Genomic DNA, 57671 nt, shown 5'->3' on the forward strand with positions numbered 1-57671 from the left:
TTGGAGCAGGCGATCGCGCGCCTCGACCGGGTGCGGGTCGATATCGGGGCGCGGAGCTTCGATCTCCCGTCGCGGAGCCCGCAGGAGAAGGCGCTGGCCTTCGAGGCCCTGTACCGGGATCTGCGCCGCGGCGAGGAGGCGGACCTCCTCGACCGGATCGCCGCCCTCTGCCGGCAGGCCGGCGTCCCGCCCGGACGGCTCGCCGCCGACCTATGCCTGTCGTGGACGGAACTGCGCGACCTCGCCGCCGACCCGGCCGTCACCGTCGGAGCCCACACGGTCACCCACCCGATGCTGGCCAAGCACACCTCCGCGGTCGCGGCGCGGGAGATCGCCGAGGGCCGGGCGCGGATCGAGACGGAACTCGGGCGGCCGGTGCGGCACCTCTCCTACCCGGTGGGTGATCCGACCTCCGCCGGCCCGCGGGAATTCGCCCTGGCGCGGGAGATGGGATTCGCGACCGCGGTGACCACGCGGCCGGGGCACCTCTTCGCCGAGCATGCCCGCCACCTCCAGGCCCTGCCCCGGGTGTCGGTGAACGGCTGCCACCAGACGCAGGCGGCGCTCGCCGGCCTTCTCTCCGGTGTTCCGTTCCTGGCGTGGAATCGCGGGCGACGTCTCAACGTCGCCTGAGGCGACCGCTCCCGTCGCGCCGCCTTAAGCCGCGCCGGTCCAGCCTGCCGTGTCGGTGACGCGCGCGGCGTCAGCGAAACAGCGCGTCGAAGAGGTTCTGCGGCTGCTGCTGCGGCGCCGGAGCCGGCGCCGGGCCCTCGTTCGACGGGAAGAACTTCCGCGACGGCTTCTGGCGGGGCTGGACCGGCACGCCGCGCGGCGCCTCCACGTCCACCTGACCGTTGGCGTTGAGCTGCTGGGCAGTCTTGGTCGCGTCCTTGCCGGGGCGCTTGGCCTTCTCGGGCTTGGCCGCCACCGCCGGGACGTCCTCCTGTTCCTTGGCCTCCGCGATCACGTCGCTGCCGCCCTTACAGTCGACCAGCCAGACGTCGTAGATCGGGTGCTCGATCGCGTGCAGGCCGGGGCTCGACGCGAACATCCAGCCGGTGAAGATCCGGCGGTACTTGTTGTCGAGGGTGACCTCGTCGACCTCGAGGAACGCCGTGGTCTTGGCGCTCTCGGTGGGCGGCCGCGTGTAGCAGACCCGCGGGGTGAGCTGCAGGGCGCCGAACTGCACGGTCTCGTCGACCGCCACCTCGAAGTTGACGATCCGGCCGGTGATCTTGTCGAGGCCGGAGAACACCGCGGTCGGGTTCTTGATCTTGTCGGCGGCGGCGGGGCTGGCGCAGACGGCGAGCGCCAAGCTCGGGGCGAGCGCGCGGCGTGCGAGGGCTGTGATGCGGCTCAAGGCTCGGACCCCTAGACGAGGGTGGCCGGCCGCGCCAACGGATGCGCGGCGGACGATCGGGATTGGCCCGTCATGAACACCGCAACGGTGGCGGCAAAAGGGCGCCGAGCCCGCGGCAGACGGGGGATCTACTCGCCCGGCGTCCAGGACACGTAGTCGCCGGTCGCGGCCGGCCGCTGGCCCCAGGAGAGCTGCGATCCCGCCGGCCGGTACGCGTTCGCCGTGCCGGTCTGGTTCTCCATATGCGGCTTCTGCCACGCCTTCGGCTGGTAGTTCTCCTCGCTCGGGGCGAGGTCGACGTTGTGGCAGAGCCAGCCGCGCCAGCCGGGCGGCACCTTCGAGGCGTCGGCGTAGCCGTTATAGACGACCCACCGGCGCTCCGAGCCCACCGAGCGGTCGATCAGCGCGCCTTCCGCCTTGTAGTACTTGTTCCCGAACTCGTCCTCGCCGACGAAGATGCCGGTGCGCGCGGTCTGGAGCGCGACGGAGACGGTCTGACCGTTCCACCACGTGAAGATGCGCAGCAAAGTGTCCTTCAGCGCCATCGCCGGTCCCGGAATCGTGCCGCGCCGCGAGGGCGCTTCTCGGCGCCGTTATGGTGACCGCGCGCGTGTGAGTCCAGCCGCATGACGGAAGTGTCGCTGCGCGGCAACGCTCGGTCCGCGCCTGCGGCGTCCGATTTTGGCGGCGCGCCGGTTCCGCTCCCTAGGGTTGTGAATCTAAAATTTTCCGGATCCGATTCCCGAAAGCCGGAAGGACACTTATCCCGGCCGGGGACGATATCCACAGACTTTTGCGAGCCGGCACAACATCTAGCGGGGAACAAGGCCGCCGAACACCACTTGTTGACGTGAGAGTGAAGGCGGCGGTAATCTCCCTGCATCGGTCGCGCCCCGCGGAAGTGGTGCGTTGGGCAGGGGCGACCGTTCCTAATTTTCGTTCGCGGGACCGGGGCACGCCTCTCAGCCGGGCGTGGTCGGCCGCGAATCCCACTATCGGGCTAGACCCCGCGTCGCGCGGGGCCGGGACCCTCGTGTCCCGTCGGGAGAGGTGTGTTTCATGCGGTTCGAGCGTCGCTACACCACGGCCGGACAATCGCCCTACGCCGGCATCCCCTTCCGCAAGGCGCTGAGCGAGATCCGCAACCCGGACGGCTCGGTGGTGTTCCGCCTCGACGGCATCGACGTTCCGGAGAGCTGGAGCCAGGTCGCGAGCGACGTGCTCGCGCAGAAGTACTTCCGCAAGGCCGGCGTCCCGGCCCGGCTGCGCAAGGTCGAGGAGAACGCGGTCCCGTCCTTCCTGTGGCGCTCGGTGCCGGACGACGCGGCCCTGGCCGAGATCCCCGAGGACGAGCGCTTCGTCTCCGAAGCCTCCGCCACGCAGGTCTTCGACCGGCTCGCCGGCTGCTGGACCTACTGGGGCTGGAAGGGCGGCTACTTCTCGTCGGAAGAGGACGCCTCGGCCTTCATGGACGAGCTGCGCTTCATGCTGGCCCGCCAGATGGTGGCGCCGAACTCGCCGCAATGGTTCAACACCGGCCTGCACTGGGCCTACGGCATCGATGGCCCGAGCCAGGGCCACTACTATTGCGACCCGCAGACCGGCGTGCTGACCAAGTCGGCCTCGGCCTACGAGCACCCGCAGCCGCACGCCTGCTTCATCCAGTCGGTCCAGGACGACCTCGTCAACGACGGCGGCATCATGGACCTGTGGGTGCGCGAGGCGCGCCTGTTCAAGTACGGCTCCGGCACCGGCTCGAACTTCTCGATGCTGCGCTCGGAGAACGAGAAGCTCGGCGGCGGCGGCAAGTCCTCGGGCCTGATGAGCTTCCTGAAGATCGGCGACCGGGCGGCCGGCGCGATCAAGTCGGGCGGCACCACGCGGCGCGCCGCCAAGATGGTGATCGTCGACATCGACCACCCGGATATCGAGGCCTTCATCGACTGGAAGGTGAAGGAGGAGCAGAAGGTCGCCGCCCTGGTGACGGGCTCGAAGGTCGTCTCCAAGCACCTGACCCTGGTGATGAAGGCCTGCACGCAGTGCGAGGCCGAGGGCGACGCCTGCTTCGATCCGGAGCGCAACCCGGCCCTCAAGCGCGAGATCAAGGCCGCCCGCCGCGCCTCGGTGCCGGATTCCTACATCAAGCGCGTGGTGCAGTTCGCCCGCCAGGGCTTCACGAAGATCGAGTTCCCCGTCTACGACACCGACTGGGATTCCGAGGCCTACCTGACGGTCGCGGGCCAGAACTCCAACAACTCGGTCTCGCTGACCGACGACTTCCTGCGCGCCGTCGAGGCGGATGCCGACTGGCAGCTGACCGCCCGCACCACCGGCAAGGTCACCAAGACCCTCAAGGCCCGCGACCTGTGGGAGCGGATCGGCGAGGCCGCCTGGGCCTCGGCGGATCCGGGCCTGCACTTCAACACCACGATGAACGACTGGCACACCTGCCCGGCGGGCGGGCGGATCCGGGCCTCGAACCCGTGCTCCGAGTACATGTTCCTCGACGACACCGCCTGCAATCTCGCCTCGGCGAACCTGCTGACGATGTATGACCGGGAGACCAAGCGCTTCGACGTGGAGGCGTTCGAGCACCTCAACCGCCTCTGGACGGTGGTCCTCGAGATCTCCGTCATGATGGCGCAGTTCCCGTCGAAGGAGATCGCGGAGCTGTCCTACCGCTACCGGACGCTGGGTCTCGGCTACGCGAATATCGGCGGCCTTCTGATGACCATGGGCCTGCCCTACGATTCCGACGCGGGCCGGGCGCTTGCCGGCGCGCTCACCGCGATCATGACCGGCGTGGCCTACGCCACCTCGGCCGAGATGGCCGCGGAGCTCGGCACCTTCCCGGCCTACGAGGAGAATGCCGACGCGATGCTGCGGGTGATCCGCAACCATCGCCGGGCCGCGCACGGCGAGGCCGAGGGCTACGAGTTCCTGAACGTCGCGCCGGTCGCCCTCGACCACGCCAACATCCCGCAGGCCGATCTCGGCGACCACGCCCGGGCGGCCTGGGACCGGGCGCTGAAGCTCGGCGAGGAGCACGGCTACCGCAACGCGCAGGCCACCGTGATCGCGCCGACCGGCACGATCGGGCTCGTGATGGATTGCGACACGACCGGCATCGAGCCCGACTTCGCCCTGGTGAAGTTCAAGAAGCTCGCCGGCGGCGGTTACTTCAAGATCATCAACCAGGCCGCTCCGGACGCCCTGCGGGCGCTGGGCTACCGCGAATCCGAGATCGCCGAGATCGAGGCCTACGCGGTCGGCCACGGATCGATGGGTCAGGCGCCGGGGATCAACCCGACGACGCTCCGCGCCAAGGGCTTCACCGACGACAAGATCGCCGCGGTCGAGAAGGGTCTGAAGTCGGCCTTCGACATCAAGTTCGTGTTCAACCGCTGGACCCTGGGCGACGACTTCCTCACCCAGACCCTGAAGGTGCCCGCCGAGAAGCTGTCGGACCCGACCTTCGAGCTGCTGCCGTTCCTCGGCTTCTCCAAGAAGGAGATCGAGGCCGCCAACACCCACATCTGCGGGGCGATGACGCTCGAGGGCGCGCCTGGCCTGAAGGTCGAGCACTACCCGGTCTTCGACTGCGCCAATCCCTGCGGGCGCATCGGCAAGCGCTACCTCTCGGTGGACAGCCACATCCGCATGATGGCGGCCGCGCAGCCCTTCATCTCGGGCGCGATCTCCAAGACCATCAACATGCCGAACGACGCCACGGTCGAGGATTGCAAGGCGGCCTACCTGCTGTCCTGGCGCCTCGCCCTGAAGGCGAACGCCCTCTATCGCGACGGCTCGAAGCTGTCGCAGCCGCTGAACGCCGCCCTCATCTCGGACGAGGAGGACGAGGCGGATGAGGGGATCGAGGCCCTGATCCAGGCACCGGCCGCCGCCAAGGCCGCCGCGGCCGCGGAGAAGATCGTCGAGCGCGTGATCGAGCGCGTCGAGCGGATTCGCTCCCGCGAGAAGCTGCCCGCCCGCCGGAAGGGTTACACCCAGAAGGCGGTGGTGGGCGGCCACAAGGTCTACCTGCGCACCGGCGAGTACGACGATGGCCGCCTCGGCGAGATCTTCATCGACATGCACAAGGAGGGCGCGACCTTCCGGAGCCTGATGAACAACTTCGCCATCGCGATCTCGCTCGGCCTCCAGTACGGCGTGCCGCTGGAGGAGTACGTGGAGGCCTTCACCTTCACGCGGTTCGAGCCGGCGGGCTTCGTGCAGGGCAACGACGCGATCAAGAACGCGACCTCGCTCCTCGACTACGTGTTCCGCGAGCTGGCGGTCTCGTATCTCGGCCGCGCCGACCTCGCGCATGTCAGCCCCGCCGAGATCGGCGGCACGGTGATCGGTGGCGGCGAGAGCGGCGACACGACCCGCGAGGGTCCGAAGCCGGCGCCGGCCTCCTCGGTCGTGTCCCGCGGCCTGCTCCGCGGCTCGGCCGACCGGCTGACCCTAATCCAGGGCGGACCGGCCGGTGCCAGCCTCGGGGTCGGTGCGGCGAGCGCCGGCCAGTTGGCCCCGGCCGGCGGCACGGTGCACGCGATCCGCGGCAGCACGGCGCTGAAGGCGGAGCCGGCGACGGCCGGTCAGGCCGAGACGATCGCCGACACCCTCCCCTTCGCCAAGGCGGAGCGGAGCGTCGCCGACCGCCGGGCCGAGGCGAAGATGAAGGGCTATGTCGGCGAGGCTTGCCCGGAATGCGCGAACTTCACGCTGGTCCGCAACGGCACCTGCCTGAAGTGCGACACCTGCGGGTCGACGACGGGCTGTTCCTGAGGCGCCGCGTCGCCTCCGACAGGGCAGAATGAGCGAGGCGGGCGGGCATCAGAACTGATGCTCGCCCGCACCGCTGAGACGGTTCCACGTTCGACAACCCGGCCGCGCCCGGCGCAGCTCCGGCCGCGACGGTGCCGACGCGCCGACACCTTGCTGGCTGCCGCGCGCTCGACGGGGCGTCGCGCGATCTACCGGCGGTCGGGCCACGCCGTCACGCAGCGGCTCCCGCTTCTCGCGCCGCTCGCCCGACGACGACCGAGCGCGTCGCTCCCGTCCGGTCCGCACGCTCGCTGCGAAGCTTCGCTGCGGACGGAGGTGCCGTGGCCGTCGGCCTGCACACCGTGTCGCACCGGTAAATCTTTCGGCAAGCGCGCGAGCGGGAACCTGAGGTCGAGGGCCTTGGGCGAGCATCGTCGCCGTGCCACGAACACCAGGGATTCCTAATCCGGCTGGCCGTGCGGCGTGCCTAGAATTTCATCGTACGTAGCTTTTCTGTAGGCCGGATCGTACAATCTGTATTAATCGTCCGGGATCAGTCGAAATCGCAGCTTGACGGCCCGACCTGAGTCAAAGAGATCTGCCTCTCAGAGTGCCACGGTGAAGGGCACACCGCGCGAGCGGAAGCTTGGAGAGGAAACGATGGTCTTCGCAGGTCGCGCCGCAGCCGCGGTGCTGTTATTGGCGATGGTGGCGGCTCCGGCGCGCGCCGCGGACCCGATCAAGATCGGATTGAGCGGTCCCTATACCGGGGGCTCGTCTTCGATGGGCGTCTCGATGCGCGATGGCGCGAAGCTCGCCGCCGCGGAGATCAACAAGGCTGGCGGCGTGCTCGGGCGCCCGATCCAGCTCATCGAGCGCGACGACGAGGCCAAGAACGAGGTCGGGGCGCAGGTCGCGCAGGAGTTGATCAACAAGGAGAAGGTGGTCGCCACCGTCGGGTTCATCAACACCGGCGTCGCGCTCGCCGCCCAGCGCTTCTACCAGGAGGCCGAGATCCCGGTGTTCAACAACGTCGCCACCGGGACGATCATCACCAACCAGTTCAAGGAGCCGGATTACGACGCCAACTACGTCTTCCGGAACTCGGCCTACGACGTGCTCCAGGCCGGCCTGATGGTCGACGAGGCGCTCGCGCAGGGCCACAAGAAGATCGCGATCCTCGCCGACTCGACCAATTACGGCCAGCTCGGCCGCGAGGACATCGAGAAGTACCTCGCGACCAAGAACGTGAAGCCGGTCGCGGTCGAGAAGTTCAACATCAAGGACGTCGACATGACGGCCCAGCTGCTCAAGGCGCAGCAGGCCGGGGCCGAGGTGATCCTGGCCTACGGGATCGGGCCGGAACTCGCCCAGATCGCCAGCGGCATGGCGAAGCTCGGCTGGAAAGTCCCGATGATCACCAGCTGGCCGTCCTCGATGCAGAGCTTCATCGACATCGCCGGCCAGAACGGCAACGGCGTGATCATGCCGCAGACCTTCATCGAGGACCAGACCCTGCCGAAGCGCAAGGCGTTCCTGGAGAACTACTACAAGACCTACGGCGTGACGAAGATCCCGACCCCCGTGGCCGGCGCCCAGGCCTACGACTCGATCTATCTCCTCGCGGCGGCGATCAAGCAGGCCGGCAGCACCGACGGCCCGAAGATCCGCGCCGCGCTGGAGAACCTGAACGAGAAGGTCGAGGGCGTGGTCACCACCTACGACAAGCCCTTCAGCGCCAAGGACCACAACGCGATCTCGCGCAACATGGTCGTGTTCGGGAAGGTGCAGGACGGCAAGATCGTCTACGCCAAGGACGAGGACGCCAAGAACGCGGGCGTCGTCCGCCTCAAGGAGAAGTCCGCGAACTGAGGTTCCGGACGCCGCGCCCGCGCAGGGCGCGGCGTCTCCTCCGGGTCCGGCGGCCTCTCGGCCGACCGGCGCCGCGCAGAGCGGTCCCGCGGCGCCCGCCGCGCGACCGGACGTCCCTCCGGTGACAGCGATCCCATGGAAATCCTGCTCCAGCTCATCGCCTCCGGCGTCGCGGTCGGCATGATCTACGCCGCCATCGCGTTCGGCTATCAGCTCACCTTCGCGACCTCGAAGACGCTCAATTTCGGCCAGGGCGAGGCGCTGGCGCTCGGGGCCCTGTTCGGCCTGACCCTGGTGCCGTTCGTCGGCTACTGGCTGATGATCCCGCTGGTCCTGGTCTTCGGCTTCGCCCTCGGGGCCGTGGTCGAGCGCCTCGGCGTGCGCCCGGCCGTGAAGATCAAGTCCGAGTACGGGTGGATCATGGCGACCATCGCGCTCGGCATCATCTTCAAGAACGTCGCCGAGAACGTTTGGGGCCGCGACGACCTGAAATTCCCCTCCCCGCTCCCCGAGACGGCGATCCAGGTCGGCGGCGTGCGCGTCCTGCCGATGGAGCTGCTGATCGTCGCGGGCGCGCTGCTGATGATGCTCGCGGTCGAGATCTTCAATCGCAAGTCGATCTGGGGGAAGGCGGTCGTCGCCACGTCGAACGACATCGACGCCGCCGGGCTGATGGGCATCAACACCCAGAAGGTGATCACCCTCTCCTACTCGATCAGCGCTATGACGGCGGCCTTCGCGGGCGTGCTGGTGGCGCCCGTGACGCTCACCGGCGCCACGATGGGCTCGGTGCTGGCCCTCAAGGCCTTCGCGGTGGCGATCATCGGCGGCCTCGAATCCGGCCTCGGCGTCATCGTCGGCGGCCTGATCCTCGGCGTCGCGGAGACGCTGACCGGCTTCTACATCTCGACCGGCTACAAGGACGTGCCGGGCCTGATCCTGCTCCTCGTCGTCCTCTCCATTCGCCCGGTCGGCCTGTTCGGCAAGGCCGTCATCAAGAAGGTCTGACCGTGACCGCCCGCGCAACCCTCACGGCAGCCTGAGCCATGGCGCAGACCCTCGCCCCCGCCGACGCGCCCGCTCCGGCGGCCGCCCCCGGCCTGTCGCGCCATATCGGCGTCCTCGGCGCCGTGCTGCTGGTCGTCGGCCTCGCCGTGTTCCCGCACGTGGTCACGAGCTCGTACTACATCCACCTGATGGTGGTGATCGCCATCTACGCGATCCTGATCCTCGGGCTCGACATCGTGGTCGGCTATACCGGTCAGGTAAGCCTCGGCCATGCCGGCCTGTTCGGCGTCGGCGCCTACGCGGCGGCGGTGCTGTTCCTGCACTTCAAGCTCGGGATCTGGTGGGGGATCCTGGCCGGGATCGGCGTGACCTCGGCCTTCGGCGTGCTGCTGGCCGTGCCCGCCCTGCGGGTGACCGGCCCGTACCTCGCCATGGTGACGCTGGCCTTCGGCACGATCGTCCAGATCTTCATCAACGAGCTGACGCCGCTGACCAACGGCCCGCTGGGCATCACCCTGCCGCCGGCCCGGGTGCTCGACTTCTCGCTCCTCGGCCTCCAGGCCCCCTGGGGCGCGGCCGGGCGCAAGCTCGAGTTCTACTACCTCGTCTGCCTCGCGCTGCTGGCCACCATCCTGGTCGTCAACCGGGTGGTGCGCTCGCCCTACGGCCGCGCCTTCGAGGCGCTGCGCGACTCGCCGATCGCCTGCGACTGCATGGGCGTCAGCGTCTACCGCTACAAGGTCTACGCCTTCGTCATCTCGGCGGCTTTGGCCGGCCTCGCCGGCGCGCTGTTCGCGTGGTCGGAGCGCTACGTGGCGCCGAACTCCTACGGGTTCGAACTCACGGTGCTGTTCCTGCTCGCCGTCACGATGGGCGGGCGCAAGTCGCGGGCGGGACCGATCATCGGCTCGGCGATCATCGTGATGATGCCGAACGTGCTCGCCGATATCGGGCTGGTGCGGATCATGGCGGGGATCATCGCCGGCGCGGCGCTGGTCGTGGGCGTGCTCGCCTTCCTGCGCCGCCAGGAGAACCGGTTCGCCCTGCTGGTGCCGGTCGGGCTCTGCCTCGCCTTCTTCCCCGCGACGCTGGCGCTCGAATCCGTCACCGACTTCCGGCTGACCGTGTTCGGCCTGATGATCCTGTTCGTGGTCTACTACCTGCCGGACGGGATCGTCGGGTTCTTCCGCGAGAAGATCCCGGCCCTGCGTCCGGCCCACACCGCCGAGGGCAAGAGCCTGCACGCCGAGGGCGCGGCGCTGAGCGCCCAGAGCGGCGGCAGGGGCGCCGACCCTCTCCTCTCCGTCGATCAGGCGCTGATGCAGTTCGGCGGCCTCAAGGCGCTGGCCGGCGTCGACCTCACGGTGCGGCCGGGCACGATCCACGGGCTGATCGGCCCCAACGGTTCGGGCAAGAGCACGATGATGAACGTGCTCACCGGCATCTACCGGCCGACCGGCGGCAGCGTGACCCTGGCGCGCGGCCAGGGGACGAGCCGCCTCGACGGGCGCACCCCGTCGGAGATCGCCGCCGCCGGCGTCGCCCGCACCTTCCAGAACGTGCAGCTCTTCCGCGAGATGACGGCGCTGGAGAACGTTCTGGTCGGCCTGCACCACAGCTTCCGCGGCAACCTGTTCGACGCGATCCTCGGCACGCCGCGGCGCCGCCGGGAGGAGCGCGAGCAGCGCGCCCGCGCCATGGCGATCCTCGACTTCGTGGGTCTCGGCGCCCTGGCGCAGGTGGAGGCCCGCAACCTGCCCTACGGCAAGCAGCGCCTCCTGGAGATCGGGCGGGCGCTCGCCCTCGACCCGGTCCTGCTCCTCCTCGACGAGCCGGCCGCGGGCCTGACCGCCCCCGACATCGCCGAGCTGACGGCGATCATCCGCAAGATCCGGGACGCCGGCATCACGGTGATCCTGATCGAGCACCACATGGACGTGGTCATGGGCCTGTGCGACCGCGTCAGCGTCCTCGATTTCGGCCACAAGATCGCCGAGGGCAGCGCCCGCGAGGTCCAGGCCGATCCGAAGGTGGTCGAGGCCTATCTCGGCAGTCCCGTCGCCGACGAGGAGACGACCCATGCTTGAGGTCACGGGACTGTCGGCCGGCTACGGCCAAGTCGAGGTGCTGCACGGCCTCGACTTCCAGGTTCCCAAGGGTCAGGTCGTGGCGCTGATCGGCTCCAACGGGGCCGGCAAGACCACCACGATGCGCGCTCTGTCGGGCATGATCCGCCCGCGGGCCGGCTCGATCCGCCTCAACGGGCGCGAGATCGGCGGTCTCGACAGCCACGACGTGGCCCGGTCCGGCCTCGCGCACTCGCCGGAGGGCCGGCGGGTGTTCCCGACGCTCTCGGTCGAGGACAACCTGACGCTGGGCGCCTTCCCCCGCCTGACCGGCGCGCGGCCGAAGGGCGACGTCGCGGCCGACCGCGAGCGCGCCTTCGAGATGTTCCCGCGCCTGAAGGAGCGGCGCGCGCAGCTCGCCGGCACGCTCTCGGGCGGCGAGCAGCAGATGCTCGCCATGGGCCGGGCCCTGATGCTGCGGCCCGAGATTCTGCTGCTCGACGAGCCCTCGATGGGGCTCGCTCCCAAGCTCGTGGAGGAGGTCTTCCGGATCATCCGGCTGCTCAAGGCCGAGCAGGTCACGATGCTGCTCGTCGAGCAGTTCGCCATGGCGGCGCTCGGCGTCGCCGACCACGCCTACGTGCTGGAGAACGGCCGGATCCGCTTCCAGGGCCCGGCGCAGCAGATGCGGAACGACCCGGCCGTGCGAGCGGCGTATCTCGGCGGCAGCCACTGACGCGCCCGGACCGGCGCGTCTACCGCGCGCCTGCCGGCAACGGCCGGCGCATCACCCTGTGCCGGACCTTCAGCGGCCTCATGGCCAGCCCCACGGTCCTCTCTTGCCGGACGAGTCCCTTCGCTCCCGCGTCGGCCGTCGCGGGCGATCCGAGGACCCGCGGCGGGCATAATGATCGGCTCGCGGGCGGTCGTCGCGGAGAACGTGCGGGCCCGCCCGGGGCGGATACCCGTAGGCCGCGCCGCCTCTCTCCTGTAGAGACCGTCACGACGCGGGCGGCACGGCGGCCACAGGGGAGGTGTCGATCTTGGATGACGGTTGGGCGACTGCCTTAGGGTTGTTGGCCGTCCTCGCCCTGGTTCTGGCGAACGGTTTCTTCGTGGCAGCCGAATTCGCCCTCGTCGCGGTGCGCAGGAGCCGCGTTGCCGAACTCGTCGCCGAGCGGCGCGTGAACGCGAAGGCGCTGCTCTGGGCGACCGACCACCTCGATGCCCACCTCGCCGCGACGCAGCTCGGCATCACCATCTCGTCCCTGGCCCTGGGCTGGGTCGGCGAGCCCGCGCTGGCGCACCTGATCGAACCCGCTCTGACGTGGCTGCCGGACATGCTCTCGACGGCGGCCGCACACACGGTCGCGGTGGTGATCTCCTTCGTCATCATCACGGCGCTGCACATCGTGCTGGGCGAATTGGCGCCGAAGAGCCTGGCCCTTCAGCGCAGCGAGCGCACGGCCCTAGCGGTGATCCGGCCGCTCAGCGTGTTCCTGTTCGTCTTCCGCCCGGCCATCCTGTTCCTCAACAGCCTCGGCAACGGCGTCCTGCGCCTGTGCGGGTTGCAGCCCGGCCACGGCGAGGGCGGCCACCACTCGACCGCCGAGCTCAACCTCCTGGTCGAGGCGAGCCGCGAGGCGGGTCTCATCCGCGAGGCGCAGCAGGAGGCGGTCGAGCGCATCTTCAGGCTGGGGGACCGCCGGGTCCGCGAGATCATGACGCCGCGCCACGAGGTCGAATGGGTCGATCTCGACGGGTCGGTCGATGAGATCACCCGGGCGGTCCGCGCCTGCAGCCACGCCCATGTCGTGGTGAGCCGCGGCGGCATCGACGAGGTCGTGGGCGTGCTGCGCAAGCAGGACCTGCTCGATCAGATCCTCGACGGGAAGGTCCTCGACATCGCCACCGCCATGCGGCCGCCGAACGTCGTCCACGAGGGCATGACGGTGCTCACGGCGCTGGAGAGCTTCCAGCGCAACCCCGTGCAGCTGGCCGTGATCGTGGACGAGTACGGCAGCCTGGAGGGCATTGTCACGCAGACGGACCTTCTCGAGGCCATCGCGGGCGACATTCCCGAGCCCGGAGAGGATCCGGCCGTCGTCGAGCGCGAGGACGGCTCGCTGCTGATCGACGGCATGATCCCGGCGGAAGACGCGTTCGAGCGCCTCGCCTTCACCGACCCGCCGGACACTGACGACTACACGACGCTCGCCGGCTTCGTCATCTTCCAGCTGGGCCGCATTCCAGCGGCGGGCGACGCCCTCGTGGCGCAGGGCTGGCGCCTCGAGGTGGTCGATATGGATGGTCGCCGCATCGACAAGGTCCTGGCGACCCGCCTGCCGGATTGGGCGCCGGCCGGGGCGGTGTGAGCGCGCGGCGGGCCCCGGATCGGCGCCCGCGCCGCCCGACACCTGGGACGGCGCGCCGCGATCAAGCGATCCGTCGGATTGCGCGACACGGGCGGAGCGCGTCCGTCGTGATGGTCGGGGACATCGTCCGCCGCGGCGAGGCGGGCGCCCCGCCGATCCGGGCGGCGCGCGACGGTGCCGACGAGCGACCGCGAGCCCCGAAGTGGTGCAGCCGACCTGAGCGGCCGACGATCCGCCGCGTCCGGGGCTCGCGCCAGGGATGTCGGCCCGATGGCCACGTCTTACGCCGTTGCGGCGGGCGGGCATCCCGCAGACCCGCCGGCCTCGCTCACAGGATGACGACGCCACCGGCGCGAGGGCCGCGGCCGCAGCCGCGGTGCCCCTGAAGCCGTCGTCTGAGACAGGCCAGCAGACGTGAGGCCGGCGGCCTGCTGCGCGCATCTCCGGCCGCGAGCTCGCCCCAACCCTCAATAGCGATTGTAGCGGTAACCGCCGTAGCGTCGCTCCTCGAAGACGCGCGCATCCCTGCGTCCGTACCCGCCGAATTCCCGATGGCGACGGTAGCCGTGAGCGGGCGCCCAGGGCGGCGGACCGCCGTGGCGGAAGCCGCGCTCTCCGCGGGCCCAGGGTGGATCGGCCTTAGCGGCCGTAGACGGCCCGAGGAGGCCCGCGACCAGGGTCAATGTACCGAGCAGGATCACCGTTGGCGTGCGTATCATGGATGCCTCCCTCGCGGCGGGCATGGCCGCGCTTCGGACCAGATACGGCGCTCGGCCTCAAACCGTTCCCCATCGAGAGATGTCCAAGAGGCTGCTCAGCCTCCTCCATCCCGGAACAACAGCCCAGTATTCGGGATCGCACAGCAGCAGGCCCCGCCATGTTCGGCGACGTACCTGTTCTCGCCGGGACAAAACGTGCGCGCAGAGCTTGAGCGCGCGCAGTCATCACGTCGGAGGCTCCGATTTTCTTCGGAACGGTCCTGGCGATGCTGCCGTTGAGGGGCACCAAAACAGGAGATGCTCGATGACACGCTTGCCGATGATCGTCCTCGCCACCCTCGCTCTCGGGGGCAGCGCGATCGCCGCCGAACAGGGGGCTTCGTCCAAGAGTCCGGGCCACGAGATGCAGGATCGCGGGAGCCGCGCCGGAAGCCCGGGCGCGTCCGGCTACGCGCCTGGCCACGAGATGAAGTCCGGCGGGACGGAATCGACCGGTTCGACCACGCGGAGCGGCACCTCCGGGACCGGCACGACCGGGACCGGCAGCTCCGGAACGAGTTCGACCGGCACCCGTCGCTGACGAGATCGCCCCGTCCGGACCCGTCGGCCGGACGGGGCGCGCTGACCGAGGACGCGCCACCGGCCGGCTCCACGTCGATTGGCCGGCTACGAAAGCTGTTCTCGGACAAACGGGAAGACGGAATTCGAACCGGTGAACATTGCTGGCGGGCCGTGCTGAATATGAAATCGATAAGTTCTGCCCGCGTTGTTAGCGATAGATAGCAAGCAAGGACGCATCATGAAGAAACTCATCATGACCTTGACCGCTGGTGCCGCGCTCCTGGGTGCTGCCTCCGCCGCCCAGGCTCACGAATGGGGGAGCGGCTACGGCTACGGACCGGGTTACGGCCATTCCCGCGTGATCGTGCGCGAGGGCTATCGCGACGGCTATCGCGGTGTCCGATTCGGCCACCGCGACTGGGATCGTCCCGGTGTTCGCGTGATCGAGCGTCGCGGCCACGGTTACGGTCACCGCGACCACGATTGGGATGACTGAGTTCGACCCGGTCTCTCAGAGAATTCAGGGGGGCGCCCGGCCGGGCGCCCTTTTTCGTGCTGTCGAAGGGCTCGGCGCGTGCAACGATTGTCCGCCCCTCCGGCTTTCTGAGCAGTTCACCGAGCTGAGGAACAGCATCGCATGCCGCTACGCCTGATCACGACCGCTCTGCTTCTGTCCACGGGAGCCACGGCGGCTCTCGCCGCGCCCATGTCGGCCAACGACAAGTCGGCGCTTCAGCAGCAATGCATGGGTGACTTCACCACCTTCTGCGGTGACATGCCGCCCGACGAGGGGCCCGAGACTCAGGCCTGCTTCGAGAAGAACATGTCGAAGCTCTCGCCGGGCTGTCAGGGCGCCATCCAGAGCTACAAGCAGGGCAAGAAGGGCTGATCGGACGGGAAAGTCAGATCGCATAGAGGGGCCGCTCTCGCGCGGCGGGGCGCTGCCGGCCGAGGATCGACGGTACAGCCCTCCGATGATCGGCGCGGTTCCGGGACCGCGCACGGGCGACGCCGGTCGCGCCGACACGCGTGCAGGGGCGGCTCAGGCCGCCCCTGCGGATACTCAGTAGCTGTAGGAGCGCCGCGGGTAGCCCTGGGACGGGCCGTACCCGGTGTCGCGCGGCTGCACGCGCGAGCCGTACTCGATCTCCCTGCGCCGAGCCTGGCGGTTGGCGAGGTAGCGGCCGCCCAGGCAGCCGGCCACGGCGCCGACGACGCCGCGCTCGGCGAGATAGTGGCCGGCCAGACCGCCGATGATCGCGCCCTTGATACAGCCCTTCGCCTCAGCAGCGCCGACGCTCATGAGCGTCATGAGTGCGATGGCGGATGCTCGTCCAACGATGCGCATACTGATGCTCCTCTTCGATCCGGAGGAGAATGCACCTGCGCGAGGACCGTTCCGACCACGGGCGGCGCCCCGAGCGCCCTCGCGCGCGTCCGCGACGATCGTGGGGAGCGCAGCCGCGGACACGTTCTTGGAGCGCGACGCCGATCTGCCGACCCGAACGCCGTGTGTTCCGCAGCGGCGCGCTGCGGAAGATCTGCGGGACCATCCCGGGCGCCGCGCTCGCGAATGCCGGAAACGATGTCGGAAGAGCGCCGAACAGCTTCATCGGCCCCGACAACGATGCGCCCGGCCCACGGCGATCCGCGGCGGAACATGGGCGTGTGAGCACGCCGGCGGCGCGATCACGCTGAGCGGTCGAAGACCACGAAGCCGTGAGACCGCCCGGTGAGGTGCGCCCGCGCGATGACATCCTGCGGTTGATTGATTGTATTGCCTCATAATCCGCGCGGACATTGCATTGGCGCGAGATTTCGGGCCGCACCCGGAAAGGCAACGCTTCTCAGGGGAGAATTGTCTGTATATGGATCGGCTCAAGAAAAGGGTCCGTGTCCTGATTCCTTGGGGTCATGGGTGATGTCGAGCTTTGACGAATCGGCCGCGCGCCAGCAACGCTTCATGGGCCCCCTCCTCGTGGCGGCGATCCTGTTCGGTCTGGCAGGGCTGCCGGTCGCGGTCTGGCTCGACCTGCGCGGCCTGTCCGAGCGCATGCTCGCCACCCAGGCGATCGAGACCGGCCGGATCATCGATCAGATGCGGAGCTTCTACGCCAGCGACGTCGTCCAGGCGGTCAACGCCGCGACCGGCCGGGTCGAGACGCGCCACGACTACAAGGGCGTGCCGAACGCGATCCCGATCCCCGCGACGCTCTCGCTGGAGCTCGGCGAGCGGATCAGCGGCGGGGACGGCGCGGTGAAGTATCGTTTCGTCTCCGATCTCCCGTTCAAGGACCGCAAGCCGCACGATCTGGACGCCTTCGAGATCCAGGCCCTGGCGGACCTCCGGGCCCACCCGCAGACCGGCTTCGTCAGCGAGACGACGGGCGCGTTCTTCGACCGGCAGGTGCGCATCGCGGCGCCGATCCGCATGGAATCCGCCTGCGTGCGCTGCCACAACGCCCATCCGCTCAGCCCGAAGGCCGACTGGAAGGTCGGCGACGTCCGCGGCATCCAGGAGATCGTCCTGCACCAGCCGATCGCCGCCAACGTCTTCGCCTTCAAGTACCTGCTCGGCTACTTCATCCTGGCGGCACTCGCCGGCACCACCTTCCTGCTGCTGCAGGCGCGCCAATCCCGCCTCATCGACCGGATGAACCGCGAGCTGACGGAGTCGAACGGGTTCCTGGCGTCGGTCTCGGTGCAGATCGCCAAGTACATCTCGCCTCAAGTCTACAAGAGCATCTTCAGCGGCGAGCGGGACGTGTCGGTGGCGACCGAGCGCAAGAAGCTGACGATCTTCTTCTCCGACATCAAGGATTTCACCGCTACCACCGAGCGCCTGCAGCCCGAGGAGCTGACCGTCCTCCTGAACGAATACCTGACCGAGATGACCGCCATCGCGCTGAAGCATGGCGGCACGGTCGACAAGTATATCGGCGACGCAATGCTGGTCTTCTTCGGCGATCCGGAGAGCCGAGGCGTCCGCGAGGACGCGCAGGCCTGCGTCCGCATGGCGATCGACATGCAGAAGCGCCTGGGCCAGCTGAACGCCCGCTGGCGGCGATCCGGCATCGAGCGCCCGTTTCAGGCCCGGATCGGCATCAACACGGGCTACTGCAACGTCGGAAACTTCGGCAGCGACGAGCGGATGGACTACACGATCATCGGCGCGGAGGCGAACCTCGCCGCGCGCCTTCAGGCGGCCGCGGTCCCGGGCGGGATCACGCTGAGCTACGAGACCTACGCGCTGGTGAGCGACATCGTCCAGGCGAGTCCGCAGGAGCCGATCCGCATGAAGGGCATCAGCCGCGAAGTCGTCCCCTACGCCGTCGAGGGCGATCTCACCGCCGAGGCACCGGAGACCATCTTCTCCGAGCACGCCCGGGGGATCGACTTCTACGTCGATGTCGACGCCCTCGAGATGGAAGGCGCGGCGCGGCTCCGGAAGCGCCTGCTCGACACGCTCGCGGCCGTCGACCGCCGGATGACCGGCGCCCCGGAGGCCGGCGCGCCGCAATCCGTGGCCGGCTGAGGACCGGCGCGAGGGCGGCAGCGGGCGATGGCAGGTGGCCGGGTCCGCGCGCGAGCCCGGCGACGGCATAGAGACCTGCGGGGAGCGGGCAGCGGGGCTGGTCGGGGCCGACGCTACCGTCCATCCTTCGCGCGGCGCGCCTGGATGAAGGGGGCCGGTGCAGGTCGTCGGCTTCCACGGCTATCCGAGCATCGAGATCTTCGGCGGCGGCGCGCCGGGCGAGGCCAGCGGCGACCCCGTGGCCGTGATGGAGCGCCCCGCCACGCGATCGTCGCCGGGCTTCGACGTCGCCCGGACCGGGCCGTCTCTGCGGGAGAAGCGGTTGGGACGTCGGGCGGTCGACCTGCTGGTCCTGGCGCTGCTCCGCGTCTTCCTCGGCGTCGCGGCGCCGTCCGAGAGCCGGGCCGTCCCGCCGGCGGTGCTGCTCGCGGTGCCGACGGGCGTGGTCGGCGCGATCTTCGAAACGCTCGTCCGCGGCGTGCCCAACGACGTCCAGTTCAAGGTCGGCCTGATCACCGTGATCGGCCTGACAGCGAAGACCGCGATCCTGATCATCGAGGAGGCCGGGGAAGCCCTGGCGAAGGGCCGAGACGTGCAGCAAGCGGCGCTGGAGGCCTGCGGGCCGCGCTTCCGGCCGATCATCGTGGCCTCTCTCGCGCTCATCCTCGGCGCGGTCCCCGCGCCGGCGCCACCGTGAACAGCCGGCGGGCGATCGGCACGGGCGTGCTCGGCGGGATGATCACCGCGACGGGGCCCGCCGTGTGCTGGGCGCTCGGGCCGCTCCGGACCCGCCGGGCGGTGGCGCGCCGGCCGTCTCCATCGCCGGTCTCGCGCCCGCAGCTCCTTGATGGCCGCGCGGCGAGATCGGATCCGACGCAGACCCGGTGCGCGGGCCCGGCTCGCGTTCCGCAGCGCGCCGGATCGCGGGCGATGCCGGTTCCCTAGTCTATGGGCGGCCCCATCCACGAACCGGCGGCACCGCGATCTGCCGCCGCGGGCGCGATGGTCGCACACCAGTGTCTCCGGCGCGCCGGAGCCATAGTGTCGACATTTACACCTAACGCCGGTGCGGTTGTCGAACGTCCGACGGCCCCAGACCTGTTGCGGCGATGCAGCTTGAGACCTGGAATACTGAGGAGATCGCGCGCAAAGCTGGTGAAACCGTGATCGAACGGGCCACCGAACGATCGCGTTTGCCAGCTGTTAACCTTCCGCCGGCCCTCCTGCGCGCTCACGATCACGTGGTTGAAACGGCGGGTTGACGGTGTTGACGTTCCTCGAGCGCTATGGTGCGGCGCTGCTGGCCGGAATGGCGTTCTCGATGCCCGCGACGGGCGGGCGCGCCGAGGGGGTCCCCTGGGGCCTGTACGCGGACAAGACGGCCAGCGTCACCATCCCGTTCGTGTCCAACATCATCTTCGCGCCGGAGACCCCCGAGGGGAAGCCGAGCCCGGGTGCGGTCCTGAGCGTCGGCTTCGACGGTCAGAGCCGCAGCGATTTCCAGGTGGATACGGGGTCCACCGGCATCGCCATCGGCAAAGACTCCCACGCCTGGAGACCGGCGCCCGGCCAACAGCCGATCGGACAAGGGCAGATCACCTACAGCAGCAGCCAGCGGGTGCTGTCGGGTGATCTCTACGAGACCACCGTCCAACTCTTCGATCCGGCCACGGGCGCCGTCCTCGCGGCGACGCGGGTCCCGATCCTGCGGGTGATGTCGGAGACGAAGGGCAACGTCCCGGTGACCGGCCCGATCACGACGCAGATGTTCGGTATCGGCTTCGGTCGTGAGGCCGCGGGCTTTCCGGACGGGACGCCCAACGCGAATCCGCTGCTCAACATCAACTACATCGCCACCGGCGACGCCTCGAAGCTCGTCCGCGGCTACATCGTGAGCCAGACCGGGATCCAGCTCGGCCTGACGGCTGCCAGCACGCAAGGGACAACCTTCCTGCGCTTGGCGGCCGGTCCGGATACCGGGAAGGGCATCGAGTGGCAGATGACGCCGGGCGCTCTGCAGGCCGGGGGCGCCATCGGCTCGGGAACCGTCTTGCCCGATACCGGTGTCTACGATTCCTACATCAAGCTTCCGGACGGGAGCAGCGTCGAGACGGGCGCACCGATCCCGAGGGGAACGCTCGTGACCGTCTACATGCCAGGGCGCACGGATCCGCCCGTGGCGCTCTACAGCTTCAGGGTCGGCGACACGAACAATCCGCTCGCCCCGGTCGGCGTGGTCCATGCCGAAAGCGCGAAGCCGACCGACACGGGCGCGACCTACATCAACACGACGATCACGATCCTCCGGGGCTTCAATCTCATCTACGACGCCGATAGCGGCTTCGCGGGCTATCAGCGCATTCTTCCCGAGAGCGCGGATCTCGTCGCGAAGCCGATGATCGCGCTGCAGGGCAGCCTGAGCTTGGCCTCGCAGTTCACGACCGGCCTCCCGGTCTTCCTGATGAGTACGACGGCGTTGAACCCGCTCGATGTCGCGAGCCTCGGCGGCGACATCTCCGGGCCCGGCGGCCTGATCAAGGTCGGGCTCGGCACGCTCGAACTCGCCGGCACCAACACCTATGCCGGCGGCACCGCCGTCTACGGTGGTACCCTGGCCGTCTCCCGCGACGCCAATCTCGGCGCCGCCGGCACCGGCCTGACCCTCGGCGGCGGCACCCTCGAGGTCCTCGCCGACGGCTTCGCCACCGCCCGCCCGCTCACGCTCGCTGGCCCCGGCACCCTGCAGATCGATGTCGGCACCGCCACCTTCGCGGGGCCGATCGCCGACGGCGGCCAGCCGGGCGTGCTCGTCAAGACCGGCCCCGGCACCGCCGTGCTGTCGGCGGCCAACACGTTCACGGGCGGCGTCCTGCTCGGCGCCGGCACCCTGGCCCTGACCGCCACCGGCAGCCTCACCGCGCCCGTCCTCGTGGGCGCCGCGGCGAGCTTCCTCAATGCCGGCCTCGTCTCCGGCAGCGTCGCCAATCTCGGCGTGCTCGCCAACAGCGGCACCGTCACGGGCGGGCTGACCAATGCCGGCCTCGCGTCCAACACCGGCACGATCGGCGGCGGCGCGGCCAACACCGGCAGCCTGGTCAATGCCGGCACCATCGCGGGCGGGCTGACCAATGCCGGTCAGGCGCTCAACAGCGGCACGGTCGGCGGCGGCGCGGCCAACAGCGGCAGCCTGGTCAATGCCGGCACCCTCGCGGGCGGGCTGATCAATACCGGCACGGCCCTCAACACCGGCGCCATCGCCGGCGGCGTCGCCAACACCGGCCTCCTCGCCACGAGCGGTACGGTCAGTGGCGGCCTGTCCAATGCCGGCACCGTGCTCGCCAGCGGCGGCCGCCTCGACGGCGCCATCGCCAACGAGGCCGGCCTGCTCGCCGTGTCCAGGACCGTCACCAGCAGCGGCTCCTTCGCCAACGCCGCCGGCGCGACGCTGGCCGTCACCGGCAGCTACAGCCTCGCCGGGCCCCTCACCAATGCCGGCCTCGTCGCGGTCGCCCCGGCCGCCAGCCTCACGGCGCCCGCCGGCCTCAGCAATGCCGGCCTCGTCGCCAGCGCCGGCACCCTCACCGCCGACCTGACCAACACCGGCATCGCCCAGCTCTCCGGCCAGCTCAACGGCACCCTCACCAATGCCGGCCTCCTGCAGATCACCGGCCCGCTCGCCGGGCTGACCAGCCTGACCAACACCGGCGCGCTCGACCTCGGCGGCACCGCCGTCGCGGTGGCGCGCCTCGCCGGCTCCGCCTCCGCGGTCCTGGGCAACGGCGCCCTGACCGTCACGGGCGCGACCGCCTCGACCTACGCCGGCGCCATCCTGGAGACCGCCAGCCCGACCAGCCTGACCAAGGCCGGGACCGGCACGCTCGCGCTCACCGGCCTCGGCCGCTTCTCCGGCCCGACCACSGTCCAGGCCGGAACCCTCTCGCTCGACGGGCTCTGGACCTCGCCGGTCACGGTCGCGGCCGCCGGCACCCTGCGCGGCATCGGCACCGTCGCGGCCCCGGTCACCGTCGCCGGCGCCCTGCGGCCGGGCAAATCCCCCGGCACGCTGACCGTGCTCGGCCCGGTGGCGCTCGCGCCCGGCAGCAGCCTCGGGCTGGACATCGACGGGCCGGGCACCGGCACCGGCGCCGGCAGCTACGCCCGCCTCCTGGCGCTCGGCTCGACCGGCACGGTCTCGGCCAACGGCACCCTGGTGCCGGAGCTGCGCGGCATCACCGGCAACGCCACCAACAGCTTCACCCCGGCGCTCGGCCAGCGCTTCGGCGTGCTCACCGCGCAGGCCGGGCTGTCGGGCACGTTCACCGGGCTCGCCCAGCCGGCGGCGGGCCTGCCGGCCGGCACGCGCCTCGACGCGCTCTACGCCGCCACCGGCCTCGACCTCGTGGTCACGCCCGCCGCCTACGGCAACCTCGCCGGGCTCGGCCTCGCCCAGACCGGCAACGCCCGGGCGGTGGGCGCGGCGCTGGACACCGGCGCGCACGCCGCGCCGCCGCGGCGCGACCGGCTGCTGCGCAAGATCGCCTCGCCGATCGGCCTCACGGAGGTGATCTTCGTGCGCGGCCGGCCGGACGGCGTCGAGCCCCTCGGGGGAGCCGAGCTCCCGCTGCGTCGGTTGATCGAGGCAGACGGGGTCGTGATGGTCGCACCGGAGCGCGAGGGCTATCCGGCCGGGGAAGAGATCGAGGTTTGGCCGCTGTGAGCCCGGATTCGAACTCGGAAACCGAGACGGCCTTCGCCGAGCGGCTCGCGGCCGCATCGCGACAGGAGCAGTTCCTCACGGTGATGAGCCGCGCGGAGGCCCTCGCGGCCTTCCGGGCCGCGGTCCCGCACAGCGCGCTGGCGCCCGAGACCGTCTCCCTGCCCGACGCGCTCGGACGGGTGCTGGCCCGCGATGTCGCTTCGCCGCGGGACGTTCCCCCGTTCGATCGCGCGCTCGTGGACGGCTTCGCGCTGCGCGCCGCCGACACCGAGGGGGCGTCGCCGGCGAGCCCGCGACGGCTCACCCTCAATCGGGAGATCCTGGCCTGCGGCGTCGCGCCGACCCTGGCGGTGCGGCCCGGCACGGCCACGCCCATCGCCACGGGCGGGGTGATCCCGCGCGGAGCGGACGCCGTGGTCATGGTCGAGCAGACGGAGCTCGACGCGGACGCGCTCGCCATCGACGTGGCGGCGGCCGCCCGGCCCGGGCAGTTCGTCGGCTATGCCGGCGCCGACATGGCCGCCGGCGAGACCGTGCTGCGCCGGGGCCTGCGGATCACGGCCCGCGAGATCGGGATGCTGGCCGCCTGCGGCCTCGCCGCGGTGGCGGTGGTGCGGCGTCCGCGCGTCGCAATCCTCTCCACGGGCGACGAGTTGGTCGCCCCCGGCGCGCCGCTGCCGCCGGGCTCGATCTACGACTCGAACGGGGCGATCGTGGCGGCGGCCGTTGCCGAGAACGGCGGCGAGCCGGTGCGGCTCGGGATCGTGCGCGACGACGCGCCAATCCTGGAAGCGATCCTCGGTGACGCCCTGCGCGCTCACGACCTCGTCGTGCTCTCAGGGGGGACCTCCAAAGGGGCCGGCGACGTCTCGCACCGCGTCCTCTCCGGTCTCGGGGCGCCCGGCATTCTCGTTCACGGGGTCGCCCTGAAACCCGGCAAACCCCTCTGCCTGGCTCTGGCCCAGGGCACGCCGATCGTCGTGCTGCCCGGATTTCCGACCTCGGCGATGTTCACGTTCCACGATTTCGTCGTGCCCCTGATCCGGGCGCAGGCCGGGCTGCCGCCCCGAGAGGAGGAAACCGTCGCGGCGCGCCTCACGCAGCGCGTCGCCTCGGAACTCGGCCGGACGGAGTTCGTGATGACCTCCCTCGCCCGCGGGCCGGAGGGACCCATCGCCCTGCCGCTGCCCAAGGGCTCCGGATCGGTCACCGCCTTCTCGCAGGCCGACGGGTTCTTCGCCGTGCCGTCCGAGCGCCCGGGCCTGGAGCCGGGGGAGGGGGTCTCCGTCGTGCGGCTCGGCGCCGGCATCGAGGCGCCGGATCTCACGATCGTCGGGAGCCACTGCGTCGGCCTCGACCGCGTCGTCGGCCTGCTGGCCGATCGCGGGTTTCGCGCGCGCACCATCTGGGTCGGCTCGGCCGGGGGCCTCGCGGCGCTGCGGCGCGGCGAGTGCGATCTCGCCGCCATGCACCTCTTCGATCCCGAATCCGGGCGCTACAACGCGCCGTTCCTCGAACCGGGCATGATTCTGGTCCCGGGCTGGCGTCGGCTTCAGGGCATCGTGTTCCGGCGCGACGATCCGCGCTTCGCGGGTCGCGCGCCGGCCGACGCGGTCGCGGCGGCCCTCGCCGACCCGGACGCCGTGATGGTCAACCGCAACGCGGGTTCCGGCACGCGCCTGCTCCTCGACGGGCTGCTCAAGGGCGCGAGACCGGCCGGATTCTGGAACCAGCCGCGCTCGCACAATGCGGTCGCCGCCGCGGTGGCGCAGGGACGGGCGGATTGGGGCGTGGCGATCTCCAGCGTCGCGGAGACCTACGCGCTCGGCTTCCTGCCCCTGACCGAGGAGAACTACGACCTGGTCCACCGGGGCAGGGCGGAGGACGTCCCGGCGCTCGCCGCGTTCCTGGCCATCCTCAGGGAGGGGGAGGCGAGACAGGCCTTGCGGGGGCTCGGCTTCGCGCCAGCAGACGGCGGGCCGTGAGCGGAACGCGTCTGACGGTCCCGCCGCCTGGTCCGAGGCGGCAACGGGGCAGGGGCCCGACGTACCACGGCGCCTGACGCGCGGCCCCGCCCGCATCCTGACCGCGGGGCCGCGGGGCCTTGGCGGTCGCTGCGGGGCTCGACGGGGCGGCACGCAGCGCCGATATCGTGGTAACCCGGGGCGCGGGCGCCGGGCAGGGTGCCGGCCCGGTGCGGGCATGAGCCGAGAGAGTGGCAGGCGGTGGCACAGCTGACCGACGATTGCTTCGCCTTCGGGGGCAAGCTCATGCGGATCGAGGAGGCGGTCGCGCTCATCGCCGAGCGCATGCCGGTCCTCGCCGACATCGAGACCGTGCCGCTCGCTCTCGCCGACGGCCGCATCTGCGCGCAGGATGTCCTGGCGAAGCACGACCTGCCGCCCTTCGCCAATTCGGCGGTCGATGGTTACGCGGTGCGCCACGCCGATCTGGCGCGCGAGGGCGAGACGCTCCTGCCCCTGGGCGGTCGCCTCGCGGCCGGCGCGGTCCCGGGCAGCGAGGCGATCGCGGGCGCCGTGCGGATCTTCACGGGTGCGCCGATGCCGAACGGCGCCGACACCGTCTTCATGCAGGAGGACGTCCGCGCCGACGGCGATCGCGTGTGCCTGCCCCCGAACTTGAAGCGGGGCGCCAACACGCGACCGGCGGGCGAGGACCTGCCGCGCGGCGGTCTGGCCATCCCCGCGGGGCGGCGCCTGCGTCCGCAGGATCTGGCTCTCGCGGCCGCCACGGGGCATTCCGAGCTCGCGGTGCGCCGCCGCCTGCGGGTCGCGCTGTTCTCCACGGGCGACGAGCTGGCCGAGCCCGGCGCACCGTTGCGGCCCGGTCAGGTCTACGATTCGAACCGCGCCCTGCTGGCGGGGCTCCTGAAGCGCCTCGGCGTCGCGGTCGACGATCTGGGGATCATCCGGGACGACCCGGCCGCCCTGAGGGCCCGGCTGGACGCGGCCAGCGGCGGCCACGACCTGGTCCTGACCTCCGGCGGCGTCTCGACGGGGGAAGAGGACCACGTGAAGGGGGCGGTCGAGGCGCTGGGACGGCTGGCCGTCTGGCGGCTCGCGATCAAGCCGGGGCGGCCGATCGCCCTCGGCCAGATCGGCGACAAGCTGTTCGTCGGGCTGCCCGGCAACCCGGTCGCCGTTTACGTCACGCTGCTCTTCGTGGTGCGGCCGCTCCTCGCCCGGCTCGGCGGCGGCCTGACCGAGACCCCGGCCTCGTGGCCCGTGCGCGCGGCTTTCGCGTACCGGAAGAAGCCGGGCCGACGGGAATACGTGCGGGTCTGCCTCGAGCGCGACCCCGACGGTGCCCCCGTGGCGCGCAAGTTCCCCCGCGAAGGGGCGGGCGTGCTCACCTCCCTGACGGAGAGCGATGGCCTCGTCGAGCTTCCCGACGACGCGACAACGGTCGCCCCGGGCGATATGCTCACCTACTATCCGCACGCGCTCCTCTGGTAGGCATGACAGGTCCATGCCGCCGAATCCGCGCTTCGAGGCCGGACTTATCGGCTGATCCCGCCATCCGCCTCGTCCTATCCCAGGGGACCGGCCCGGGCGCATGATGCAGACGCTCCAGGAAATTCTGTCCCGGCTGTTCAGCCTGGATCGTGACGTGCTGGCGATCGCGTGGCTGTCGCTGCGCGTCAGCCTCACCGCCGTCGGCATCGGTCTCGTGCTCGGCATCCCCCTGGGTGCCCTCGTGGCCGTCGCCCGCTTTCCCGGACGCGGCGCTGCGGTCGGCCTGCTGAACGCCTTCATGGGGCTGCCGCCCGTGCTCGTCGGCCTCGCGCTCTACCTCGTCCTCTCCCGCTCCGGACCGCTCGGGCCGCTCGGCCTGCTGTTCACCCCCGGCGCGATGATCGCCGCACAGACGACGCTCGCGACTCCGCTCGTCGCCGCCCTGACGCAGCAGGTCGTCGCCGACGCCCGGGTGCATCTCGGCGAGCAGTTGCGCTCCCTCGGGCTCTCCGCGCCGCGTCAGGCCGGGGCGATGATCTACGACGTGCGCTTCTCCCTCGTGACCGCGGCGCTCGCCGCGTTCGGCCGGGCGATCTCGGAGATCGGGGCGGTCCTCGTCGTCGGCGGGAACATCGACGGGTACACCCGCACGATGACGACGGCGATCTCGCTGGAGACCCAGAAGGGCGATCTCAGCCTCGCCCTGGCGCTCGGCCTCGTGCTGATCGGCCTCGTCCTGGTGGTGAACGGCGCCGTGGCCCTGCTCCGCCGCCACGCCGCGCGCGTGTACGGATGAGCGCGGCGCCGGCCATCCGCCTCGAGGACGTGACCCTGTCCCTCGACGGGCGAACGGTGCTCGACCGACTCGGCCTGGAGGTCGCTCCGGGCAGCGTCACGGCCGTCATCGGCCCGAACGGAGCCGGCAAGAGCGTCACCCTCAGGGTCATCGACGGGCTCCTGCGACCCGACGCCGGAACGGTCCGGGTCGGCCCGCAGCGGCGGGCCTTCGTGTTCCAGCGGCCCGCCCTGATCCGCGCGACCGCGGCCGCGAACGTCGCGCTGGCTCTCGGAGGCCTCCCCCGTCCGGCGCGCGCCGCGCGGGTGCAGGAGGCGCTCGCCCGGGTCCGCCTCGCGGAGCGGGCACGCGATGCCGCGACCCGGTTCTCCGGCGGCGAGCAGCAGCGCCTAGCGCTGGCCCGCGCCTGGGCGGTCGAACCCGACCTGCTTCTCCTCGACGAGCCGACCGCGAACCTCGACCCCGCCTCGACCGAGATCGTCGAGGGCCTGGTGTCCGCGATGGCGCGGGCGGGCACCACGGTTTTGCTCGTCTCCCACAATCTCGGGCAGGTGGCGCGCCTCGCCGACACGGTGATCGTGCTGGCCTCCGGCCGCGCCGTCGAGCATGGTCCATCCCGCCAGATCCTGTTCTCGCCCCGCACGTCCGAGGCGCGGGCCTACCTCGCTGGGGAATTGCCGTGGACCCCTTTCGTCGCCGCCTCCTGACCCTGGGATTGGCCGCGCTCCTGAGCGCGGCCGGCCGCCTGCCACCGGCCCGCGCCGACCCGGCCTCGATCGTCGTCGCCTCGACGACCTCGACCGAGCAGTCCGGCCTGTTCAAGCACATCCTGCCGCTCTTCCGGGAGGCGTCGGGGATCGACGTGAAGGTCGTCGCCCTGGGCACGGGCCAGGCGCTCGACGCGGCGCGCCGCGGCGATGCCGACGTGGTGCTGGTCCACGACCGGCCGGCCGAGGACAAGTTCCTCGCCGACGGCTTCGCGAAGACGCGGTACGACGTGATGTACAACGATTTCGTGCTGATCGGCCCAGCCTCCGATCCGGCCGGCGTGCGCGGCCTGGGCGTGCGCGCGGCCTTCGCCAAGCTCGCGGCCAGCAAGGCGGCGTTCGTGTCGCGCGGTGACCGCTCGGGCACCCACAGCGCCGAGCTGCGCAGCTGGAAGGAGGCGGGCGTCGATCTCGCGGCCGCGCGCGGACCCTGGTACCGGGATGTCGGCCAGGGCATGGGCCCCGCGCTCAACACGGCCTCAGCGCTCGGTGCCTACATCCTCGCCGACCGGGGGACGTGGCTCGCGTTCAAGAATCGCGCCGACCTGGTCATCCTGGTTCAGGGTGACCCGAGTCTGTTCAATCCCTACGGCGTGATGCTGGTGAACCCCGACAAGCACCCCGGCGTGAAGGCGAAGGAGGGGCAGGCCTTCATCGACTGGCTTGTCTCACCGGCGGGGCAGCAGGCGATCGCGGGCTACAAGGTCGGCGGCGAGCAGCTGTTCTTCCCGAGCGCCGGCGCGCCCGCGACGCGCTGACCGGGTCTCAGCGGGGTGGCGGGCCGGACTGGCGCCGACGCGCGATGTACCAGAGGGCCAGGACCACGACGGCCACGAGCAGGCTCAGCCAGACCCAGTTGAAGTCGATCGCCGCGGCCGTGGCCGCGCCCGAGCTGGATTGCGCGGGGCCCGTCTCCGAGATCGGCGGCGCCGGGTTGGTCTGCTGTGCCAGTGCGCCCTGGAGGCTCGAAGCCCAGATCATGCCGGTGAGAAGGCCGTTTCGCATGACACTCTTCCTGGTGGGGCGTGGACGCTAGAGGCGGGACTTCCCGGCGCGGAACGCCGGCGCGGCTTCCAGTTGCGCCCGCGTCAGGCGGATCTCGGCGCGCCAGGGCTTCCCACCGACGAGGACCGTGGCCGGCGTGCCGCTGGGCCGCTCGGCCTCCACGGAGCCGGTCGCATCGGTCACGCGACCGCTGTGCTGGTTCTGAACCGCAGCGAGAGCATCGCGGGTGGTTCGCGCCCCCGGCATCGTGTCCGGCCCTGTCCGCGCGGCCGCCTCGGCGCTGGGCGCGGTCTCGGGCGTCACGATCGAGCTCGGACCGCTCGTCAGCGACACATCGCTGAAGTTCCAGGCAATCTGGTCGAAGGGCAGGGCCACGGATTTCTCGCCGATCCCCAGGAAGCCGCCGACCCCGATGACCACCGCCCGGACCTGCCCGCCGCCGTCGACCAACACGTCCTCGATCTTGCCGACCCCGACGTGGTCCATTCCGATCACCGGAACCCCGATCATCTGCGAGGCCGGTATGGTTCCGGGCTCGGGTCCTTCGATGAACCGGGCCGCGGGTGCATCCGGCTGCTGCGCCGGCGGGGCCGCCGCCGCAGGCAGCGCGGCGGTGACGAGGAGGACACCCAGCATGCTGGCTTCGAGAAGGGCACCGCGCATCCCAGGTTCTCCGCACCCGCGCCAAGACACACGACCAGACGCACACGACGAGAACGGTGGACTGCGCCCTTGGGTTCATCGCCGGCGCGATCGGCGGCCCGTCGACCGTGCCGACAGCGCCCGGACTTTTCGGAAGGCCCGCCGTGACGAGAGCCCGAACAGGCATTTTAAGCTGACAACAGCGTTATAGCCGTGCATAAATATCGGACTTCGTGCGGCGAAGGGCCCGCAAGGCTGGAAGTCTGACGCACCGATGTTTGAGGGCTTGTGGCGTAGCGCGACAGGCGCCGAGATCCGCCTCCTGCAATGCGGCGATGCCGTGTCCGGCACCTATACCGCCAAGCCGTCCGAGCGGGACGTGCCGCGGAGCTGCCGGATGCTCGTCGGAGCGGTCAAGGGCGAGAATATCGGCTTCGTGACGAGTTCCGCCGCATCGCGATCGATCAAGAGCTGGACAGGTCACCTCTTCCAGGACGACGCGGCGGACGTCCCCGAACTGCATGCCGTGTGTCACTCGACCGACTGGTCGGTGCCGCGGCCCGATCGGGACCGGACGGTGACGCTGACGACGATCGTTTTCAGGAAGGCGGCCCCCTGAGCCGGGCGGCCCGCCCGGCCGGTGCGCGCGGTCAGCCGAGGCGGGCCGGTCATCTAGGTCGTCCTCTGCGCCTCCAGATCCTTCAGCACCCGATCGATGGGCCTGGCGGTGTCCCGCATCAGCATCGCCGCGGCGTCGGCATCGTTGAGATCGACGACCGGGACGTCGGCGTTCTCGAAGGGCGTGTCGCTGGCGACCGCGACGATCAGCGGGTCGTGCGGGTGCAGCGGTGGCCGGCCGTTCGCCACGCGATAGACCTCGATCTTGGGAATGGCCTCGCGCTTGAAGCCCTCGACGACGACGAGGTCGCAGGGGCTGATCCGCTGGAGCAACTGGGCCAGCGTCGCTTCCGGCTCGTCCCCGAGCTCGTGGACGATCGCCCAGCGTCGGCCCGACGAGACCAGAACCTCGCGCGCGCCAGCCTTGCGGTGCTCGTAGGAATCCTTGCCCGGCTTGTCGGTATCGAAGTCGTGGTGGGCATGCTTGAGCGTTGCGACCCGCACGCCGCGCGCGACGAGCGCCGGGATCACGCGGACCAGCAAGGTCGTCTTGCCCGATCCGCTCCACCCGGCAAGACCGATCACCCGCATGACCGACACCGCTTCGCAGCCTTCACCATCACCGGTCAGTGCCCCGCCCCGCCGGTCCCGGCAAGGCTGAAACGTGCCCGCGGCCGGGGCCCCTGCGGTGCGGCACCGATTTGAACCCGCGGCAAAAGCAATATACCAACGCGGCTATAACGGCTGTATAATGCATGCTGAAGCGAACGCCACGCCACCGACCCGAACGGGCACGTCATGCAGCGTAGATCGACGAGCGAGCGGACATGAGCAGGGATGCCACGACGCGTGCTCCCCAGGACCCGGACGCCATCGTGCAGGCCTACGCCGCCGAAGCGAAGCCGCCGCTCACGGAGGCGCTGACCGCCCGCCTGCGCGCCGCCCTGGCCGACGCCCTTCGCGATCAGGCTGGAGGCGCTCCTGCGGCGCCGCTGGAGCGGCTGAACGCCGCGCTCGACGAGTTCGAGGCCGATCTCCGGTCGGTCGTCGGGCCGCGCGTCTCGACGCTGGACGAGGCCACGGGCGCGGTCTCGATGGAGCACCGTTCCGAGGCCGGCCAGCCGCTGCGGGCCTTCGGCGGCCAGTAGGCGAGACCGCGCCCGCACACACCCTTTCGTCCGTCGGACACGCTGGAAAACAGATCGCGTATGAGTGAGGCACCAGGGACTATCAGGAACTTCGCGCATCCCGGCCGCGGGCGGAACAAGGCCCGCCCGGTGCCGAAGGGGCGTCAGGTCGAGCCGCGGGCGAAGGTCGAGATCGAGGAGCTCCTCGGTTCGCGCTCGCGTCAGCGCGACCTGTTGATCGAGCACCTCCACCTCGTCCAGGACACCTACGGTCAGATCAGCGCCGAGCACCTCGCCGCGCTCGCCGACGAGATGGGGCTGGCCTTCGCGGAGGTCTTCGAGACCGCGACCTTCTACGCCCATTTCGACGTCGTGAAGGAGGGGGACGCCGCCATCCCGCGGCTCACCGTGCGCGTCTGCGACAGCCTCACCTGCGCGCTGTTCGGCGCCGAGGACCTCCTGGAGACGCTGCGGCGGGAGCTCGCCTCCGACGCGGTGCGCGTCGTGCGGGCGCCCTGCGTGGGCCTGTGCGACCACGCGCCGGCCGTCGAGGTGGGACACAATTTCCTGCACAAGGCCGACGTGGCGTCCGTGACGGCGGCGGTCGCGGCCGGAGAGACCCACGCCCACATCCCCGCCTACACCGACTACGATGCCTACCGGGCGGGCGGCGGCTACGCCACGCTCGAGCGCGTCCGGAGCGGGGCGCTGCCGGTCGAGGACGTCCTGACGGTGCTCGACGACGGCGGCCTGCGGGGCCTGGGCGGGGCGGGCTTTCCCGCCGGGCGCAAGTGGCGTTCGGTGCGCGGCGAGCCAGGGCCGCGCCTGATGGCGGTCAACGGCGACGAGGGCGAGCCCGGCACGTTCAAGGACCAGCTCTACCTCAACACCGATCCGCACCGCTTCCTCGAAGGCATGCTGATCGGTGCCCACGTGGTCGAGGCGCCGGACGTCTACATCTACCTGCGCGACGAGTACCCCATCGCCCGCGAGATCCTGACGCGCGAGATCGCCAAGCTTCCGGCGGGCGGGCCGCGCATCCATCTCCGCCGCGGCGCCGGCGCCTACATCTGCGGCGAGGAATCCTCTCTGATCGAGTCCCTCGAGGGCAAGCGCGGGCTGCCGCGGCACAAGCCGCCGTTCCCGTTCCAGGTCGGCCTGTTCAACCGCCCGACGCTCATCAACAATGTCGAGACGCTCTTCTGGGTTCGCGACCTGATCGAGCGGGGGGCCGGCTGGTGGAAGAGCCACGGCCGCAACGGCCGCGTCGGCCTGCGCTCGTACTCGGTCTCCGGCCGCGTGAAGGAGCCGGGCGTGAAGCTGGCGCCGGCCGGTCTCACCATCCAGGAGCTGATCGACGAGTATTGCGGCGGCATGGCCGAGGGGCACGCCTTCGCGGCCTACCTGCCGGGCGGCGCCTCGGGCGGCATCCTGCCGGCCGCCATGAACGACATCCCGCTCGATTTCGGGACCCTCGAGAAGTACGGCTGCTTCATCGGCTCCGCGGCCGTGGTGGTCCTGTCGGATCGGGACGACGTGCGCGGTGCCGCGTTGAACCTGATGCGGTTCTTCGAGGACGAGTCCTGCGGGCAGTGCACGCCGTGCCGGTCCGGCACGCAGAAGGCCCGCATGCTGATGGAGAGCGGCGCTTGGGACAGGGAGCTGCTCGGCGAGCTGGCGCAGTGCATGCGCGACGCCTCGATCTGCGGTCTCGGCCAGGCCGCCTCAAATCCCGTCAGCACCGTGATTAAGTATTTCCCTGACCTCTTCCCGGAGGGCCGGGCCATGGCCGCCGAATGACCGTCGCGCAGCGCCATTTGAAGCCCGAGCTTGGAGCGGACGTATGAGCAACGCCCCCGATACGCACGGCGCCAGGACCGAGCGGCCCGAAATCCGGGCGGACGGCCGGCAGGATGCCGGCGGACCTGCCCCGAGCGCGCAGCCCGGCGCGGGCGGTGCCTACTCGCAAGGGTCGAAGTCGGGCGGTCAGGCCGCCCCGGAGCCGTCCGGCCTGTTCGGTCTCGAGGACCGTCCCGCCGCCCCGCCCACCATCGCGTTCGAGCTCGACGGCGCGCAGGTCGAGGCGCGCCCCGGCGAGACGATCTGGTCCGTCGCCAAGCGGCTCGGCACCCATATCCCGCACCTCTGCCACAAGCCCGCGCCGGGCTACCGTCCGGACGGCAATTGCCGCGCCTGCATGGTCGAGATCGAGGGCGAGCGCGTCCTGGCCGCGTCCTGCAAGCGCACGCCCGCGATCGGCATGAAGGTCAAGACGGCCACGGAGCGGGCGACCAAGGCCCGCGCGATGGTGCTGGAACTTCTGGTGGCCGATCAGCCGGAACGCGCCACCTCGCACGATCCGACCTCGCATTTCTGGGCCCAGGCCGATTTCGTCGAGGTCGCCGAGAGCCGCTTCCCGGTGGCCGAGCGGTGGACGGGCGACTTCAGCCACCCGGCCATGAGCGTCAACCTCGATGCCTGCATCCAGTGCAATCTCTGCGTGCGCGCCTGCCGCGAGGTCCAGGTCAACGACGTGATCGGCATGGCCTACCGCTCGGCCGGCACCAAGGTCGTCTTCGACTTCGACGATCCGATGGGGGGCTCGACCTGCGTGGCTTGCGGCGAGTGCGTCCAGGCCTGCCCCACCGGGGCGCTGATGCCGTCCGCCTATCTCGACGCGGAGCACAACACCCGGACGGTCTACCCGGACCGTGAGGTCAAGTCGCTGTGCCCGTATTGCGGCGTCGGCTGCCAGGTTTCCTACAAGGTCAAGGACGAGCGGATCATCTACGCCGAGGGCGTTGACGGTCCCGCCAACCACAATCGGCTCTGCGTCAAGGGCCGGTTCGGCTTCGACTACGTCCACCACCCCCACAGGCTGACGGCTCCGCTGATCCGGCTGGAGAACGTCCCCAAGGACGCCAACGACCAGGTCGACCCGGCCAATCCGTGGACGCATTTCCGCGAGGCGACCTGGGAGGAGGCGCTCGACCGCGCCGCCGGCGGCCTGAAGCGGATCCGCGACACCAACGGCAGCAAGGCGCTCGCCGGCTTCGGGTCCGCCAAGGGCTCCAACGAAGAGGCCTATCTCTTCCAGAAGCTGGTGCGGCTCGGATTCGGCTCCAACAACGTCGACCATTGCACCCGGCTCTGCCACGCATCCTCGGTCGCGGCCCTGATGGAGGGCCTGAACTCGGGCGCCGTCACGGCTCCGTTCTCGGCGGCCATGGACGCCGAGGTCATCATCGTGATCGGCGCCAACCCGACCGTGAACCATCCGGTCGCGGCGACCTTCCTCAAGAACGCGGTCAAGCAGCGCGGCGCCAAGCTGATCGTGATGGATCCGCGGCGGCAGACGCTCTCGCGACACGCCTACAGGCATCTCGCCTTCCGTCCGGGTTCGGACGTCGCGATGCTCAACGCGATGCTGAACGTCATCGTCGAGGAGAAGCTCTACGACGAGCAGTACATCGCGGGGTACACGGAGAACTTCGAGGCCCTGAAGGAGAAGATCGTCGATTTCACTCCGGAGAAGATGGCCTCGGTCTGCGGCATCGACGCGGAGACGCTGCGCGAGGTCGCGCGCCTCTACGCGCGCGCCAAATCGTCGATCATCTTCTGGGGCATGGGCGTCAGCCAGCATGTCCACGGCACGGACAATTCTCGCTGCCTGATCGCGCTCGCCCTGGTCACCGGTCAGATCGGCCGCCCGGGCACGGGGCTGCATCCGCTGCGCGGCCAGAACAACGTCCAGGGCGCCTCGGACGCCGGCCTGATCCCGATGGTCTACCCGGACTATCAGTCGGTCGAGAAGGACCTCGTGCGCGAGCTGTTCGAGGAGTTCTGGGGCCAGAAGCTGGACCCGACGCGGGGCCTGACCGTCGTCGAGATCATGCGCGCGATCCACGCCGGCGACATCAAGGGCATGTTCGTCGAGGGCGAGAATCCGGCCATGTCGGATCCCGACCTCAACCACGCCCGGCACGCGCTGGCGATGCTCGACCACCTCGTCGTGCAGGACCTGTTCCTGACCGAGACCGCCTTCCACGCCGACGTGGTGCTGCCGGCCTCGGCCTTCGCCGAGAAGGCCGGCACGTTCACCAACACCGACCGCCGCGTGCAGATCGCCCAGCCGGTCGTCGCCCCGCCGGGTGACGCGCGGCAGGATTGGTGGATCATCCAGGAACTGGCCAAGCGCCTCGGGCTGCCCTGGACTTACAATGGGCCGGCCGACATCTTCGCCGAGATGGCGCAGGTGATGCCGTCGCTGAACAACATCACCTGGGAGCGCCTGGAGCGCGAGGGCGCGGTGACCTACCCGGTCGACGCCCCGGACAAGCCCGGCAACGAGATCATCTTCTACGCCGGCTTCCCGACCGAGAGCGGACGCGCCAAGATCGTCCCGGCGGCGATCGTGCCGCCGGACGAGGTGCCGGACGCGGAGTTTCCGATGGTGCTGTCGACCGGCCGCGTCCTGGAGCACTGGCACACCGGCTCGATGACGCGGCGCGCCGGTGTCCTCGACGCGCTCGAGCCGGAAGCCGTAGCCTTCATGGCGCCGCGCGAGCTCTACCGCCTCGGGCTTGAGCCGGGATCGAAGATGAAGCTCGAGACGCGCCGCGGCGCGGTCGAGCTGAAGGTGCGGTCCGACCGCGATGTGCCGGCCGGTATGATCTTCATGCCGTTCTGCTACGCGGAAGCCGCCGCCAACCTGCTGACCAATCCGGCGCTCGACCCGATGGGTAAGATCCCGGAATTCAAGTTCTGCGCGGCCCGGGTGTCGCCGGCCCAGGCGGCACCGATGGCTGCGGAGTAGAGGCCGCCTTCACGATCCGGTCGGCACGCTCCGGCGTGCCGACCGGACTCGTAGTGCTGGACCTTGGAGAACGGCGGCCCGCGCCGACGTGTCCGCCAGCGTGCGCCGAGCCAACCGGTAGGCCGTCACCGCCCTCGCGGCCGTCCATGCGCGATCGCCGACGCCACCGGACACGGGCGGGAGCGAGCCGCAGCGCGAGGGTATTCGCCTCGGGGCCCTCGCAGGTGTCCGGGTGCGGGAGTCGCCTCGGCCCGCGCACGCCATGAGGCAGCGACGCTCTCGACCTCTGGCTCACTCGATCAGGGGCAGGTCATCACTGCGGGATCTGGACCATCAGAGAGCCGAGCAGATCGAGCTCGCCCGCGACCGCCTCCGCGGCGAGCCGCTCCATGCGCAGGTAGCTGTCGAGGATGGTGCCGCCCATCGGCGTGAGCTGAGCTCCCCCGCCGGCCCTGCCACCCCGGTTCGCCGTGACGAGCGGCCCTTTGAAGGCGCTGTTCAAAGTGTCGATCAAGTACCAGGCGCGCTTGTAGCTCATCCCCATGCGTCGGCCCGCGGCGGCGATGGAGCCGGTCTCGCGGATACCTTGCAGTAGGGCGGCCTTGCCCGGCCCGAGCAGGGTATCGGCCCCCAGCTCGACCCGGAGGACGATGCTCGCTCTCTCCACCTTGTCCTCGTCAACTGGCCGCTATCACGATGGATGGCGCCATCGATCGCCGAAGGCATGACCGAAGGCAACCGGCCCCACCCGGACGGCGACCAGGCCGACCGCATCCTGCACAAGGGCGGTCGCTGCAGGGCAGCCGTTTCCTGCTCGTCGCCAGCATAACCCTCGCGCTCGGCATCGCGGCCGACCTCGGAATCGTGGTGGCGACGGTCATCGCGGCCGAGACGGCCGGCATAGTCGCCTCAGGCCTCGCCCGGGTCGTCCCGGTCGGTCTCCGGCACGTGGGCCCGGCGCTCCTGCATATGAGGCGACCTCCACCTCCCGGGCACGGAACGCCGGATGAGGTGACCGCTCTGCGCTGACGACGCGATTCTCGGAGGCGCAACTCGCGCCCGCGCACGCCATCCTGCGAACCAGCGAGGACGACGGGCGTTGCCGGACACAACCGGAGGACGAACGTCTCATGCAGCAGCGCTGGCCGACCCGGCTGTGGATCGTGCGCCACGGCGAGAGCGCCGGCAACGTCGCCGCCGACGCCGCGCACGGCGCCGGTTCGGACCGCATCGACATAGCGGAACGGGACGTGGACGTGCCGCTCAGCGCGCGCGGCGAGGGGCAGGCCGACGCCGTTGGGCGCTGGTTCGCGCGCCTGCCGGCCGAGGACCGTCCCGAGACGGCGCTGACCTCGCCGTATCTTCGGGCTAGGCAGACCGCCGAGCGCATCCGTGCGGCGGGCGGCTTGACGGGGGGCGCGCCGGACTCGATCGTCGACGAGCGCCTGCGCGAGAAGGAACTCGGCACTCTCGACCGGCTGACGCGGACCGGCGTCGAGCAACTGTATCCCGAGCAGGCCGAGATGCGCCGCCGCCTGGGCAAGTTCTACCACCGGCCTCCGTCCGGCGAGAGTTGGTGCGACGTGATCCTGCGCCTCAGGAGCGCGCTGGACACGGTCTCGCTCCACCACGGCGAGAAGCGGGTGCTCATCGTCGCGCACCAGGTCGTGGTGCTGTGCCTGCGCTACCTGATCGAGGAGATGACCGAGGGAGAGATCCTGGCCATCGACGCCGCGGGCGACGTCGCGAATTGCTCGGTGACGGAGTACGTCTTCCAGCCGCACGAGGGCACCACCGGCAAGCTGGCGCTGGTGCGCTACAACTTCGTCGCCCCCGTCGCCGAGGGTGGGGCGCCGGTTACCTCCGAGCCTGACGCGAACGTGGCTGCCCGATGACCCACGAGATCCTCACCGCCGGCAGCCTCAAGGCGATCCCGCTGCCGATCCCTCACGAGGGCAGCAAGGACGAGCGCGGCAGCGCGCTTGTGCTCGGGGGCTCCAGGTCGGTCCCGGGCGCCGCCTTGCTGGCCGGCATCGCCGCCCTGCGGGTAGGCGCCGGCAAGCTGAAGATCGCCACCGTCGGCAGTGCGGCTTCGGGCATGGGGCTGGCGGTACCGGAGGCGATGGTCGTCGGCCTTCCCGAGACGCCGGAGGGCGGCGTCGACGGCGCGCGCGCCTCGGACGATCTGCTCAAGGTGACGAAGGGCTGTGACGCCCTCCTGGTCGGCCCCGGTCTGGTCGAGGAGGGGCCGACCGCCAAGCTGGCCGTGGACCTGCTGGAGGCACTGCCGGACGCGCGCTTCGTCCTCGACGCGGCCGCGATCTGCGGTCTCGCCCAGCATGCCGGCGACGTCCGTCGGCACGGGGAGCGGGTGTTGATCACGCCGCATGCCGGTGAGATGGCGCAACTGCTGGACCGCGGTCGGGAAGAGGTCGAAGCGGACCCGCTCGACGCCGCAAGCGAGGCGGCCGCCCTGCTGGGCACGGTGGTGGTGATGAAGGGCGCCCAGACCTGGATCGTGAGCCCGCAGGGCGCGCGCTGGCTCTACGAGGGCGGCGGCGTCGGCCTGGCGACTTCGGGCTCGGGCGACGTGCTGGCCGGCCTCGTCGTCGGCCTGCTCGCGCGCGGGCTCGCGCCGATGGCCGCCGCCCTCTGGGGCGTGTTCCTGCACGGACAGGCCGGCAAGCGCCTCGCCGCCACGGTCGGCCCGGTCGGCTTCCTGGCCCGCGAGTTGTCCGGCGAGGTACCGAGGCTTTTGCGCCAGGCGGCTGACTGAGCGCGAAGACGGTAGCGTCGGCCAAGCGCGTCGATCGAGCAGAGCGCAGCGACCCGCGCTGCGTTGTCACGCGCCGGACACCAGCGGCGCGGCTCCTCACCGGTTCCCGAGACTACGGGCCGCCTCGGCGTGCCCGGCTCATCATCGGAGCAGGCATTTCTCCGGCCCAGCTGGAACATGCCGGACGCGACGAACTTGTCGCTCCACCCCGCTCACGTCTCGATGAAATGGTTTGGAGGCCGAAAGCCGATGCACATCGAAGTCGTCTTCGCTGCCGCCGTCTTAGCCGGCTTCGTCGAGTTTGCATGTCTCTGCGAAGAGGCCCCGATCTCTTCCGACGACTAAGCGAGGAGTTGCGTGCCCACGACGCTGCGGGGAGCCGGCCTCGCCCGCGAGGGCGGCGCGCCCGCCGCCGGGCGCGCGGCGGCGACGTCCCTCCAACGCACGCGGCGTGACGGATCGGGCGTGTACCGCGCGGCTCGCCGACGCGGTCGTTTCCGTTTCCACGGCCAACGCTCTCACGCTTTCCGAGCGCGACGAGGTCAGGTGTCACCGCTTCGTCGCGCGAATCGCGGATAGGACAGTGTAGGCCATTGCTCGGCCCGGTCGTCATCGCGGCCGCCTGATATTGTCATCGCCCGCCCGGCCCAGCACCGTGGCGGGCTTTTTCCGCGCGCCCCTCATAAACCGGTGATGACGCCGCAAGCTCGCCCGGTCGCGCGACGAAAACCCGAGAACCGGCATCGCAGTCCCGCCGGGCGGCGGCTTTCTCGATCGCGCTGCGGTGACGCAACGATCCCTCCCCGCGAACGCCTCGGCTGCTTCGTGCGTCAGATCGTGGCCACAAGCCCGGGCGCATAGACCGTGCCGCGGCGGTTATTGCCCTGAGACTTGCGGATCTCGACCACCGCGGCTTTCCCTGTCTCCGAACAGAGCCCGGGGATCGGGCTGCGAATGTCCCGAGGAAGATCAGGAACCGCTCACGTTGCCGGCGGTCTCGGTCGCAGGTCCCGCCGCGGTCACGCCCGTCTGGCTGCCCTTCGGCGTGCACGGGCCACCGGTGCGGGCCGTTTTGCGCGACGGATCCTAGCGCAGGTGAATGCAGGTCAACGCGTAGCGTGTGAGAGCGGCCCATCGTCGGCGGGACAGCCCGGGCGCTGGCGGCAGTAAACCGCGCGCCCGCGCGCCGGCGGAGACCGAAATGCCGCGTTACTTCTTTCACTTCCGCGATGATCACGGCTCGCTCGGCCATGTCGATACCGTCCTCCCGGACTCGGGCGCGGCACGCCTCGCGGCGATCAAGATGATGGGTAAGGTGCTTTCGGGCGAGGCTGAGAAGATGACGCTCAGCGAGATGTGGCACCTCGAAGTTGTGGATGGAGCGGAAGCACCCGTCTTCGCGCTCCAGATTCACAGCAGCTCGACAGGCCGCAACAGACGCCTGGCGAACTGATCGGGCCTCGCTGATGCGAACAGGCGTCCGCCCCGTGAGCAGATCGGGGCGGGGCCGAGCGGGTTCAACGGCCGAGCGACGGGCCGCCCGACGCGCCTCCGGTGCCGGGCGGGCCGCTCGTGGAGGTGCCGCCGATGTTGACGCCCGGCGTCGTGCCCGGGATCGGCGAATTGCTCGGGTTGGCCTCATTCCCGCGGGTGATCGGGCTGGGGCCGAGATCCCGAGCATGTGGGCCCATGCCCCCCGCCGTGGCCGGTGCGGTGACCCCGGTGTTTCCCGCGCCCCCCGTCACCACTTGGGCCGAGGCCGGTTCGACGAGAACGAGGGACAGAGCTCCTGCGAGCGCCGTGAGGGTGCGGTTCATGAGGCCATCCGTGTGATCACTGCGCCACGGGAACGGCTGATATCCGGCTAAGTTCAGAGGATGGTCACAGTTGCAACGTGACCGGTCTCGTGGTGGTTCACGATGCGGGCGGCTTGGCTTCGCAGGACCGCGGCGCAGGCCGTCCGGCTCGCCAGCGCCCCGGACGCCGGCCTATCCGCGGCGACGATCGTGCATGTCTGCCGTGCCGCCGCGGGTGTGGCGACTGGCGCAAACCGCCATTAAGCCGTCCGGCCCTACCGGCGGCGCGGCCTGTCGCCGGGCTCGGCCCATCGGGATCCCCATGAGAAAGTTGCTCGCGTTCACCGTGGCCATCGTCGTGTGCGCGGGCCCCACGCTCGCCCTGGCCGATCAGCCGGCTCGGGATTGCGGCCAAGATCCCGAGACGACGGGCGCGCTGCCCGGCGATCCGCGCAGCCTGTACCTGCCCGGTCAGCGCCCGGTGAAGGCCGACCCGGACCCGCCCGAGATTAGCTGGCAGGACGAGGCCCGAGAGACTTCCGAGCAGCGCAGGCGCCATCTGCTCGATTGCGGAGTGGACTGACGCTGGGGAGGCCCGCCTCCTCGGAAGGGCCGGCCGCATCCGCGCCAGCCCGGGACATCGTCGGACCGGGGCTGGTGACGGCCTCCTAACCCGGCCTCGGCATGATGCCGGCGGGCCCCGTCACGTCTCGGCCCATCGCTGGTGAGATCGGACGCTCCCCCGCCTCGTGATCAGATCGGGGCGGGGCCGAGCGGCCGAGGCTTTCGGGGCATGCACGCATGACGGACGAGCCAGACCAGACGCTCTCGGACGAGGAGCGGGACCGTCTGGCGCGTGAGCTGTTCGCCGAGGTCCGAGGGGAGTACTCGGAAGCGAAAGTGGACCGTGCCCTCAAGACCGCCGGTGAGGTGGCTGGGGAGGTGCTGCCCGGGATACCCGACTGGCTGCTGGACGCCAGCGACGACGCCAGAGCCGACGACGGCGGGACCTGAACCCCGCCGCGACGCGGCCAGCACCGGGAGAGGGTGGGTCCCGCTGTAGAGGGCATCAGGCCCGCGTGCCGAGGCCGGGGCACGACGCTGCACGCTACGACGCCGCACGCTGAGCCCGGCTGCGCCGGTTGCAACGCCATCGTCGCAACCGGCGCCGACGGGAAGCGGTGCGAGACGACTTGGATCCCGCCGCGCCGGCGCCCGTTGCGGCGCGGCACCGTCAATCCGGCACAGGCCCTATGCCCCGGGCCGCTAGCACAGCACGCAGTGCGCCAGTCAGCCCCTCGGGTGCGAACGGCTTGCGCAGGTAGCGGGCGCCCATCGGCATCTGATCCTCGACCGGCCATGCCACACCCGACACGATCAGGATCGCCAGTTCGGGCCATCGTGCCGCGACGGCTTTGGCGAGGGTGAAGCCACTCAAGGGCTCGCCGGCGAGGTCGACATCCGCAACCATGGCCACGAGTTCGGGACGGGCCGCCAGATGAGCCTGGGCGGCTTCAACAGTGGCCGCCTCGGCGACTTCGTAGCCCGCGTCACGGAGGGTTGCGGCCGCTCCCATGAGCTGCACGGGATTGTCTTCGACAATCAGCACGGCAAGGTGCGGCGCGGGGGCGTCGGCCATCCTGGATCTCCACAATTCGGCGCCGCAGTAACGCGGCCGGCCCCGATTGCGTCCCACGCAAACCTGCCCGATGCGGTGGCATTCTCCGGAACTCGCGGATCGGGCAGCGGGCCGGGAACGGGCCGACCGCGGGGCGGCCCGGCTGCGCCGGGGCCCCGAGAGGCCCGCGCGCCTGCTCGGCCTCCTGGCGGAACCACCGTGCGAGCGCGTCGGCAGGCTGCACCGGCCACAGGGAGAGCAGGATCGGCCTGCTGGCGGCCGGTCGGCCCGGCCTCCGTCACCGACACGTTGCCGCGTCGGTCGTTGCAGAAGCGAGGATTCCCGTCCCGCACCTCGATGGCGTCGGCGGACCTGGATCCGACCGGGAGCGGACGCTCTCAACCAAGTCTCGGGAGACGCGGGGCAGGCCGTGGGCCGCGTTGGCGCCGTGCAGGATGGCGTCGCGCAGACCGCCCTCCCGCATCGCTGTTGGTGCGCTAGACGCGGATCTCCTCGACAGCGAGGCCACCGACACGGAGATGGTCGGGAATGTCGGAATGATCGTAGTACCCGGCCTCGTGGGCCATGGCGTCGAGGGCGGCGAGCGGGTCAGGGGCCGCGCCGGTCCAGAGGATGGCGCCCGTCACCTCGTGCCGAATCTGAAACACCTTCACCGCAGGCCTCCCGTGCTCGATGGCCGCGCGAGCGTAGCGTCATCTCCGGGATCCGCAGGCTACCTACATCGGTCAAAATCCGGCCGCCCGGATTCGCGGCCACAGCGTCGCGCATGTCCCCGACCTCGTGGACCGCCCCGCGGGTCAAGTCGAGGCGCGCGAGGGTGGCGGGCGCGTTCCCTCCGCGGCACGCGATCGCGAGCCCCGTCGTGCGGCCGGACCGCTTCGCCCCACGACGTCCCACTTCTGCGCAGCGTCGTACGCGTCTGCGAGCCGGGGCTCGGCCCGCGCACTCGGCCCTCTGCCGGCCGGCCTCCGGCCTTCGGAGGCTCTGTTTCCGGCCGGTCCGGCAACTTGAAACGGCCGGGCCTGGCCGAGAACCGTTTGGCCGCCAGGGGCAGCTCACGCCGGTGTCCCGGCTCGGGACGTCCACCAGGAACGCAGCCGTTGCAGCTTCGCCCCCTCTGGGCCACAGACGGCAGCCGGTGCCCCTTCCACGCGGCGGCCCAGAGAGGTCATGCCGATCCCGCACGCGGCTCGAGGAGCGGGCGCCCGCCGAGCGGCCGACCATCGCGTCGAGGCAGCCTCGGATCGCGGCGAGCCTCGGTCACGACGCTCGGGCGAGTCGTATCACCGACCTGTCGGGGTCGCGTGCTCCGCCACCGCACCCGACGGTCCGAGCTCGGCCATGAACGCCGCGAGATAGGGCCGCCACAGCTTGGCGTAGCGCAAGGACTGGTGACCATGCGTCTCGGGGGAGGCCGGGACCAGGACGAACTGCGCCCCCGAGACCCGCCGGATCGCCGGCTCCATCACCCCGAGCTCGACCGGATTGAGCGCGTCGTCGGCGAAGTTGATCGCCAGGAGCTTCGCCTTGATCTCCCCGAGCCGGGGGTACGGATCGTAGTCGAACGAGGAATCGAACCAGTACAGCCAGTCGTTGGCGTCGACCTTGCTCGCGTAGTTGGCGGCGAGCCGGCCGTAGAGCTTCGCCGCCTCCGCGTTGGTCGGCGCCTCCCGCTGCTGGCCGAGCACGCTCTCGGTCATGATGTTGAAGATCGGCAGCACCTTGGTGAACTGTGTCGGCTCGCTGTCGTACTCGCCGCCCTTGAAATCCGGGTCCGAGCGGATGGCCTCGATCAGAAGGCGCCGCCAGAGCGCGTTGCGTCCGCTCACCGGGATCGGCTGGCTGGCGACCGCCACGAGGCCGTCCATCATGTCGGGGTGGCGTTCGCCCCACATCCAGGTCTGCATCCCGCCCATCGAGGTGCCGATCACCGCCCGCAGGTGCCTGATCCCGAGCCCCTCGGTGACGACGCGGTACTGCCCCTCGACCACGTCGCCGTAGCCGTAGCGGGGGAAGCGTGCGCGCAGGCCGTCGGAGGGTTTCGACGAGCCGCCGCGCCCGAGCCCGTCGGTCAGGACGACGAAATACGTCGCCGCGTCCAGCGGTGCGCCCGGCGCGAACAGCTCCGGGCCCATCGTCGGGGCGAGGAACTGCTTGCCGGTGCCGGTGGTGCCGTGGAGCACCAGCACGGCGTTGTCGATGTTCCCGTTCGCGTCGCGGTGCGGGCTGCCCAGCGTCGTGTAGTGCAGCCGCGCCTCCGGCAGGACGGCGCCGCTCTCCAGCCGGAAGCCTGCGACGACGAGGTCCGCCTCGTGCTGGTTCGGATAGGGTGCCGGTTCGCCCGCAGCGCCGGTCGCGAACGCGACCGCCCAGGCGGCGAAGATCGCCCGCGGGAGACCGGACCGGCCGGCCGAGGCTGTCGTCGTCATGGCTCCAACTCTCTTCCCTGGCGGCGAGACCGGTCGCCTCTCACGTCGTGCCGAACGCCTCCGGCGGATCACCGCGCCCGGTAGGAGACCCGGATCTCGCCGACGCCTTCGCAGGTGCCGTGCAGGACGTCCCCGGGCCTGACCGCACTCACCCCGGCGGGGGTGCCGGTCATCAGAAGGTCGCCGGGCAGAAGCTCGACGGCTCGCGACAGGCAGGCCAGCGCCTCCGCGACCGACCAGATCATCTGGTTGAGATCGCCGCTCTGGCGGACTTCGCCGTTGACGGCGACCTCGATCCGGCCCTCGGCCGGGTGGCCGATGCGCGCGGCGGGGACGATCGGGCTGATCGGGCAGGAACGGTCGAAGCCCTTCGCCAAGTCCCAGGGACGCCCGAGCTTCTTGGCCTCGGCCTGGACGTCGCGCAGCGTCATGTCGAGGCCGACGGCATAGCCGTAGACGAGGTTCAGGGCCTCCGCGGCGCTGACATTCGCGCCGCCCCGGCCGAGCGCCGCCACCAGCTCGATCTCGTGGTGGAGGTCGTCGGTCTGGTCCGGGAACGGCAGTTCGCCGCCGCCGGCGACGACCGCGTTGGCCGGCTTGGCGAAGAAGAACGGCGGTTCCCGGTCGGGGTCGTGGCCCATCTCCCGGGCATGGGCCGCGTAGTTGCGGCCGACGCACCAGACCCGCCGCACCGGAAAGGCGGCGGAATCGCCGCCGACGGGGATGGCAACGACGGCGGGCGGGTCGATCACGTAGCGCATGACGGGCCTTCTAACCAATCCTGTAGATTGGTTAGAAGACGGGGCGAGGGGCGTCAAGCCGCCCGTCCTCGGCTGGCGGTCCCGGCCCGCACCGCTAGACTGGAGCGCATGGATTCCGACGCCGCCCCGGTTCTGACGCTCCTCCAAGCCTACCTCGCGAAGACGCGGCTGCCGGCCGATGGCCGGCTGCCGCCGGAGCGGGTCCTGGCCGAGGCGCTCGGGACGTCGCGGGGGGAATTGCGGAAGGCGCTGGCGGTGATGGAGACCGACGGCCAGCTCTGGCGCCATGTCGGCAAAGGCACCTTCCTGGGATCGCGCCCTCTGGCGGCCATCGACGAGGTGGCGGCGCTGGCGACGCGTGCGGCGCCCCGCGACCTCGTCCAGGCGCGCCTGGTGGTGGAGCCGGAACTGGCGGCGCTGGCCGCCCTGCGTGCAAGCACCGCCCAGGTCGCCGCGCTATCCGAGGCCCTGCGCGCGAGCCGCGCTCCCGGGCAGACCTGGCGCGGCTACGAGCTTCAGGACGCGCGCCTCCACCGGGAGGTCGCCCTCGCTGCCGAGAATCCGCTTCTCCTGTTTCTCTACGATCACCTCGCCGCCATCCGGCGCGTGATGACCTGGGATCGCCCGCGTTCCGGGGGCGACGGCCCGCCGGCCGATCACCCGTCCTTTGCCGAGCACGACCGGATCGTCGCCGCGATCGCCGCGCGGGACCCGGCCGCGGCCCGACGCGAGATGGCTGCCCACGTCACGACGGTCCACGCCGCGATGGCGCCGGCATGACCCGACGGTCACGAGGCGCTCAGGCCGAACCTGATTGTACCGCGCGTAGGAGGGCAGGGCCCCGAGGTCCGATGTGCGCCTCGGAAGAGGCGTCTGCTCCGGAATAGGGGCGCACCCGGCCGAAGCGGCGTCTCCGGGCACGAAGCGCCCGACCGAGGGGGGCCGATTGCGGCCCGTCCGCTGCTCTCCTGGAGATCGGAGACGCGGCCGCCGCTGTGTGACAGCCCGCTCACGCCCCCTCTTGAACCTTCGCAGGTCCGCTTCCCAGGCGCAGTGACGGGCCCGGAACCACCGAGCGCGGCTGCATTGACCGTCACTGCGCCGGTCGATGACCTACGCCGACTTCGGTTTACGGAGCAGATAGACCTGCCACGTCAGCATCATGCTCGACGCCATCAAGACGGTGTGCAGCAGGTAGAGGAGAAGCGGCTCGTCTTGCATCGGCTTGATCCTGCGGACTCGCGTAGCCAGGGTTGCCAGCCCGGCAGCAACAACCGGGCCAACGTCCGCAAGGCGCCCCGCATCGACCTCCTTTCGCCGAGCGATCGCGCGGCGCGTCCAGAGCCTTCGAGTGGAGGTCGCAAGTCGGCGGGCGCACGCCTACGCGAGTACCGCCACGGGAGACGTGACGGCCTTCGCCGAGAGCAGGCGCGTCAGGGTGGCGAGCAGGTCGGTCTGGGTGATGATCCCGAGGACGCGCCGGTCCTGGTCCACGACGATCACCGCATGGGTGCGGCCGTCGGTTAGAGTAGAAGCCAGGGCGACAATGGGATCGTCAGGCCGGGCCGTGCGGGCCTCGGACATGACCTGCCCGATGCCCACTTCGCCATGCAGCGTCAGCTCGCGCAGGCCGAGCGTCCCGGCAAGTTGGCCGCCTCCATCGACCACGGGCAGCGTCCGGATGTTGTGTGCGATGAGAAGCTCCCGTGCGCGCTCAGCACTCCCGGCGATCCCGATGGTGACCACATCGCGTGACATCACCTCGCCGCAGGTGAGGTCGCCCCGGGTGCGCACGAGCGCGCGCAGCTCGACCTCTCGGAGAAGCCGGTCGAGGTCGGCGCGATCAATGTCGAGTGTTTCGTGCAAGTCGACCAGGGCCGCGTCCACGTCCTCCGGTGTGAAACCGACCCTGAGCGGAGCGGGCAGGTCCGCTGTTCCATGCGCGTTGACCGGTGCCCCCACCGGGACGTGCGGGTAGTTGCGGCGCGAGATCTTGTGGAAGACGATGCCAAGCGCGACCAGGATCACCGAATTCACGCAAACCGGAAATAAGGGGAACAAGAACCCTGCGGAGGTGACGGCCGGACCACCGATGAGCGCCGTCAGGGCCGCAGCGCCGCCGGGCGGGTGAAGGGAGCGGGTGAGCGACATCGCGGCGATGGCCAGCGAGACGCCGACGCCGATCGCCATGACCGGGTTCGGGATGAAGTGAGCGGCGAGCACACCCATGAAGGCCGAGATCGTGTTGCCACCGATGATCGACCAGGGTTGAGCGAGCGGGCTGGCAGGGACGGCGAACAGCAGCACAGCAGAGGCGCCCATCGGCGCGACGATGAGCGGGATGTGCGGCCCCTGGCCGAAGACCAGACCGCAGATCAGGCCGGTGAGCGTGATGCCCGCGAGCGCGCCGAGGCAGGCGATCAGACGCTCCCGGAGGGTCGCGCCCGCCAGGATCGGCCTGAACAGCCGAAACCCGGACGATTTTCCGGATTGACGGTCGGGGCGAGCCACATTCGACATCCTCACGCGTCCCTCGCTTGCTCCGCCCTCGTCGAGCTTGCCTGTTCGATGGGCAAATGCACCTGTGAACGGCGTCGCCACTGGTATACCAGGCTCACGTTCACGAACAGCCACCAAAAGTGCGACGGGGATAGGCACCCTGCCCGTCGATCGAGCGTTCCGGATCGGAAGCTTCGTCGATGACATGAAGGACATCGTCGCCACCGCCATCCTCACGGCTGCCGCGTCGCTCGGCTGCGTGCCCTTCGTGACGATGTTTGCGGAGGGGCAGCGCGCGACCGCCTCGGAGCAGGTCACCACCGCCGTCGGAGTCGTGGCCTTCCTGGCAGCGGCCGGACTTACGGTCGAACGCGGCGGGCTCGCAGCCGCCGTGCTGCTGCTGTTCCTGACGGGGCTCGTTCATGACACCGCGCAACGCCGCGCACTGTCCCGGTATGTGCGCGCGTCCTGCGCATGGGTCAGCGTCGCATTGCTGCTCTCTTACATCGGCCTCGACCGCGGCTGAGGTTGTCGCACCTCACCTGCCGACCGAGGCGTGAAACGGAAGGCGCAGAGCGGGACGAGCGAGTCCTGACCGTCAAGCGGCTGGCCGGATCTGGCCCCAGGCGGCCGATCTCCGTCCGCCCCAAGCGGCCGAATGGGACAGCCGTTCCGTTTTCCTCAAGGCGGCCCTCTATGAGTCCCCCCACATCATGGGTGAAAGCGTGCGTTGCAGACCGGGACACGGTGCTCGAGGAGAGCCTTGACTTAGAGCGCGCTCGAACCCCTAGCGTCCGAGGCGTTGTGGCGAGAAGGGCGCTCATGAAGATTGGGGAACTTGCAAAGCGTTCGGGATTGTCCGCCCACACGATCCGCTACTATGAGCGGATCGGGCTACTTCCCTATGCCGACCGGGACCAATCGAGTCAGCGTGACTACGACGCGTCGATCCTGACTTGGATCGCGTTCCTCGGCCGTCTGAAGACGACCGGAATGCCGATCCGGGAAATGCTGCGCTACGCAACTCTGCGAGAGCGCGGCGTCGTCACGGAGACAGAGCGTCTCAACATGCTGCGGCAGCACCGTGAGCGCGTCCGTGCTCACGTGGCTGACCTCCAAGCGTGTCTTCTCGTCCTCGACACCAAGATCGCCGGCTACGCCGGGTCGGATGAGAGGACACAGACCTATGACGCATCCCCCTCACCACGCCGGCGAAAGCCGGCTGGAGCGCGGTCGCCGAGCGCTCGCTGAGATCGACGGCCATGCTGGAGAGAAGGTCGTCGCCGCGCTCGCCGACATTGCTCCTGATTTCGCGACCTATCTACTCGAATTCCCCTTTGGCGACATTTACAGCCGCCCAGGCCTCGACCTGCGCGCGCGTGAGATCGCTACAATCGCAGCCCTCACAGCCATGGGCAACGCAGCCCCACAACTCAAGGTCCACATCGAGGCCGGCCTGAACGTCGGTCTCTCGCGCGGGGAAATTGCCGAAATCATTATGCAGATGGCTGTCTACGCGGGCTTTCCTGCGGCGCTCAACGGACTGTTTGCTGCCAAGGAAGTGTTCGCGAAATGACGTCCCAACCGCTGTGACTACGGCGGGTCGAACGCAGATGTCGCTGAAAGGTCCGCTTCGACGCGTCTGACGCTCGGAAGCGGACCGTTTCGAGCCCACCCTGCGCGGCCGCAGGCCGCGCTCTCGCCGACAGCCTGGAAGCGGTCCTTCCCGCGTCGCATGAAGGGTCGCACGCAGCCGTGGAATGTCGCGGCGCGCCTTACTGGTAAACTGCCTTTACTCAAATGGCTCGACTCGGCACCCGTACCGATGCGTGTCCGCCATGGAGGAGCGGCCGAGGCTGCTTCGATGACTGGGATGGGCACACGGCGGTCGGCCAGAATCGGCCGCGAGCCGCTGACCCGCTTCGAAGTCAGTGAGACTCCGAAGTAGACCTGAAGAGTACCGTCCGGCCCGTTGTTGACGTGCAAACCTGGAGGCGGCATTCGATACCCACGTCTCGACATAGCCGTGCGCCAACGAGCGTCAGCCCGCGCAGGCGCCGCTCGGTCCACAATCGAACAGTGGGACGCGCGGTCGTTCTCCGCGAACTTGCGCCGGAGCAGCGTCAATGACGCCATCGCGGGTTCTTCGAACCAAAGTTAAGCGCCCCTAACATGCGTTAAATGCAGAGCGCGCGTCGAAAGCTAAACAGCAACGTCCGGCGACGTGCCGTCCCATTATCGGCCCAACGGCTGCCCATCAGGAAGTACAACGTGCTGGCCCACGCAACGGGTCGAACGATTGGGCAACCATCCACGCTGGGCGCTATTGCTGCGCGTCGTGGTCGGTGGTTTCTCACTGCCGCCCGCGGTCCAGACAGCTGCCGCGTTGGGCCATCTGCATCGACCCTGAAGGTGTGTCCGAATGACGCCGACCACGTCGCAGTTGGAGCCGAAGCTCCTCCTGAAGAGTCTCCGCGCCTTTCGGAAGGGCGACTTCTCGACCCGCTTGCCGCTGGATCTGACAGGCATCGACGGCGAGATCGCGGAAGCGTTCAACGACATCGTCGAGCTGAACCAGGGGCTCGCGCGGGAGCTCGACAAGGTCGCGCGCGCGGTAGGCAAGGACGGGCGCATCAACGAGCGCGGCAAGCTGCCGGCGGCGACAGGGGGCTGGAACGACTGCGTCGACTCGGTCAACACGATGATCGGCGACCTCGTTCAGCCGACCACCGAGGTCGCGCGGGTCATCGGGGCGGTGGCCAAGGGCGATCTCGGCCAGACCATGCAGCTCGAGATCGAGGGCCGCCCGCTGCGGGGTGAGTTTCTGCGCATCGGCAAAGTGGTCAACACGATGGTCGACCAGCTGAACTCCTTCGCGTCCGAGGTGACGCGCGTGGCACGCGAGGTCGGCTCGGAGGGCAAGCTCGGCGGTCAAGCCCAGGTCAAGGGTGTCGGCGGCACCTGGAAGGATCTCACGGACAACGTGAACCTGATGGCCGCCAACCTCACCGGTCAGGTCCGCAACATCGCCGAGGTCACGACAGCCGTGGCCAACGGCGATCTGTCCAAGAAGATCACCGTCGACGTGAAGGGCGAGATCCTCGACCTGAAATCGACCATCAACACGATGGTGGACCAGCTCAACTCCTTCGCCTCTGAGGTGACCCGCGTCGCCAAGGAAGTGGGCTCCGAGGGCAAGCTCGGCGGACAGGCGCAGGTCAAGGGCGTCGGCGGTGTCTGGAAGGACCTGACCGACAACGTCAACATGATGGCCGAGAACCTGACCGGCCAGGTCCGCAACATCGCCGAGGTCACCACCGCGGTCGCGCGGGGCGATCTGTCCAAGAAGATCACCGTCGACGTCAAAGGCGAGATCCTGGCTCTGAAGCTGACCATCAACACGATGGTGGATCAGCTGAACTCCTTCGCCTCCGAGGTGACCCGCGTCGCCCGCGAGGTCGGCACCGAGGGCAAGCTCGGCGGCCAAGCCCAGGTCGAAGGCGTCGGCGGAACCTGGAAGGACCTGACCGACAACGTCAACATGATGGCCGCCAACCTGACGGGCCAGGTGCGCAACATCGCCGACGTCACCACGGCTGTCGCCAACGGCGACTTGTCCAAGAAGATCACCGTCGACGTGCGCGGCGAGATCCTGGAGCTCAAGAACACCATCAACACGATGGTGGATCAGCTGAACTCCTTCGCCTCGGAGGTGACGCGCGTCGCCCGCGAGGTCGGCTCGGAGGGCAAGCTCGGCGGACAGGCGCAAGTACGCGGCGTCGCCGGGACCTGGGCCGACCTGACCGACAACGTCAACCTGATGGCGGCCAACCTCACGGGCCAGGTGCGCAACATCGCCGACGTCACCACGGCTGTCGCCAACGGCGACCTGTCCAAGAAGATCACCGTCGACGTGCGTGGCGAGATCCTGGAACTCAAGAACACCATCAACACGATGGTGGACCAGCTCAATTCCTTCGCCTCCGAGGTGACCCGCGTCGCCAAGGAAGTCGGCTCGGAGGGCAAGCTCGGCGGACAGGCCCGCGTCGAAGGCGTGGCGGGCACCTGGGCCGACCTGACCGACAACGTCAACCTGATGGCGGCCAACCTGACGGGCCAGGTACGCAACATCGCCGACGTCACCACGGCCGTCGCCAACGGCGACCTGTCCAAGAAGATCACCGTCGACGTGAAGGGCGAGATCCTGGAGCTCAAATCGACCATCAACACGATGGTGGATCAGCTGAACTCCTTCGCCTCGGAGGTGACCCGCGTCGCCCGCGAGGTCGGCACTGAGGGCAAGCTCGGCGGACAGGCGCAGGTCAAGGGCGTCGGCGGCGTCTGGAAGGGCCTGACCGACAACGTCAACATGATGGCGGCCAACCTCACCGGGCAGGTGCGCAACATCGCCGAGGTCACCACGGCTGTCGCCAACGGCGACCTGTCCAAGAAGATCACCGTCGCCGTCGAGGGCGAGATCCTGGAGCTCAAATCGACCATCAACACGATGGTGGACCAGCTCAACTCCTTCGCCTCCGAGGTGGTCCGCGTCGCCCGCGAGGTCGGCATCGAGGGCAAGCTCGGCGGCCAAGCCCAGGTCCGCGGCGTCGGCGGGACCTGGAAGGATCTCACCGACAACGTCAACATGATGGCCGCCAACCTGACGGGCCAGGTGCGCAACATCGCCGACGTCACCACGGCCGTCGCCAACGGCGACCTGTCCAAGAAGATCACCGTCGACGTGAAGGGCGAGATCCTGGAGCTCAAGTCGACCATCAACACGATGGTGGATCAGCTGAACTCCTTCGCCTCGGAGGTGACCCGCGTCGCCCGCGAGGTCGGCTCGGAGGGCAAGCTCGGCGGGCAGGCCCAGGTGCGCGGCGTCGGCGGAACCTGGAAGGACCTGACCGACAACGTCAACATGATGGCGGCCAACCTCACCGGGCAGGTGCGCGGCATCGCGGACGTCGTCACCGCGGTGGCGCAGGGCGACCTCAAGCGGAAACTCTCGGTCGACGCCAAGGGCGAGATCGCCGCCCTGGCCGACACCGTCAACGAGATGATCGAGACGCTCGCCACCTTCGCCGACCAGGTCACCAACGTGGCCCGTGAGGTGGGTGTCGAGGGCAAGCTCGGCGGTCAGGCCCGGGTGCCGGGTGCCGCGGGCCTGTGGCGCGATCTGACGGACAACGTGAACCAGCTCGCGGCGAACCTCACGACCCAGGTGCGCGCCATCGCCGAAGTGGCCACCGCGGTGACGAAGGGCGACCTCGCGCGCTCGATCTCGGTCGAAGCCTCCGGCGAGGTGGCGTCGCTGAAGGACAACATCAACGAGATGATCCGCAACCTGCGGGACACGACCCTCAAGAACGCCGAGCAGGATTGGCTGAAGACGAACCTCGCCAAGTTCACGCGCATGCTGCAGGGCGAGCGCGACCTCGCCACCGTGTCGAACCTGATCCTGTCCGAGATCGCATCGCTCGTGAACGCCCAGCGCGGCGTGTTCTACATGGTGGAGGACGAGGGCGGAGAACCGGTTCTGGACCTGATGGCGAGCTACGCCTTCACGGAGCGCAAGAACCTCTCGAACCGGTACCGCCTCCGTCAGGGCCTCGTGGGTCAGTGCGCCTTCGAGAAGAAGCGCATTCTCCTCACCCACGTGCCCGGCGACTACATCACGATCGGCTCGGCGCTCGGCGAGGCGCCGCCGCTCAACATCATTGTGCTCCCCGTCCTGTTCGAGCAGGAGGTCCGGGCGGTCATCGAGCTGGCCTCGTTCAACCGGTTCAGCGAGACGCATCAATCCTTCCTCGACCAGCTGACCGAGTCGATCGGCATCGTGCTGAACACGATCGCCGCCAACATGCGGACCGAGGGGCTCCTCAAGCAGTCGCAGCTCCTGACCGGCGAGTTGCAGAGCCGGCAGGAGGAGCTGAAGAAGACCAACGACCGCCTGGAGCTCCAGGCGGCCTCGCTGCAGCAATCCGAGGATCTTCTGAAGAGTCAGCGCGAGCGCCTTCAGCAGACCAACGAGGAGCTCGAGGAGAAGGCGCGACTTCTGGAGATCCAGAAGCGCGAGGTCGAGGGCAAGAACCGCGAGGTCTCCGTCGCCAAGACGGCCCTGGAGGAGAAGGCCGAGCAGCTGAGCCTGACTTCGCGCTACAAGTCGCAGTTCCTGGCCAATATGAGCCACGAGCTGCGCACGCCGCTCAACAGCCTGCTGATCCTCTCGAAGCTTCTCTCCGAGAACCGGGACGGGAACCTCACCGACAAGCAGCGGGAATTCGCCAAGACCATCAACGCGGCCGGGACCGACCTCCTGTCGCTGATCAACGACATCCTCGATCTCTCCAAGATCGAGTCCGGGACGGTGTCGCTCGAGATCGGCGACGTGGCGCTGCAGGACCTCGTCGAGAACCTCAACCGGACCTTCCGGCAGCTCGCCGAGGAGCGCCACCTCGCCTTCGTGATCGATGTCGAGCCGGGCCTGCCGCGCGCGGTCCGCACGGATTCGAAGCGCCTGCAGCAGGTTCTCCGGAACCTCCTCTCCAACGCCTTCAAGTTCACCGAGAAGGGCACCGTCTCCCTGAAGATCGGCTCCGCGGAGGGTTCACCGCTGCGCGCCGGGAGTCAGTGGATGGCCCTGTCCGTCACCGATACCGGGATCGGCATTGCCGAGGACAAGCAGCGCATCATCTTCGAGGCGTTCCAGCAGGCCGACGGGACCACGAGCCGCAAGTACGGCGGCACCGGCCTCGGCCTCGCGATCAGCCGCGAGATCGCCCGCCTGCTGGGCGGCGAGATCGTGGTGGAAAGCCGGGTCGGTTCGGGCAGCACCTTCACCCTGTTCCTGCCCTTCGAGCCGCCGGTGCAGGCGGCCCCGGGCCGCGGTTCGGAGGTCCCCGAGGGGAACGGGACAGCGGCGCTCATCGGCCGCCAGCCCAATGCCGCGATGGCGCTCTCGGCCTCGGCGGATGACCGTCATGCCATCCATCCGGGTGATCATATCGTGCTCATCGTGGAGGACGACGCGATGTTCGCGTCGGTGCTGCTGGAACTTGCGCGCGAGCGCGGATTCAAGGGTCTGATCGCGCAGGACGGCGCGGCCGCGCTGAGCCTCGCCCACCGCTTCAAGCCGCACGCCATCACCCTCGATATCGGCCTGCCCGACATGGACGGCTGGGCTCTGCTCGACCTTCTGAAGAACGATCCGCGCACCCGGCACATTCCGATCCACGTCATCTCGGTCAATGACGAGAAGAAGCGCGGCCTGCGCGCGGGCGCCTTCGGCTTCCTGGAGAAGCCCGTGGAGCGCGAGGGCCTGATGCGGGCTCTCGAGCGCTCGAAGGAGTTCATCACCCGGCCGGTGCGCAACCTCCTGCTCGTCGAGGACGACGAGAACCAGCGCGCCAGCATCACGGCGCTCCTGAGCGAGGAAGACGTCAAGATCTTCGGGGTCGGTACGGCCTCCGCTGCTCTGGAAGCGCTGACCGGCGGCCGGTTCGACTGCGCGATCATCGATCTCGGCCTGCCCGATATCGGCGGTTCCGAGCTGATCGAGCGGATCCGCGCCTCGCAGGAGGGCGAGGAGCTGCCGATCATCGTCTATACGGGCCGGGAGCTCACGGCCACCGAGGAGCAGCAGCTCAAGCAGACCGCCTCAACGATCATCCTCAAGGACACGCGCTCGTCGGAGCGTCTCCTCGACGAGACCGCCCTGTTCCTGCATCGCGCCATCGCCAGCGTTCCGCTCGACGAGCAGATCCGCGTCGAGCGGAAGGACGTGGCGTCGCTCCAGGGATGTCGCGTCATCCTGGTCGACGATGACCTGCGCAACATCTTCTCGCTGACGAGCGCCCTCGAACAGCACGGTCTGGAGGTCCTGTTCGCGGAGAACGGGCAGGACGGCATCGCGCTGCTCAAGACCAACCCGAACATCGACGCGATGTTGATCGACATCATGATGCCCGGGATGGACGGCTACGAGACGATGCGCGCGATCCGGGCTCAGCCGGCCTTCCAGAGCCTGCCGCTCGTCGCGGTGACCGCGAAGGCCATGAAGGGCGACCGCGAGAAGTGCCTCGAGGCGGGCGCGTCCGATTACGTCTCGAAGCCGATCGACATGGACCAACTCCTCGCCGTGCTGCGCGTGCAACTGGCGCGGCGTGGGGAGGTCGTGAACGGTGCCGCGCCGGTTCGCGGCGGCGCAAGCGACCTCGAACGGCAAACACAATGACGGACCGACCGGATTCCCATCCGACTGGTACGAAGGCCGTCGCCGGGCCGCGGGCCGCGCCCGCCGCTCCGGATGCGATCCGAGCGAAGATCCTGATCGTCGATGACGATCAACGCAATCTGCTCGCCGCCTCGGAGATTCTCGCCGATCCGGCGATCGACCTCGTCCTGGCAAACTCACCGGAGGAAGCCTTGCGCCGGGCCCTCCGGGAAGACTTCGCCCTGATCCTGCTCGACGTGCAGATGCCGCGCATGGACGGCTACGAGGTGGCCGCGCTCATCCGCAGCCGCTCGCGGACGTCCCGTGTCCCGATCCTGTTCCTCACGGCGCACAACAAGGACGACATGCACATCTTCCGCGGCTACTCCGCGGGAGCGGTGGACTACGTGTTCAAGCCCATTCAGCCACTCGTCCTGAAATCGAAGGTCGACGTCTTCGTCGAGCTGTACCGCAAGACCGAGGAGATCAAGCGCCAGGCGGCGGCCGAGAAGCGGCTGCTCCTGGAGAACCTGCGGGTGCGCGGCGAGAAGCTGGAGGCCGAACAGGCGCTGCGCCGGCAAGCGGAGCATCAGGCCGCGGTGCTGCGCGGACTTCCCATCGCGCTCTACACCTCACCGCTCGGCGTCGAGGACCGGCGGCTTCACTTCACCAACGACAGCATCGAGCGCATCACCGGCTTCGCGCGGGAGACCTTCGCCGCCTCCGGCCTCTGGGCGTCCCGCCTCGAGGCGGAAGACAGGGACCGCGTCTTGGCAGATCTGCGCACCGTCTCGGAGGCCGGTGCCTTGGCTCTGGAATATCGCTGGCGCAACGCGGACGGCACCGAGCGGCACATCCTCGATCAGATCGCGGTCAATCGCGACGGGAGCGGCACGGCGATCGAGCTCTTCGGGATGTGGTTCGACGTGACGGAGCGCAAGGAGCTCGAGCTCAGCTTGCAGCACGCCTCGAAGCTCGAGGCGGTCGGCCGGCTCACCGGCGGGATCGCCCACGACTTCAACAACATGCTGAGCATCGTGATCGGCAATCTCGACTTGGTGAAGGGCTCGCTGCAGGGGAACGAGAAGGCGCTCCGCCGCGTCGAGAGTGCCATCGATGGGGCGCATCGCTGCGCAGAACTTACCAGCCGGTTGCTGGCCTTCTCCCGGCGCTCGCCTCTCCAGCCGAAGGTGCTGGATCTTTCGAGCTTCATCCCCGGCCTGATCAAGCTCCTCGAGCGCACGCTCGGCGAGCGGATCCAGATCTCTGCGAACGTGGAAGAGGGGCTGCCGGAAGTCTGCGTCGATCACGCCCAGTTCGAAGCCG

47 protein-coding genes (2 of these 47 only partly in view) are annotated in these 57671 nt (G+C 69.8%); 33 read left to right on the forward strand and 14 right to left on the reverse strand.

The genetic code is table 11. The features are described from left to right. Nucleotides 1-633, forward strand: the 3' portion of a protein-coding gene (locus MOTC310_RS17355; protein WP_331302694.1) for a polysaccharide deacetylase family protein. It extends 429 nt beyond the left edge of the window; the window shows 633 of its 1062 coding nt (coding positions 430-1062); its start codon lies beyond the left edge, outside the window; it ends in the stop codon at nucleotides 631-633. 70 nt (nucleotides 634-703) lie between these two features. Here the strand turns inward: MOTC310_RS17355 and MOTC310_RS17360 are convergent, their stop codons facing one another. Then, on the reverse strand, nucleotides 704-1360 hold the full coding sequence (locus MOTC310_RS17360) for a DUF2155 domain-containing protein (RefSeq protein ID WP_331292068.1): 657 nt from the start codon (nucleotides 1358-1360) through the stop codon (nucleotides 704-706). A gap of 128 nt (nucleotides 1361-1488) precedes the next feature. After that, nucleotides 1489-1905 (reverse strand): NADH:ubiquinone oxidoreductase subunit NDUFA12, encoded by a 417-nt coding sequence (locus tag MOTC310_RS17365; protein WP_331292069.1) that lies wholly within the window; start codon nucleotides 1903-1905, stop codon nucleotides 1489-1491. A gap of 514 nt (nucleotides 1906-2419) precedes the next feature. Here MOTC310_RS17365 and MOTC310_RS17370 point away from each other — a divergent pair. From MOTC310_RS17370 to MOTC310_RS17395, 6 genes are all read left to right on the forward strand, one after another. Further along, a complete protein-coding gene (locus MOTC310_RS17370) occupies nucleotides 2420-6151 on the forward strand; it encodes a vitamin B12-dependent ribonucleotide reductase (protein WP_331302695.1) in 3732 nt (1243 codons plus the stop codon). A 639-nt stretch (nucleotides 6152-6790) separates the two neighbouring features. Continuing rightward, nucleotides 6791-8002 carry an ABC transporter substrate-binding protein gene (locus tag MOTC310_RS17375; RefSeq protein ID WP_331302696.1) on the forward strand — a complete coding sequence of 404 codons (1212 nt, stop codon included), beginning with the start codon at nucleotides 6791-6793 and terminating at the stop codon, nucleotides 8000-8002. Between the two features lie 135 nt (nucleotides 8003-8137). Next, entirely contained in the window at nucleotides 8138-9010 is an 873-nt protein-coding gene (locus tag MOTC310_RS17380; protein ID WP_331292072.1) for a branched-chain amino acid ABC transporter permease, read from the forward strand. A gap of 38 nt (nucleotides 9011-9048) precedes the next feature. Further along, complete coding sequence (locus MOTC310_RS17385) at nucleotides 9049-11097, forward strand: branched-chain amino acid ABC transporter ATP-binding protein/permease (RefSeq protein WP_331302697.1); 2049 nt, start codon at nucleotides 9049-9051, stop codon at nucleotides 11095-11097. Continuing rightward, complete coding sequence (locus tag MOTC310_RS17390) at nucleotides 11090-11812, forward strand: ABC transporter ATP-binding protein (RefSeq protein WP_331292077.1); 723 nt, start codon at nucleotides 11090-11092, stop codon at nucleotides 11810-11812. Before MOTC310_RS17385 ends, MOTC310_RS17390 begins: the two co-directional genes overlap by 8 nt. A gap of 337 nt (nucleotides 11813-12149) precedes the next feature. Further along, nucleotides 12150-13451, forward strand: a complete 1302-nt coding sequence (locus MOTC310_RS17395; protein WP_331302698.1) for a hemolysin family protein — start codon at nucleotides 12150-12152, stop codon at nucleotides 13449-13451. Nucleotides 13452-13918: 467 nt separating this feature from the next. Here MOTC310_RS17395 and MOTC310_RS17400 read toward each other — a convergent pair whose 3' ends face one another. Beyond that, nucleotides 13919-14170: a hypothetical protein gene (locus MOTC310_RS17400; RefSeq protein WP_331292079.1), complete on the reverse strand. Its 252-nt coding sequence runs from the start codon at nucleotides 14168-14170 to the stop codon at nucleotides 13919-13921. 304 nt (nucleotides 14171-14474) lie between these two features. Between MOTC310_RS17400 and MOTC310_RS17405 the strand changes: the two genes are divergently transcribed. The 3 genes from MOTC310_RS17405 to MOTC310_RS17415 all read left to right on the forward strand — a co-directional run bounded on the left by MOTC310_RS17405 (nucleotide 14475) and on the right by MOTC310_RS17415 (nucleotide 15620). Continuing rightward, nucleotides 14475-14750, forward strand: coding sequence for a hypothetical protein (locus MOTC310_RS17405; protein WP_331292080.1), 276 nt, complete (start codon nucleotides 14475-14477; stop codon nucleotides 14748-14750). A gap of 219 nt (nucleotides 14751-14969) precedes the next feature. After that, a complete protein-coding gene (locus MOTC310_RS17410; RefSeq protein WP_331292081.1) occupies nucleotides 14970-15227 on the forward strand; it encodes a hypothetical protein in 258 nt (85 codons plus the stop codon). 141 nt (nucleotides 15228-15368) lie between these two features. Beyond that, nucleotides 15369-15620 (forward strand): hypothetical protein, encoded by a 252-nt coding sequence (locus MOTC310_RS17415; protein ID WP_331292082.1) that lies wholly within the window; start codon nucleotides 15369-15371, stop codon nucleotides 15618-15620. A gap of 174 nt (nucleotides 15621-15794) precedes the next feature. Here MOTC310_RS17415 and MOTC310_RS17420 read toward each other — a convergent pair whose 3' ends face one another. Next, entirely contained in the window at nucleotides 15795-16079 is a 285-nt protein-coding gene (locus MOTC310_RS17420) for a hypothetical protein (protein ID WP_331292083.1), read from the reverse strand. Nucleotides 16080-16652: 573 nt separating this feature from the next. On the opposite strand from MOTC310_RS17420, the gene MOTC310_RS17425 reads away from it, so the two are divergent. The 8 genes from MOTC310_RS17425 to MOTC310_RS17460 all read left to right on the forward strand — a co-directional run bounded on the left by MOTC310_RS17425 (nucleotide 16653) and on the right by MOTC310_RS17460 (nucleotide 28780). Beyond that, nucleotides 16653-18266 (forward strand): adenylate/guanylate cyclase domain-containing protein, encoded by a 1614-nt coding sequence (locus MOTC310_RS17425; protein ID WP_331302699.1) that lies wholly within the window; start codon nucleotides 16653-16655, stop codon nucleotides 18264-18266. A gap of 157 nt (nucleotides 18267-18423) precedes the next feature. Then, nucleotides 18424-18963 carry an efflux RND transporter permease subunit gene (locus tag MOTC310_RS17430; RefSeq protein WP_331302700.1) on the forward strand — a complete coding sequence of 180 codons (540 nt, stop codon included), beginning with the start codon at nucleotides 18424-18426 and terminating at the stop codon, nucleotides 18961-18963. A gap of 567 nt (nucleotides 18964-19530) precedes the next feature. After that, complete coding sequence (locus tag MOTC310_RS17435; RefSeq protein ID WP_331302701.1) at nucleotides 19531-22983, forward strand: autotransporter-associated beta strand repeat-containing protein; 3453 nt, start codon at nucleotides 19531-19533, stop codon at nucleotides 22981-22983. Beyond that, nucleotides 22971-24968, forward strand: coding sequence for a molybdopterin biosynthesis protein (locus MOTC310_RS17440; protein ID WP_419539926.1), 1998 nt, complete (start codon nucleotides 22971-22973; stop codon nucleotides 24966-24968). Before MOTC310_RS17435 ends, MOTC310_RS17440 begins: the two co-directional genes overlap by 13 nt. Before the next feature lie 240 nt (nucleotides 24969-25208). Further along, nucleotides 25209-26459 carry a molybdopterin molybdotransferase MoeA gene (locus MOTC310_RS17445; RefSeq protein ID WP_331302702.1) on the forward strand — a complete coding sequence of 417 codons (1251 nt, stop codon included), beginning with the start codon at nucleotides 25209-25211 and terminating at the stop codon, nucleotides 26457-26459. 100 nt (nucleotides 26460-26559) lie between these two features. Next, nucleotides 26560-27255, forward strand: a complete 696-nt coding sequence (locus MOTC310_RS17450; RefSeq protein ID WP_331302703.1) for an ABC transporter permease — start codon at nucleotides 26560-26562, stop codon at nucleotides 27253-27255. Beyond that, nucleotides 27252-27962 carry an ATP-binding cassette domain-containing protein gene (locus MOTC310_RS17455; protein WP_331302704.1) on the forward strand — a complete coding sequence of 237 codons (711 nt, stop codon included), beginning with the start codon at nucleotides 27252-27254 and terminating at the stop codon, nucleotides 27960-27962. The genes MOTC310_RS17450 and MOTC310_RS17455 overlap by 4 nt, the downstream gene beginning before the upstream one ends. Continuing rightward, nucleotides 27935-28780: an ABC transporter substrate-binding protein gene (locus MOTC310_RS17460; protein WP_331302705.1), complete on the forward strand. Its 846-nt coding sequence runs from the start codon at nucleotides 27935-27937 to the stop codon at nucleotides 28778-28780. The genes MOTC310_RS17455 and MOTC310_RS17460 overlap by 28 nt, the downstream gene beginning before the upstream one ends. Nucleotides 28781-28787: 7 nt before the next feature. Here MOTC310_RS17460 and MOTC310_RS17465 read toward each other — a convergent pair whose 3' ends face one another. Both MOTC310_RS17465 and MOTC310_RS17470 read right to left on the reverse strand, forming a co-directional pair. Next, the gene (locus MOTC310_RS17465; protein ID WP_331302706.1) at nucleotides 28788-29027 is read right to left on the reverse strand and encodes a hypothetical protein; all 240 of its coding nucleotides are present in this window, start codon (nucleotides 29025-29027) and stop codon (nucleotides 28788-28790) included. A 27-nt stretch (nucleotides 29028-29054) separates the two neighbouring features. After that, entirely contained in the window at nucleotides 29055-29690 is a 636-nt protein-coding gene (locus MOTC310_RS17470; protein ID WP_331292885.1) for a PRC-barrel domain-containing protein, read from the reverse strand. 253 nt (nucleotides 29691-29943) lie between these two features. On the opposite strand from MOTC310_RS17470, the gene MOTC310_RS17475 reads away from it, so the two are divergent. After that, nucleotides 29944-30288, forward strand: coding sequence for an avidin/streptavidin family protein (locus MOTC310_RS17475; protein ID WP_331292884.1), 345 nt, complete (start codon nucleotides 29944-29946; stop codon nucleotides 30286-30288). Nucleotides 30289-30341: 53 nt separating this feature from the next. Here the strand turns inward: MOTC310_RS17475 and mobB are convergent, their stop codons facing one another. Next, a complete protein-coding gene (mobB, locus tag MOTC310_RS17480; protein ID WP_331302707.1) occupies nucleotides 30342-30878 on the reverse strand; it encodes a molybdopterin-guanine dinucleotide biosynthesis protein B in 537 nt (178 codons plus the stop codon). A gap of 236 nt (nucleotides 30879-31114) precedes the next feature. On the opposite strand from mobB, the gene MOTC310_RS17485 reads away from it, so the two are divergent. Genes MOTC310_RS17485 through fdhF form a run of 3 tightly spaced genes read left to right on the forward strand, consistent with a single transcriptional unit; the run spans nucleotide 31115 to nucleotide 36230 of the window. Further along, nucleotides 31115-31435, forward strand: coding sequence for a hypothetical protein (locus MOTC310_RS17485; RefSeq protein WP_331302708.1), 321 nt, complete (start codon nucleotides 31115-31117; stop codon nucleotides 31433-31435). A 60-nt stretch (nucleotides 31436-31495) separates the two neighbouring features. Then, nucleotides 31496-33214: an NAD(P)H-dependent oxidoreductase subunit E gene (locus MOTC310_RS17490; RefSeq protein ID WP_331302709.1), complete on the forward strand. Its 1719-nt coding sequence runs from the start codon at nucleotides 31496-31498 to the stop codon at nucleotides 33212-33214. A gap of 43 nt (nucleotides 33215-33257) precedes the next feature. Then, nucleotides 33258-36230 carry a formate dehydrogenase subunit alpha gene (gene fdhF / locus MOTC310_RS17495; RefSeq protein WP_331302710.1) on the forward strand — a complete coding sequence of 991 codons (2973 nt, stop codon included), beginning with the start codon at nucleotides 33258-33260 and terminating at the stop codon, nucleotides 36228-36230. A 313-nt stretch (nucleotides 36231-36543) separates the two neighbouring features. Here the strand turns inward: fdhF and MOTC310_RS17500 are convergent, their stop codons facing one another. After that, nucleotides 36544-36897, reverse strand: coding sequence for a winged helix-turn-helix domain-containing protein (locus tag MOTC310_RS17500; RefSeq protein ID WP_331292880.1), 354 nt, complete (start codon nucleotides 36895-36897; stop codon nucleotides 36544-36546). A 463-nt stretch (nucleotides 36898-37360) separates the two neighbouring features. Between MOTC310_RS17500 and MOTC310_RS17505 the strand changes: the two genes are divergently transcribed. From MOTC310_RS17505 to MOTC310_RS17515, 3 genes are all read left to right on the forward strand, one after another. Continuing rightward, complete coding sequence (locus tag MOTC310_RS17505) at nucleotides 37361-38125, forward strand: histidine phosphatase family protein (RefSeq protein ID WP_331302711.1); 765 nt, start codon at nucleotides 37361-37363, stop codon at nucleotides 38123-38125. Beyond that, the gene (locus tag MOTC310_RS17510; protein ID WP_331302712.1) at nucleotides 38122-39006 is read left to right on the forward strand and encodes an NAD(P)H-hydrate dehydratase; all 885 of its coding nucleotides are present in this window, start codon (nucleotides 38122-38124) and stop codon (nucleotides 39004-39006) included. The genes MOTC310_RS17505 and MOTC310_RS17510 overlap by 4 nt, the downstream gene beginning before the upstream one ends. 1201 nt (nucleotides 39007-40207) lie before the next feature. Continuing rightward, the gene (locus MOTC310_RS17515) at nucleotides 40208-40459 is read left to right on the forward strand and encodes a DUF6894 family protein (RefSeq protein WP_331302713.1); all 252 of its coding nucleotides are present in this window, start codon (nucleotides 40208-40210) and stop codon (nucleotides 40457-40459) included. A gap of 64 nt (nucleotides 40460-40523) precedes the next feature. On the opposite strand, the gene MOTC310_RS17520 is transcribed toward MOTC310_RS17515, so the two are convergent. Next, nucleotides 40524-40823, reverse strand: a complete 300-nt coding sequence (locus tag MOTC310_RS17520) for a hypothetical protein (RefSeq protein ID WP_331302714.1) — start codon at nucleotides 40821-40823, stop codon at nucleotides 40524-40526. Between the two features lie 301 nt (nucleotides 40824-41124). On the opposite strand from MOTC310_RS17520, the gene MOTC310_RS17525 reads away from it, so the two are divergent. After that, the gene (locus tag MOTC310_RS17525) at nucleotides 41125-41385 is read left to right on the forward strand and encodes a hypothetical protein (protein ID WP_331292875.1); all 261 of its coding nucleotides are present in this window, start codon (nucleotides 41125-41127) and stop codon (nucleotides 41383-41385) included. A 218-nt stretch (nucleotides 41386-41603) separates the two neighbouring features. Further along, nucleotides 41604-41816 (forward strand): hypothetical protein, encoded by a 213-nt coding sequence (locus MOTC310_RS17530; RefSeq protein WP_331302715.1) that lies wholly within the window; start codon nucleotides 41604-41606, stop codon nucleotides 41814-41816. A gap of 220 nt (nucleotides 41817-42036) precedes the next feature. Here MOTC310_RS17530 and MOTC310_RS17535 read toward each other — a convergent pair whose 3' ends face one another. From MOTC310_RS17535 to MOTC310_RS17550, 4 genes are all read right to left on the reverse strand, one after another. After that, the gene (locus tag MOTC310_RS17535) at nucleotides 42037-42441 is read right to left on the reverse strand and encodes a response regulator (protein ID WP_331302716.1); all 405 of its coding nucleotides are present in this window, start codon (nucleotides 42439-42441) and stop codon (nucleotides 42037-42039) included. Between the two features lie 476 nt (nucleotides 42442-42917). After that, nucleotides 42918-43094, reverse strand: a complete 177-nt coding sequence (locus MOTC310_RS17540; protein WP_331292872.1) for a hypothetical protein — start codon at nucleotides 43092-43094, stop codon at nucleotides 42918-42920. Between the two features lie 630 nt (nucleotides 43095-43724). Then, nucleotides 43725-44870, reverse strand: a complete 1146-nt coding sequence (locus MOTC310_RS17545; RefSeq protein WP_331302717.1) for an alpha/beta fold hydrolase — start codon at nucleotides 44868-44870, stop codon at nucleotides 43725-43727. A 68-nt stretch (nucleotides 44871-44938) separates the two neighbouring features. Next, nucleotides 44939-45631: a fumarylacetoacetate hydrolase family protein gene (locus MOTC310_RS17550; protein ID WP_331302718.1), complete on the reverse strand. Its 693-nt coding sequence runs from the start codon at nucleotides 45629-45631 to the stop codon at nucleotides 44939-44941. A gap of 108 nt (nucleotides 45632-45739) precedes the next feature. Here MOTC310_RS17550 and MOTC310_RS17555 point away from each other — a divergent pair, with 108 nt between their 5' ends. Further along, nucleotides 45740-46411, forward strand: a complete 672-nt coding sequence (locus MOTC310_RS17555) for a FadR/GntR family transcriptional regulator (protein ID WP_331302719.1) — start codon at nucleotides 45740-45742, stop codon at nucleotides 46409-46411. 600 nt (nucleotides 46412-47011) lie between these two features. Here the strand turns inward: MOTC310_RS17555 and MOTC310_RS17560 are convergent. Then, nucleotides 47012-48151, reverse strand: coding sequence for an HPP family protein (locus MOTC310_RS17560; protein ID WP_331302720.1), 1140 nt, complete (start codon nucleotides 48149-48151; stop codon nucleotides 47012-47014). A 184-nt stretch (nucleotides 48152-48335) separates the two neighbouring features. Here MOTC310_RS17560 and MOTC310_RS17565 point away from each other — a divergent pair, with 184 nt between their 5' ends. The 5 genes from MOTC310_RS17565 to MOTC310_RS17585 all read left to right on the forward strand — a co-directional run. Further along, complete coding sequence (locus MOTC310_RS17565) at nucleotides 48336-48656, forward strand: hypothetical protein (RefSeq protein ID WP_331302721.1); 321 nt, start codon at nucleotides 48336-48338, stop codon at nucleotides 48654-48656. 296 nt (nucleotides 48657-48952) lie between these two features. After that, nucleotides 48953-49381, forward strand: a complete 429-nt coding sequence (locus MOTC310_RS17570; RefSeq protein WP_331302722.1) for a MerR family transcriptional regulator — start codon at nucleotides 48953-48955, stop codon at nucleotides 49379-49381. Further along, nucleotides 49317-49706 (forward strand): carboxymuconolactone decarboxylase family protein, encoded by a 390-nt coding sequence (locus MOTC310_RS17575; protein WP_331302723.1) that lies wholly within the window; start codon nucleotides 49317-49319, stop codon nucleotides 49704-49706. Before MOTC310_RS17570 ends, MOTC310_RS17575 begins: the two co-directional genes overlap by 65 nt. A gap of 846 nt (nucleotides 49707-50552) precedes the next feature. After that, nucleotides 50553-56366 (forward strand): HAMP domain-containing protein, encoded by a 5814-nt coding sequence (locus tag MOTC310_RS17580; protein WP_331292864.1) that lies wholly within the window; start codon nucleotides 50553-50555, stop codon nucleotides 56364-56366. Beyond that, a protein-coding gene (locus tag MOTC310_RS17585; RefSeq protein ID WP_331302724.1) for a response regulator crosses the window boundary here: on the forward strand, nucleotides 56363-57671 show its 5' portion. The gene runs 779 nt beyond the window's last position; 1309 of the gene's 2088 nt are visible here — the first part of the coding sequence; it begins with the start codon at nucleotides 56363-56365; its stop codon lies beyond the right edge, outside the window. Before MOTC310_RS17580 ends, MOTC310_RS17585 begins: the two co-directional genes overlap by 4 nt.

The organism is Methylobacterium oryzae, assembly GCF_036441375.1.
GTDB classification, from domain to species: Bacteria; Pseudomonadota; Alphaproteobacteria; order Rhizobiales; family Beijerinckiaceae; genus Methylobacterium; species Methylobacterium oryzae_A.

Coding starts and splice junctions, on each gene's coding strand:
- MOTC310_RS17555 (WP_331302719.1), top strand. CDS start 45,740: ATGGATTCCGACGCCGCCCCGGTTCTGACGCTCCTCCAAGCCTACCTC.
- MOTC310_RS17490 (WP_331302709.1), top strand. CDS start 31,496: ATGAGTGAGGCACCAGGGACTATCAGGAACTTCGCGCATCCCGGCCGC.
- MOTC310_RS17560 (WP_331302720.1), bottom strand. CDS start 48,151: ATGTCGAATGTGGCTCGCCCCGACCGTCAATCCGGAAAATCGTCCGGG.
- MOTC310_RS17375 (WP_331302696.1), top strand. CDS start 6,791: ATGGTCTTCGCAGGTCGCGCCGCAGCCGCGGTGCTGTTATTGGCGATG.
- MOTC310_RS17365 (WP_331292069.1), bottom strand. CDS start 1,905: ATGGCGCTGAAGGACACTTTGCTGCGCATCTTCACGTGGTGGAACGGT.
- MOTC310_RS17370 (WP_331302695.1), top strand. CDS start 2,420: ATGCGGTTCGAGCGTCGCTACACCACGGCCGGACAATCGCCCTACGCC.
- MOTC310_RS17575 (WP_331302723.1), top strand. CDS start 49,317: ATGACGCATCCCCCTCACCACGCCGGCGAAAGCCGGCTGGAGCGCGGT.
- MOTC310_RS17380 (WP_331292072.1), top strand. CDS start 8,138: ATGGAAATCCTGCTCCAGCTCATCGCCTCCGGCGTCGCGGTCGGCATG.
- MOTC310_RS17450 (WP_331302703.1), top strand. CDS start 26,560: ATGATGCAGACGCTCCAGGAAATTCTGTCCCGGCTGTTCAGCCTGGAT.
- MOTC310_RS17530 (WP_331302715.1), top strand. CDS start 41,604: ATGACGGACGAGCCAGACCAGACGCTCTCGGACGAGGAGCGGGACCGT.
- MOTC310_RS17410 (WP_331292081.1), top strand. CDS start 14,970: ATGAAGAAACTCATCATGACCTTGACCGCTGGTGCCGCGCTCCTGGGT.
- MOTC310_RS17485 (WP_331302708.1), top strand. CDS start 31,115: ATGAGCAGGGATGCCACGACGCGTGCTCCCCAGGACCCGGACGCCATC.
- MOTC310_RS17565 (WP_331302721.1), top strand. CDS start 48,336: ATGAAGGACATCGTCGCCACCGCCATCCTCACGGCTGCCGCGTCGCTC.
- MOTC310_RS17550 (WP_331302718.1), bottom strand. CDS start 45,631: ATGCGCTACGTGATCGACCCGCCCGCCGTCGTTGCCATCCCCGTCGGC.
- MOTC310_RS17415 (WP_331292082.1), top strand. CDS start 15,369: ATGCCGCTACGCCTGATCACGACCGCTCTGCTTCTGTCCACGGGAGCC.
- MOTC310_RS17470 (WP_331292885.1), bottom strand. CDS start 29,690: ATGCGCGGTGCCCTTCTCGAAGCCAGCATGCTGGGTGTCCTCCTCGTC.
- MOTC310_RS17535 (WP_331302716.1), bottom strand. CDS start 42,441: ATGGCCGACGCCCCCGCGCCGCACCTTGCCGTGCTGATTGTCGAAGAC.
- MOTC310_RS17515 (WP_331302713.1), top strand. CDS start 40,208: ATGCCGCGTTACTTCTTTCACTTCCGCGATGATCACGGCTCGCTCGGC.
- MOTC310_RS17465 (WP_331302706.1), bottom strand. CDS start 29,027: ATGCGAAACGGCCTTCTCACCGGCATGATCTGGGCTTCGAGCCTCCAG.
- MOTC310_RS17405 (WP_331292080.1), top strand. CDS start 14,475: ATGACACGCTTGCCGATGATCGTCCTCGCCACCCTCGCTCTCGGGGGC.
- MOTC310_RS17385 (WP_331302697.1), top strand. CDS start 9,049: ATGGCGCAGACCCTCGCCCCCGCCGACGCGCCCGCTCCGGCGGCCGCC.
- MOTC310_RS17505 (WP_331302711.1), top strand. CDS start 37,361: ATGCAGCAGCGCTGGCCGACCCGGCTGTGGATCGTGCGCCACGGCGAG.
- MOTC310_RS17455 (WP_331302704.1), top strand. CDS start 27,252: ATGAGCGCGGCGCCGGCCATCCGCCTCGAGGACGTGACCCTGTCCCTC.
- MOTC310_RS17420 (WP_331292083.1), bottom strand. CDS start 16,079: ATGCGCATCGTTGGACGAGCATCCGCCATCGCACTCATGACGCTCATG.
- MOTC310_RS17580 (WP_331292864.1), top strand. CDS start 50,553: ATGACGCCGACCACGTCGCAGTTGGAGCCGAAGCTCCTCCTGAAGAGT.
- fdhF (WP_331302710.1), top strand. CDS start 33,258: ATGAGCAACGCCCCCGATACGCACGGCGCCAGGACCGAGCGGCCCGAA.
- MOTC310_RS17400 (WP_331292079.1), bottom strand. CDS start 14,170: ATGATACGCACGCCAACGGTGATCCTGCTCGGTACATTGACCCTGGTC.
- mobB (WP_331302707.1), bottom strand. CDS start 30,878: ATGCGGGTGATCGGTCTTGCCGGGTGGAGCGGATCGGGCAAGACGACC.
- MOTC310_RS17425 (WP_331302699.1), top strand. CDS start 16,653: ATGTCGAGCTTTGACGAATCGGCCGCGCGCCAGCAACGCTTCATGGGC.
- MOTC310_RS17520 (WP_331302714.1), bottom strand. CDS start 40,823: ATGAACCGCACCCTCACGGCGCTCGCAGGAGCTCTGTCCCTCGTTCTC.
- MOTC310_RS17475 (WP_331292884.1), top strand. CDS start 29,944: ATGTTTGAGGGCTTGTGGCGTAGCGCGACAGGCGCCGAGATCCGCCTC.
- MOTC310_RS17545 (WP_331302717.1), bottom strand. CDS start 44,870: ATGACGACGACAGCCTCGGCCGGCCGGTCCGGTCTCCCGCGGGCGATC.
- MOTC310_RS17570 (WP_331302722.1), top strand. CDS start 48,953: ATGAAGATTGGGGAACTTGCAAAGCGTTCGGGATTGTCCGCCCACACG.
- MOTC310_RS17390 (WP_331292077.1), top strand. CDS start 11,090: ATGCTTGAGGTCACGGGACTGTCGGCCGGCTACGGCCAAGTCGAGGTG.
- MOTC310_RS17525 (WP_331292875.1), top strand. CDS start 41,125: ATGAGAAAGTTGCTCGCGTTCACCGTGGCCATCGTCGTGTGCGCGGGC.
- MOTC310_RS17510 (WP_331302712.1), top strand. CDS start 38,122: ATGACCCACGAGATCCTCACCGCCGGCAGCCTCAAGGCGATCCCGCTG.